A 57,671-nucleotide genomic window follows, 5' to 3' on the forward strand; every position below is an offset into this window, starting at 1 on the left:
TTGGCACGGTCTTCCAGCACAATCTGGGCCTTTTGCAGTTCTTCTTTCTGTACAGACAATAATCGGTTCGTGCTCTGAATAAGTAAAATCCGGTTCTGCTCATTCTGGAAATCGCGCAAAATAAAAGCAAAAATAAGACTAAGCAAAATACCCAAAGGAAGGGTATACGGCATAATATGCGAGAAAAAATATGCAGCCGGGATAACGCCGACGATAGCAATGTTCACACTATTGACCACATTTACAATCAAGGTGACGATGACACCTTTAACGATCAGCCTGTAGTCACTGCGTCTCATCCATATATTCAACCCTGCACACACCACGCCCAGAATCGACATATTAATAAGTGCAGCCACCGTAGCATCGTTGATACCAAAGGTTAACCGGGTCAGCCCAATCCCAACCCCTACGATAATAACGCTATAGGGTTGTCTATACGTCAAAACGGCAACAATTAAAGGAACGAAACGAAGGTCGAAGACCACTTCATCATTAAGCTGAAATCCAAATACGGTGCTGATCCAGCCTGCAAAAATGAACACAAACAACGAACTGATCTGTTTCACCCGTGATGAAGCACGTATTACGATGTATTTATAGAACACACTGGCAAGGTAAGCAATGGTAATTAGCATCCCCATATTTAATACGAACATTTTTGAAAATTGCATTCACTCACTCCTGTTGTCGTGTATTCATTGACAGAAAACCTGTAGTCCGTATACATCTATCATATCATGCCCGTTCAACCTTCGACATTTCTTCGTCGTCAAAAAAATGCACAAAAACACACAAATCAGGATTCAATTTGTGCGCTGAACGTAGTAAAATATATTGTTGTTCGATTTTATTTGCTGTGATCCAGTTCCTTGCGAACATGGATGAAAGGAGAAACGGTGTTGTGCACGTGTTAAAAAGTAAATCCTACTGGCTGTCGGTAAGCTTGATGCTTTCCTTGGCTGTCTTGGGAATGTTGTATGATATTCTGAATAGTCCGGAACGCGGTTTCTCTGTACTTGATTCCCCACTGGACCGGATTATCCCTTATGTACCTTCAATGTCCATTCCTTATCTGGGCTGGTATCCGTTTGTCTTCGGGGTGTTGGCTTATTTATGCGCCAAGGATCGGCTCACTTATTATCGCGTCCTGCTATCCATGAATATCTGTGTCTGGATCTGTTACCTGATCTATTTTAATTTCCAGACCATGGTGCCCCGTCCCGAGTTAACAGGTACAGGTCTCGGTGCATCTGTTCTTGGATGGCTCTACGGTCAGGATCGTCCATATAATTGTTTTCCAAGTATTCATGCCCTTCATTCTTATCTGGTTATGCGTGCTGTTCTTTCCGTTCAGAGCATCCGAAAGCAGGTGAAGGTGTTTGTTGCTGCCGGGGCAGCTCTGATTATACTATCCACCTTAATGATCAAACAACATGTAATCTATGACGCCCTGGGTGCGGTCATTCTGGGTGAATGCATTTTCACAATTATCACCGGGCTTTCACTGCACCGTCGCCGCAGAAAAGAATCGAAGTGGACAGAGCGGATCAGCTGACCCCTCGCTCCGACGAGTTCTGGAGATGCTGCTGCCGCCTCCACTCATCAATAAACAAAGTTGCAAAATAGGGATCCCACTGGGTCCCTTTTCCTTCTTCCAAAATAGATAGCGCTTTCTCATGGCTCATCCCATTCCGGTATGGACGATCAGACGTCATCGCATCAAAAGCATCAGCCACGGCAATGATACGGCCAAACAGCGGAATCTTTTGACCTGCTATGCCATCAGGATACCCTTTGCCATCATATCTTTCATGATGGGACCTTACACCCGGCAGGAAGTCTGCCATGGCATCAATCGGTTCAATCTGTAACAAAATACTCTCTCCAAGAACGGGATGTGTGCGAATGATGGCGAATTCCTCATCGGTGAGTTTCCCATCTTTCAATAACACTTCATCGGGTATGCCGATTTTCCCAATATCATGCAGCAGCGCTGATTTGTATAACAGATCTGCTTGTTCTTCATTCATGCCGCTCAGCTTGCCGATCATAATGGAATACTCTGCGACCCGCATGGAATGACCGGCGGTATATTTATCCCTTGCGTCCAACGCAGCCGCCAAGGTGGAAAAATAACTTTGCAGCAACTGCCGATTGCGTTCCTGTCTCATCTCAAGCCGATTAATCATCATATTGAATCCGGAGATGAGCGTTGAAAATTCATCCGCGTACAGATCGGGGGTTCTTCTGCCGAGGTCTCCCTCCTGAATCCGATTCATCTCCTCTGTTAGCTCCGCAACCGGACCGCGAACATCCCGTATCAGCAGCCAGCTACCCACAAGGGCAAAGCCCCCACCCAGCACAACGATAAGAACTGCCCACAGAATATACTCTTTAGCAAACTCGCTATCCATATACTGAAGACGGATTGATGTAGCCAGGAAGAACAGAAATAATGGGAATAAACCGATTAGCGCTGTACTCAGCTGAAATTTACGCTGAATGGACACCAGAACACGTCCTCCGAGAGATGGCTCCATGCCATGCTGCTCTTTGCCTCGGCGGCGAACTTCCAGCAGCAGCGGTCTCACCGTCCGAACGGTCAGAAAATATTCAATCAGGGCATGCATCACAGCGATTAATAAGGCACACGCAGCTGCAACTGCGACATATCCGTATGGAAAATCCAACCACCTTGTGGAGATCATCCATAACGTCAATCCGGCTGCCGGGAGTGAAAATCCAAGCATATGCGGACCCAAAATACGATAGATCGTTTGTCCCGGAAAACGGTGAATGGTTTCATACATTTTTGTCAATTCAGCCTTTTCATGATGCTCGGCGGCAAAGAATTGCCGAATGGGGCCAAGTTGTGCCCATAGTGTAATCAGTTCAGCAACAAGCATGAATAACAGTGAAATCAACACAATGATAATGAGGCGTACAAATTGAATGTTCGGTATTTGTAAGGTAGACACCATAACCACTGTACCTACCACAAAAACAGCCGCCATTGAACCGAAAAGATAATTTCGTATCAGACGAAAGATAAATGAACGGTATACTTCCACCCCAACCCCTCACTCTCTAGGTGTAACCAGTTCTCCCCATTGATAATGACAGAGGGAGATTTAAGGGTACAGTCTCCTATTTGTTATCGGTTACTCGGACTGAAAAAATTAATTCATTTCGCGAGTGGAAAACCTCCGTATTGAATGAACTATAAAACGTTTAGGTAATTTATATATACTCATGCAACCACATAAAAAAGACTGCTCCCCGTAGGGAACAGCCTGAAATAGCAAAACATTTTTTATCCTTTAATCTTGGCAGCCAGAATCATTGTACCCCGCGGCTCATCACCCATCGCATCCGGTTCTAGCGTAATCGCGACCGTGTCGTAGTCGTTGGCTGAGTCTAGAGTATAATATACCGCTCCCGTTCCATTATGGCTCAGGAAAGTCCCTGCATTTTGAGGAGTATCACCCTTGATCAGCCAAACCTGAAACGCCTCGTTGCCTTCCAGATTAGGCAAGTTCTCTGCCTGGACGACCAGGTGGGTGCCTTTGCTGTCAATGACGATGGTAGCCAAGCCTTGGGCCACAATATCCTGTGTCGCCGGGCTAAGCTTGACGGCTTCGCCTGTCTGCATTCCTTGCGCAGGCTGCAGAGATGAAGCAAGCTGCTCTTGCAGCTGCGCATTCTGTGCCTGTGCCTGAGCAAGCTGCTCTTGCACGGCCGAAGAGCCTGAAGCTTGCTGCTTCAGCGAATCGATCTGGCCTTGCAGCTGCCCGGCGTAGATGCCAAGCACGAGCGCCGCTGCCGCGAGAGCTGCGCTCGCTATGCGCCAGGCGCGGCTGCTGCGCGCACGCACGCGCCCTTGAGGCTGCCACGGCTGTGCCTGTGCAGCCTCTTCTGCCCGGGCTGCAGGCACCGCCGTCTCCGGCGGCAAGCCCTGCCCGGGCTGCGCCGCTTCTTGCTGCGGCGCAAGATCCGCCTGAAGCACCACGGGTGCTTCAGGCTCCGCAGGAGCAGCCGCCGGCTTCGTTCCGGCGCTCACCTGCGCGTGTCCGAGCACGTTGCCCAGCACACGTGCTCGCATGCCAGGCGGCGGGGCAACAGGTTCCGCCGCGAGTGGCAGGAAGCCAGTTACTTCCTGCAATTCCCTCACCTCCTGGCGACAAGACTCGCATTGGGCCAAATGCGCTTCAAATGCTGCCACTTCCTCCGCTTCGAGTCCTCCCAGCACATACACCGGTGCCAGATCAGACCATTCCTCATGTCGTTCTATCATGGATGTATGCCCTCCCTTCCCGCGTCCGAATGCATTTCAGCATCGGCGAGCAGCTTCTGAAGCTGTCGCATCGCAAGCCTGACACGGCTCTTTACTGTACCCAGCGGAATCCCGAATCTGCTGGACACTTCCTGTTGTGTTAAGCCCGCATAATAAATCGATTCAATGACCTGTTGCTGGTCACCATTCAACTGGGACAAGGCCTCCTTGATTCGGACACCTTCCCATTTCCGCTCTATTTCTTCTTCTGTATTTGTATGTTCATCGGCAAATGCCGCCAGTGTTTCGTTCTCCACTGAGCTCGTAGCTGCGCTTTTGGATTTTCGCCTCAGCATGTCCACTGCAATGTTGCGCGTAATGGCAAACATCCATGTGGTCAGCTTCCCCTGTGAGGCCTCATATCGTTCAGCATTGTTCCAAACGCGCAGGAATAATTCCTGGACGGTCTCTTCTGCGGTCATTGGATCACCAACGATCCGATAAGCAAAAGAATACACCGCCCGCTCATAGCGGTCATATAAAAGCTCCAGTGCGGAAGCATCTCGTTCCGCTATCTGCCGCATTAACCTGCTGTCCTCTATAGATTCAGTCATGCGAGGGCCCCTTTCCGTGTCATCCCTCCTATTATAACCTACGCAGAATCATTTGAAGAGGATTACCTTATTGAAGAAAAAATCTGAAATGTTTTCGCAATTGTTTTCAAAAAAAGCTTCAACCTTCCTTTTTATTGCAAAAAATTACAGCCTGTGGTATACTATTAGAGTTGGTAATTAAACAACCTCATATGATTTTCTGTCTTCTTTAAACCCCGGAATATTTTCTTCATGCTGCGACCGCAGCGAACATGCACATTAACCTATGAAGATTGAAGAACCTGAATCACAATAACCCGGTATTACAGAGTTTCACAAGATGTTCCCATTCACACTGGCGCGGTCATCGGAGCCGCAAGGACAAAAGAGAGGTAGGGCTTTTGTTGTTTTGGATGTCACTTATTCTTGAGAAGATTGAAAACATACACAAAGCACCCGGAATTGGGTTCCGGGTGTTTTTCCATGTCCACTTTTGATAAAAATGACCTGAACAAGCAAAAGGCGCCGATACAATCTCGGCGCCTTTCCTCGGAGTTGTATGGATCAACTCCCTGATTATGTTGCTGCTGCACGATTTAGATAAACATCGTTTTGGAGATAATGACCAGCAGGATGAACAGTACGAGAATGGTACCCATGGATCCCCAGCTTCCTCCGGCATGCCCATAAGAGGTTCCACAACCCTGATGACACCCATGCAGCATCGGAGCATGATTAGCATTATGAGCGTATCCGTAGCCATATCCCATTGGCATTGTTCCGTAACCATACCCGTATCCATGCATTTCATGCCCCATGTAACCTTGCATGTGCTCATAGCCTCCCACGTACCCGTATACGTGTCCCTGTCCGTTCGGTGAATTCGGTTTTACTTCGCTCATTGTTCATTCCTCCTTAACATTTGCCTACACCCCTAAGCTATGTATTCGCCCTACCTCTGGACCGGGCTATGGCCCTACTTTGACAAAATGGGCGTTTCTACTATTCATGTAGGCTTGTCCTCAAGTTAAAAAAAACCCCGCCAGTTACCTGGCGGAGTTCAAACCTATTATACCCAGAAAGATTTAGTGATGATAACGAGAAGAATGAACAGAACCAAGATTGCACCAGTTGATGTCCAGCCGCCGTATCCACATCCTACGCCTCCGACTTCGCTCATAGGGAACCCTCCTTTACTAAAGTATTAGGGTCCAAAAAGTCTATTAGATCAGGAATGCTTTAGAAATGATAACCAACAAAATGAAGAGAACCAAAATGGCACCAGTCGATGTCCATGCGCCACCAACACCGTAGCCTACTCCTCCAACAACTCCACTCATTGAAAACCCTCCTTTTATTTGAGGTACAGTTCACTATATGCAAAAATCATGCAGTAGATCGGGCTTTGGTTAAAATTGGGCAGGTTCACCCTAAAGACGGATCACTGTCTTTCTCTTTATACCGATGGAATGACAAAAAACTGCAAGCCCCCAACGGAGACTTACAGTATGTTAGATAAAACGATTGCACTTCTATTGCTGATAAAGACTTCCTTCCCTCAGTTCGGCCGTGCCTGACGGGAGGCCAGTTTGTCTTGAACAGATTGTAACTTCTGCACACTGGAGGCATCCGGTTTGTCCCGACGATCGTCAATCTTGACGGAGGTGGAGACTCGCTGAGCTCCCGATAGGAATGGAGCTTCGTGCAAAGCCGCAATCGCTGTAAAGACCTCATTGAGCGGACCTTCGATAATGGTACTCATGGAGGTCAACTGATATGTAATGCCCCGCTGATTTTCCAATACTTTCTGCATGTCCGCCACATAACTGCTCAAGCTGGTCGTCCCGGTGCCAATTGGAATTACGGTCACCTCTGCTATTGCCATTTTACTCCGCCTCCTCTGGACCCCGTAAGTTACCGGTGCCACTCATTTTTAGTCGATTTCTGCCTGTTTTTATTCTACCAGTTGAAGGAGCCACAATTCAAACTGACGTGATAACGTCATCCGATTTGATCAAAAATTTTTTTTTGATAAATCTTCAAATCTTCCAGTCCTTTTCCTTTGCGGAATCTCGGCTTAAATGGTATACTCGGAATTACGTTTCACTGTATTAACCCTGTTTACAAACACTATATGTTGGGTTACAGTGTGATAACAGCAACAAAATGTAGTGAAATTGAATTACCCCACTTCTATTAGTCATCTTCTGAAATCTCGCGAAAAACAGGATGAAATCACCTCCAAAGGCACGTCCCTGTAGGTGTAAATCGCTTTCTCGAAACAGACTTGACTCGGAGGTTAACGGGGCTATTTGGACTGCACCGGTATCCTCAAATTAAAGGCGCGTCAGCGATAGACAAAAGATTACATAAGTACCCTTTTTTGTCTTTTCCAGATCATTAAAGACAGCAAGGAACTCAGGGCATCTAAGGGCATTTTCAGCCAATAGGCAGAGGGAATGCTTTTTATGTGACCATGTTCTGCGTGCTGCTCCGATGTCGCAAGATGGCAAGACGTCCTATTACCGCCGCTCAGTCCGCAATATGAAGCTTATATCTTTATCTCACCGTAAGAAGACACTCAATTCTTTATATAAAGAATTTCTCCAATTTATCTCTTAAACATGCGAAAGCGAGGAATATTCATGCCACAAGTTGTGACCAAGCCGAACAACCGCCAGCTTGCCTTTGATGATATGCGCATCTCGGTATATGCAGATCGTATTCTGGAAGGACTGGACATGCTGGACAAGGAACGTCTGGTACGCGGGGTAAACAGCAAGCTCCGTCGTGACGAAGTTACCGGAGACGAGATCAGCAACGCTTTTATGATGAGCGCCCTGGAACTGGTAACGAAGGAAGAGCCTAACTGGAAATTTGCAGCGGCACGCTCCCTGCTGACTTCCCTTTACAAGAAAGCGGCCACCAATCGCAGATACAAATCTTACCCGGAAGAGCCTTACGGCGCTTTCCACCCGCTTCTTGTGGATCTTGTGAAGAAAGGTATCTACCGCGAAGAACTGCTGGAATGTTACACCAAAGAGCAGATCGACGAACTTGCTGAATGCATCGACTACCGAAACGATCTGTTGTTCGACTACATCGGCTTGCTCACACTGGCAGAACGTTACCTTGCTCACGATTTTGACGGAAAAGTCATGGAATTGCCTCAAGAGCGTTACATGGTTATCGCGATGTACCTGATGCACCAGGAGCCTGCCGAGAGACGTATGGATCTTGTTAAGGAAGCTTACTGGGGAATGAGCAATATGTACATGACAGCAGCTACACCTACGATGTCCAATGCGGGCAAAAAAGTGGCCGGACAACTCTCCAGCTGCTTCATTGATACCGTGGATGATTCCCTTGAGGGCATCTTCGATTCCAACACTGATGTAGCGCGTCTCAGCAAAATGGGCGGCGGCATCGGCGTTTACCTCGGTAAAGTCAGAGCTCGCGGTTCGGACATCCGGGGTCACAAAAATACAAGCTCTGGCGTAATCCCTTGGATTCGCCAACTAAATAATACTGCGGTCAGCGTAGACCAGCTTGGAACACGTAAAGGTGCGATCGCCGTTTATCTGGACGTTTTCCACAAAGACATCTTGGCCTTCCTCGATCTGAAGCTGAACAATGGTGACGAGAGGATGCGAGCGCATGACGTATTCCACGGCATTTGCCTGCCTGACCTGTTCATGGAGCGAGTAGCCAGCCGCGGCGAATGGAGCCTGTTCTGCCCGCATGAAACGAAAAAAGTGATGGGCTGGAAAGACGAGAACGGTCGTCCACTCGGGCTGGAAGATTTCTATGATGAGTCCGTAGGCGAAGGCGCGTTCCGTCAGAAATATGAGGAAGCGGTGAACCACCCGCTGCTGTCCCGGATCACGGTTCAGGCGATTGACATCATGAAACGTGTCATGAAATCCCAACTAGAAACGGGTACGCCTTACATGTTCTACCGGGATACCGTCAACCGTTCGAACCCGAACAGTGCACACGGCATGGTGTATTCCTCCAACCTTTGTACCGAAATCATGCAGAACCAATCTGCAACGGTAGTTGAAAAGGAAGAGCTCGTAACGAAAGATGGACAAACCCGCATCGTGATTTCCAAAGTGCCGGGCGATTTCGTAGTCTGCAACCTGAACTCCATTCACTTGGCACGTGCCGTGCCTCATGATGTATTGGAGCGTCTGGTACCGATTCAGGTTCGTATGCTGGACAACGTAATCGACATCAACAACATTGAAGTGCTGCAAGCCCAATACACCAACAGTCAATACCGTGCGGTTGGTCTGGGAACATTCGGACTTCATCACCTGCTTGCTCTCGAAGGCATTCGCTGGGAATCGGAAGAAGCAGTCACATATAACGATAATCTGTATGAAAAAATTAACTATCTGCTCGTGAAAGCCAGCATGGAACTGTCCAAGGAAAAAGGACATTATCCGAAATTCCAAGGTTCCGATTGGCAAACAGGCAAATACTTCGACCAACGGGATTACACGTCAGGTGAGCGCGTAGGCGAATTCGTTACAACTGAACAATGGAAAGAACTGCAAGCCCAAGTACAGCAAAACGGTGTACGTAACGCCTGGTTGTTCGCCATTGCACCAAATGGTTCAACGTCCATCATTGCCGGTTCAACAGCCAGCATTGATCCGCTTTACGAACTGTTGTCCTATGAAGAGAAAACGACATACAAGATTGCCAACCCGGCACCTGACCTGTCCGAAAAAACGATCTGGTACTACAAAACAGCGTTCATGGTGGATCAACATGCTTCCATCAATATGGCTGCTGCCCGTCAACGCCACGTCGATCAGGGTCAAAGTTTCAATCTGTATGTTCGTCCCGATATCAAAGCAACGGAATTTCTGGAACTGCACCTGCACGCCTGGAGAGCCGGCATCAAATCAACTTATTATGTCCGCAGTCGGGCATTGACTATTGAAGAATGCGATTCTTGCGCAAGCTAATGTTTATCGTGATGCTGAAAGCTCACTAGATCTACGATGACTACCAGGGCATCCTGTTTTGAATGCAAAATGGCGTTGCCCTGGTACTTTTTTGCCTAAAACACGATCACAACATTATGAGATGTTGATATAGATGCCAGATTACAGCCCCAAATATATAAGTTGAAATATTATTACAGTGTAAATTCATTCAAGGAGTGAACGGATTATGCAATTGCAGAAAATTTTCAATACCGAAGCGCCTAACCAGTCTACCCGTATCATTGAAGGGGAATGCTCAGGCATTCTGAACTGGAACGATATTCGTATGCCTCATATGTACAAGCTGTACAAAGTACTGCTGCTCAACCACTGGATTGCCGATGAGATTCCGATGTCCAAGGACGCTTCCCAATTTGCCCAATTGGACCCGGAAGAACAGCGTACATTTAAAGTAAATATCTCCCTGCTCGCTGTACTGGACTCCATGCAAACGATGTTTGTAGGTGACGTGAAACGTTATTTCACCGATTCATCGCTCGAAGCGATCTCGGCAATTATCGGACAACAGGAAGTTGTACACAACCAATCCTACTCCTACGTCCTGTCCTCCATCGTATCTGATCGGGAGCAAAAGGAAATTTTTGAATACTGGAAACATGATCCAGTGCTGCTTGACCGTAACCGGTTTATCGCCGACATCTACCAAACCTTCCGGGATAATCCGTCTCCACAGACGTTCTTCCAGGCCATGGTAGCTGATTTGGTACTTGAAGGGATCTTCTTCTATAGTACATTTGCCTTCTTCTACAACCTGGCCCGTGACCAGAAAATGATGGCAACCAGCCAAATGATCTCTTATATTCAGCGTGATGAGAACCAACACTGCTACTTCTTCGCTGAAGTGTACAAACAGCTGCTGGTCGATTTCCCTGAACTGAACACACCAGAGAACATGGACTATGTATACAAAACGATCAACCGTGCCGTTGAACTCGAAACCAACTGGGCACACTACACCCTCAGCAACGTACGCGGCATTGACTTGAACGAGTTGGAAGACTACATCAAGTATATTGCTAACAAACGTTTGCGCCTGATGGGTATGGAAAAAGCTTACGAAGGCGTGGATGTGAACTGCATGCCTTGGATCAAACCTTTCTCCGATGAAGCGCTGAATGCTACGAAAACAGACTTCTTCGAAGCCAAGTCCCGTAACTACGGCAAAGTCGGCGACGATAACGGATTTGACGATCTGTAAGCTGGACGATCTGTAAGCTGATGAATCAGTGAACACAACCTAAAATAAATACTCAACACTCCCCTTCTTGGAATGCTTAATGGCTTTCTGCTTGTGGGAGTGTTTTTTCTATACGCCTGGATATTAAAACCATCCATCCCGCTAGCTTGTAAGATATAATGGAAAAAGGTTCACATTCCCCTGTCGAAATGAGGCATAGTGATGGCAAACGAACTGCTGGAACAACTAAACAAGTGGCATGAACAGGACGAGTTCGGTCTTATTATTGAACGTATTCAGGATATTCCTGAAGTGGACCGGGATTATGAGCTCATTGGTCAACTAGCCAGAGCGTATAACAATGAAGGACGATACCGTGAGGCTGCCCAACAGTTACTAGCCGTGAATGAGCAAGGAACAAGCGACCCTCTCTGGCAGTACCGTTTGGGTTACGCTTATTATCATATGGCCATGTATGAACAGGCGCTCCATGCGTTTGAGATGGCTAACGAGCTCTTGCCCCATGACGAATCAACCAACGAATTTCTCGAATGGACACGGCCCAAAGCTGAAAAAATGCAGCAGAACCGACTGCGCCACCAAGAGATATTGTTGGAATTGGAGCAGAGTGGCAGGCTAAATCACCTTAGAGCCGCTTCCGGGTCCTACGATCCGGCTTCCTTCTGGGAACAGAGTGAATATGCGTTAGAAAGTTATGTATCTCCACCTTTTGACGAAGAGTTGATCCAAACCATTGAACAGGAGCTAGGCTATCAATTACCTGCCTCCTATATCCAGTTAATGAACACACAGAATGGCGGAATCCCTGCACACACCGTTTTCCCAACCAATGAAGCTACTTCATGGGCTGAGGATCACATCGCCATTACGGGGATAATGGGCATTGGGCGGGATAAATCCAATACACTGGCCGGAGAATTTGGAAGTCGATTCATGATTGAAGATTGGGGATACCCTGATCTCGGTATCGTCATCTGTGATTGCCCTTCTGCAGGACACGATGTGGTGATGCTGGATTATCGATTCTGTGGCCCAGAAGGCGAACCTGCTGTGGTTCATGTGGATCAGGAAGACGATTATGAGATTACATATCTGGCACCTAATTTTGAAGCTTTTATTCGCGGACTGGTTGATGCAGATACATTTGATCTGTCAGGTGAAGAGGACGAAGACTGAAATTGCAGGAGGGGCTTATGACAACCCGTATCTATTTTGGCTCCAATAAACTTGGTGAGATTGAGGAAGCATCGTTGCAAAAGGCGCTTCTTGATTTCAATCTGGGAACGCTTATAGATTATAAGCGAACCGATGAGGGGGTGATGGGCCAGACACTTCTTATTCACTCTTCAGAGGGAGAATATATTCTGAAAGGTAACCCATTATATGCAGGACAACTCCAGGAAGAGCAATTTTTCGTAGAACAGCTCATCAAGCACACCAATATTCCTGTACCTAATCCATATTTGCTGCATGAAGATTCCGACATGCTGGGCTGGAGTTATGCCATCATGCCCCGATTACCCGGAATACACCTGCATGACCCGATATTACAGGCCTCCCTGTCACAGGAGGATCAAGCGAATATCGCTACGATGCTTTCCCATTCCTTAGCAGAACTGCACCGTTGGAAGGTCCCTGACGCCGGAGAGTATGATCCTGTAGCGAAGCAAATCGTTCCCTTTGCGGGCAAATATCTGGACTGGTTGTATGGAACTATCCACCACTGGCTGCAGGATGCTGCAAAATACTCTGTGATTACCGATGAAGATATACAGTGGGTGGACGAGCAATTAAACAATGCTGAATCTGCATTCCAATCGATGCCTGTTCCCGGATTTGTGATGGGAGATTTTAAAGTGGAGAACTTCCTGATTCACAAACGAGATGATCTTGGATCAGAATGGCAGATTAGTGGTCTGTTCGATTTTACGACCGCCTATTTTGGAGACGGCACAGCTGACCTAACCAAAATGACAGCCATGTATATCCGTGAAGGCCAACCCGAGCTTGCCAAACGATTCCTTCAAGGGTACCGGGAACTTGTCTGCACAGCGGATTCAGAGCGATACCAACGCTTCGCTGCACGGCTTAGGGTGCATCTGCTCTATCAGCGCATTTTGTTGTGGGGTGAATGCAAAGCAACAGGCCGAGTGACCTGGGCAGCGGATCTGACTTTTGCACATTGGGCGGAGCAGTACATGGATGCGGTTATTGCTTTGCTGGATTAGTACACCAAAAAACCGCCAGAAAGATGAAGATATCTCTCCTTCTGGCGGTTCTTCTTAAACTATGAATCTATATTTAAATAGTTAATACGCCCATATGCATTACGGTTGTGCGACCGGTGCTTCCTGATGTTTCTGCAAAAACTCCAGCATCCGCCGATAAACGAGAATCTCATTCGTTTTTCTGGAGAAGCCATGACCTTCATCATCCAGAACGATGTATTCCACGTCTACCCCTTTCCCCAGCAACGCAGCCACGATCTGATCCGATTCCGCCTTGACGACCCTTGGATCATTGGCCCCCTGAATGACCAGCATCGGGTTCACCATTTGGTCCAAATACGTAATGGGCGAATCCTTCGTTAAACGTTCGCGGTCACGGACCGGATCACCCAACCAGTTGTCCATCATTGGCTTCCAGTCTTCGGGCACGGATTCCAGGAAGGTAAACAGGTTGCTTGGTCCAAAAATATCAACCGCAGCCCGGAATAATTCGGGGTGACGTCCTGCCAGAAGCAAGGTCATATACCCACCATAACTGCCTCCCACCACGAACAGACGATCCGGTGACGAGATACCCTCGTCAAACAGCCAGTTTATACCGGCAACGCAGTCCAGCCTTGGGCCCTCGCCCCAATCTCTCTCAACCATTTTGACAAATTCGGCGCCATATCCCGTGCTTCCCCGGAAATTGGGTGCAAAAATATGATAGCCCTGCGCCAGCATCAATTGGAACATCGGGCGGAAGAATTTCGCTTCCGATGCCTGCGGCCCGCCATGCGGCCAAAATACTGTGTAGCCATTCGCCTGCTCCGGCTTCGCCTTGAAGAAGAGTGCTTCGATCTCCAGTCCGTCGTAGGAGTTATATCGAATAACATCCGGGTAGACGAGATCGCTTGGATCAAGCCCTGTTACCCGATTAGCGGTCAACGGCTCCCATGACTCACTGCCTGACATTAACCGATAGATATTATGCGGCTGGACGGCTCCACGCCCCGAAATATACACATTGCCGGCCTTGGTAACCGTTACATGTTCTACGGTATCCAGTGGCATGTCCACACGCCGAGGCTGCTCCGAATCTTTGTCCAACGCGTACATCCGATTCTCAGGACCTGTAAACGTCCAGAAGTATAACGTCTCTGAATCCTTGTGCCAGCGGATGATCTCCACGTCCTCGCCTTCCATTTTGCACAGAGGACGGAATTCATGAGTGTCCAGTCTGTATTCAGCCACATAGGAGTACGGTTCGTTATCATTCGTAATCATCAGAAGCCGATTATTGTCTGCAAACAGGACATATGGGACCTGACTCTGCCGATCGGAGACCGGAATAATGGATTCTGACTCACCGTTCCGATACACGTATGCTGTCTGGTAGGTATTGGAGTATACATTCAGGATTACGTAGGCTTGTTCATCCGAACTCACAGCAGCCAGATTGCTTGTAACCTCTTCCCCCTGATGCAGAAGCTCATCCTCTCCCGTTGCCAGGTTAATCCGGCGTGAATTGAGATAGTTCGGGTTATCCCTGCTTGTCATATAATACAGACGCTGTCCATCCTCGGACAGATGGGAGAAATAACAACGATCATTGGGCTCTGCCGGAACAACAGGAAATGGAACTCCACCTTCCGGTTGAAGTGCATACAGATGATAATTCTCATCACCATCCCGATCAAACGCGGTGAGAATATGACGTCCTTCCGGGTCTGGTTTGATAAACTGGCTGCTCTGATTCAAGTACGTCAAAGGATACGGGTAGCCACCCGGCAGATCCATAGCCCAGATATTGGGCTGGCCATTCAGATTGCTGTCAAAAAACAAACGCTTCTCGTCGGCCGATACGGCAAAATGGGAAATCCAATACGTCTGGAAATACTGTTCAACATCCGGTTTGGGAAACTGAATCATGACAAACCTCCTTAAGTATGAATGAAGTATCAAACAGTGGTAAATTAAGGGTGTATTTGTCCATATTATATGTACATCCATTGTTTGTACAATAGATATGGCATATTTTTTTCCAATTTAGATCTTTCTTCGATTACGTATAAAAGGTCATATGAGGTTTGTCCTCCCGGTAATAATCCAGCCTTTGCTTCATAGTTCCGGTATGCAGCTCGAACAGATGACCATCCGGATCGGTAAAATAAACGGATAATGCATCCTTGGGATCACGTGGTCTTCCGGGAAGAATGTCAGCCCCGGCTGCTCGCAGCTGCTGCACGGACTCATCGAATTCCTCTTCTTTTACGGTAAATGCAATATGTGTATACGTTCGTTCCGTATAGTTGCGAATGACGTCGTCTTCCTGATTTAAAGCGATCCACAGACCGGCAAGTTCGAAATACGCCAGCTTCCGGCCTTTTACTTGAATACGGGCACCGAGAGCCTGCTCATAAAAGGTAATGGACCGATCCAGATTGGATACGGAAAAGCACAGATGATTAATTCCCTGAATATTCATTTGGCTTCTGACACCTCCACAATTTAATGACCTGCTGCAATAGCTACATCCTTATTATGGTATATTTTGCCCTAAAAACAAATGCCCTTCTTCCTCCTGTCGCACCTTCTTCTGGGCGAATGCATAGTTTAGGCGTATGAACGAACGTGCGAGGAGGATGTAAACCAAATGAATCCTGTCTATCCTTTTTACGGTGAGAAGACGGTGTGCAAGGAGAAAAAGCTGGCGTTCCCACCCCAGCATCAGGATCAGCAGCCTGGTCTGGAAACCCTGATGGTACCTGAACCCATCAGCGAAGATCCTGCCTATATTGGCAGCTGCAAGCTGGAAGGCAAGGTGGCGATTATTACCGGTGGTGACAGTGGAATCGGCAGAGCGGCAGCGATTGCTTTTGCCAAAGAAGGTGCAGATATCACCATCGCTTATCTATATGAACGGACCGACGCCGAAAGGACACGTGATCGCATTGAAGAGCTGGGTCAACGGTGTCTGTTGATCGAGATTGATCTCCGCTTGAAGAAAAACTGCGAGGCGGTCATCCGTACAACCATGGAGACGTTCGGAAAGATCGACGTTCTGGTCAACAATCATGGCGTGCAATACGTACAGCCGAGCATCGTCGATATTACGGAAGAGCAGCTGTACCATACGTTCCAGACGAATGTGTTTGCCTACTTTTTTCTGATTCAAGCGGCTCTCCCGCATCTGTGTAAAGGCGCATCCATCATCAATACGGCTTCCATTACGGCCTACAAAGGTGAAGTGCAGCTGATCGATTACTCTTCCAGCAAAGGGGCTGTAGTCTCTCTGACTCGTGTACTCGCCAAATCGCTCGCAGCTCAGGGTATTCGGGTCAATTGCGTCGCACCCGGTCCGATCTGGACACCGCTTATTCCTTCCAGCTTCTCCGCTGAAGATGTGCAGGTATTTGGAACTGAGACACCAATGGGCCGTGCAGGCCAACCTTATGAACTTGCTCCAGCCTACGTCTATCTCGCTTCCCGCGATTCTTCCTATGTCACAGGAGAGTGCATTCATGTTAATGGCGGGGATATGGTAACCACCTAATCACCTAGAGGTATCTCCATTCAAAGCAACGCAACTCACATAAATATGGGTTTAACCCCCTGTTTGTCAGTCATGTCAGGTTGGATTTCATACGGTCAGCAGGAGAACGCAACTTCGCTGCGAAGAGGGTTAGGAGTAATTGATCCGGCAAGCCGGAACCTGACATCTTGCGACAAGGAGCTGAACAACCTGATGAACTTCGATCCACTCTACCAACCGTATCCGTCATACCGTGTGCCCGTCTACGCCAAACAAGGTATGGTCGCCACTTCACAACCTTTGGCTGCGCAAGCCGGTCTGGATGTGTTAAAAAAGGGCGGCAATGCCATTGATGCCGCTATCGCAACTGCTGCTGCACTAACCGTGCTGGAGCCAACGTCCAATGGCATTGGGGGCGATGCCTTTGCCCTCGTCTGGACCGAGGGCAAGCTGCATGGCCTGAATGCCAGTGGGCCTGCGCCTCAGAGTATTTCAATTGAGGCGCTCAAGGCGGCAGGCCATACGGAGATGCCGAAGCTGGGGGTCATTCCGGTGACGGTGCCTGGCGCACCGGCGGGTTGGGCCGAGCTGAGCCGCCGATTTGGACGGCTCACGCTGGCGGAAGCGCTGGAACCGGCTGTCCGCTACGCGGAAGAAGGTTACCCGCTTGCGCCGGGGCTGGCCCGCCATTGGGCACGGGCAGCCGATATCTATGCACGCCAGGGTGATGCGGAAGCCGGGCGAGCATGGTTTGATACATTCGCCCCAGGTGGACGTGTTCCGGCCGTGGGCGAAATGTGGCGTTCGCCGGATAATGCGGCTGCACTGCGCCGGATTGGCGAGAGCGGAGCGCGAGACTTCTACGAAGGTGAACTCGCGGAGCGTATTCATTCTTTTATGGCAGAGCACGGCGGTTATTTGACGAAAGAAGATCTGGCCGCATTCCAGCCTGAATGGGTTGATCCGATTTCGGTCTCTTATCGCGGATATGACGTGTGGGAGATCCCACCGAACGGTCAGGGGTTGATTGCTCTGGCAGCGCTCAATCTGTTGAAAGGCTTCGATTTTGACGAGAAAGAATCCGTACTGGGGTACCATCGACAACTGGAAGCCATGAAGCTGGCATTTGCCGATGGTGAGAAATACATTACCGAGGAACGCAAGATGGGCGTAACCGTACAGGAGATATTGTCCGAAGCGTATGCAGACGAACGGCGCAAGCTCATTGGTGATATGGCACTTCCGCCTGAAGCAGGCGATCCGCGGGCAAGCGGAACGGTCTATCTGGCTACAGCGGACGGTGAAGGCAACATGGTTTCTTTCATTCAGAGCAACTATATGGGCTTCGGCTCCGGGCTGGTTGTGCCGGGAACAGGCATTGCCCTGCAAAACCGGGGACATAATTTCTCGCTTGATCCGGATCACGCCAATGCGCTGGAGCCGGGTAAACGGACGTATCATACGATCATTCCGGGCTTCCTCACATGCGGCGATGAAGCGGTCGGTCCATTCGGGGTCATGGGCGGTTTCATGCAGCCCCAGGGTCATGTGCAGGTCGTCATGAATACGGTGGACTTCCACCTCAATCCGCAGGCTGCGCTCGACTCTCCGCGCTGGCAGTGGACCAAAGGCAAAACGATCCTGGTTGAGCCCGGATTCCCTCAGCATATTGCACAGGCACTCGCCCGCAAGGGGCATGATATACAGATCGCCCTCGACCCGTCGATGTTTGGACGCGGTCAGATTATATGGCGAGATCCGGGCAGCGGTGTATTATGCGGTGGCACGGAAAGCCGGGCTGATGGCTCCGTAGCAGCGTGGTAATCCGTTGTATGTGCAGCTAACTAAGAGCGGAAAAACCTGGAGCACTGCATATGCTGGGTGAACGGGGAAAACCATTCATATATATGAATGTATTGATTCATGCGAAAGTGTAGTTCATATGAAATTATGTTTGGATCACAGGCAGAGAAGAGATCAAATCGGTCTCTTCTTTGCCTTTTTTGTCTATCTTTTTTCTCGTTGACCCGCAAGATGCACAGGTACTGTCGAGAATGCATACCCCTTCTAATGTAAATCCAATGTATAATTCATGGTTTTCATTGAAATTTCATTGTATTTTCATAGTATTTTCGTAAATTTTCATCATTCCCCATTACGGAGACTCTGCTCCCGTCCGATATAAATATAGGGGAATTGCTCACCTCATACATCATCTCCATCTTATAGAAAAGAGGTCATAAAGCACATGAAAACACAGTGGAAATACAAACTCGGGTTCACCATGATGATGATTCTGGTTGTCCTGGTGCTGGGAGCGTGTTCGACAACCGATAAGGCCTCCCCCGCAGATCAGCGAACCAAAGTCGGCATCGTTCTTACCGATGTCGGCCTGGGTGATCATTCTTTCAGTGATGCAGCATTTGAGGGTTTGGTACAGGCCAGAAACGAGAACAGCATTGTTTTTGATTACAAGGAACCGGGAAAGGATTTGACATCCGAGGCAGCCTTTGAGCAATTTGCGGCGGATAAAGTCGATTTGATCATTGGTCTGAGCGACACGGTAAAAGCCGATCTGGAGAAGGTTGCTCAGAAATATCCAGATCAACATTTCCTCATCATTGACGGGCATTCCGATCTCCCCAATGTGACCTCCATGTCCTTCAAAGCAGAAGAAGGCAGCTATCTTGCGGGCATTATTGCCGGCTTTGCAACAACCGAAGACCATGTAGGCTTTTTGGGTGGAATGGATATCCCCGTACTCCACAATTTTCAGCAAGGCTTTGAGCAAGGTGTCCAGGCTGCTAATCCGAATGCCACAGTCCATGTCGTGTACGCCGGAGATTTCGGCAATCCTGATCTTGGAGGACAGCTCGCAGCACAGATGATTCAGGAACAGCGTGTTGATGTCATTTACGTCGCTGCCGGACTTACGGGCATAGGTTCACTTTCAGAGATTCAAAAATTAGGGAAATACGCCATTGGCGTGGACCAGGATCAGTTTTTTTTAGCAGAAAAAGCCGTACTCACGTCCATGCTCAAAAATGTAGATATCTCTCTTCATAACGCCATCAATACATTCATTCAGAACCAGCATTCATTCCCGCAAAAAGAAATGCTCTTCGGTCTGGCAGAAAATGGAGTAGGTCTAACCGCTCTACATAACATCACCCTTACGAAGGAACAAGAGCAAACTTTTGATGATTTGAAAGCACAGATTGCTTCCGGCAAAACCAAGATTACCCTAGATCAATAAACCAATTGCTAAAATGGAGGCACGCTTATGAAATTGCAGGGAAAGCTGATATTGAATGCCATAGTTTCGTTACTGTTATGCCTCGCGCTGGTCGCTTATATCATTATTCAATTATTGAGCATGAATGCCAAAAACCAAAACCTGGTGCCTGCCATGCTAAAGGTTACTGAGCTGAACGCAAACCAGATACAGACCGAGCAGGCGCTCGATGTATATTCGTTCTCCATGACAGCTGGTAATCAGGATAACGTAGCCCGATTGCTGAACGAAGGTAAAACGATGGTGAAAGAGCTCACGGAAGGCTTGCTGGATACGGATGAACAGCTTCGTCTAATCCAATCAATCCAAACGAAATTGACAGCTCTGGACAATGGTGCCACGGAGGCCATCACAGCCATGAACAGTTCGGACGCCAAACGTTTCAGCTCACGGGTCAAAGGTATACAAAATGATATCTATATGCTGGATGAGGTGACCCGGGATCGATATGAGCAATATACGGTGGATCTGGAACAAGACATCCAGCGAACCTGGCAAATTGCTCTCGTCGGAGCCATCGTCCTGCTGATTGCTGTCCTGCTGTTCAACATGAACGCTTCACGACAATTGGCAAGACGCATTCGCACCTTGAAGGAAGCGGCAGGACAAATTGCGAACGGTGACCTTACCCAGCAGCTTCCGGAGGCCCGAGGCAAAGATGAACTGGATGACTTAAACCGCTCCTTCCGCCTTATGACGGGTAATATTCGCAGTATCATCCAATCCATCGGTGAGGCAGGAAACCGTGTTGATGGAATGGCACAGGACATTGACCGCGGTAATGATACTGTTCAGGCCATTGTGCAGCAAGTGTCCCGAACGACCGAAGAACTGTCGATTGGCAGTCAGAAAATTGCTGAGGATCTAAGTGACACGGTCATGGTCGTAGATAAGATGCAGCATACGTTCGAAAGCAATCTTCAGGCGACTTCACAATCGGCCATATATGGCAACGAGGTTCTGAGTTCCGTGAAGGAAGGACACATTGCTGTACAGGAACAGCTTCGTCTGGCTGAAGTCAACCGGATTGCCATGTCTGAGGTAGAGCAGACGGTCCAGGAATTAGAGGAGAGCGCCTCCCGGATTGCCACCATGACTGCCTATGTGTCGGGCATCGCTACACAGACCACCCTGCTGTCTCTGAACGCCTCCATTGAAGCGGCACGCGCAGGTGAAGCCGGACGCGGCTTTGCTGTCGTCGCAGGGGAAGTGAAGAAACTGGCCGAGCAATCGGAGCAATCGGTACAGCATATCTTTGCAGCAGTCAGCGAAATTACAACGGCTATGGGCAAAGTAAAAAGCTCGGTGACGCAGAGCATTCAGCTCTTTGCGGAACAGGAGAAGGCTACTGGAAAAACCGGCGAATCCTTCTCCGGAATCCGTCACAGTGTGGAGCGGATCAGTACAAGCATTAACCAGCTTGCGGAAGACATGAAGCAGTCCAGTGAACTTAGCGCACAGGTTCAGCAGGCGATTGAAAACATCAGCGCCATTACGGAGCAATCAGCTGCAAGCAGCGAAGAAATTACCGCTTCAACAGCTGAGCAGCAGCGTTCGTTCAATGAAGCAAGCACCAAGGTGAAGTCTTTGCGGGATATCAGTGCGGAGATGCATCAGGAGCTATTACGGTTCCGGTTGTAGTGGAGGCGTTATAAAGAAGAGGCTGTGCCTGAAGCTGGAAGTGGCCTTCCCTTCTCGGGTCGAAGCGCTAATCCATTCTAACGAATCGACCACACCTTAATTGGAGGGTTTGAGTCGAATGCACAGTTTACGAATTCCAGGCAAGCTATTTGGAGCTAGAATAAAAAGTGGACACCCATTAACGGACAGAAGGATAATAAGACTAACGGAGGTGTGTCCACATGGGAGAACAACGGCAACGATACAATGAAGAATTCAAAAAACAAACGGTCAAGTTTATTCAAGAACAGACGAAGACACTCAGTGATCTGGCAGAAGAGCTTAACATCCCGAAAAGTACGTTACATCAATGGATGAGCCAATATCGTGAGCTCAAAAACGAACCGGCTGCCAGTATGGACCGAGTTAAGGAACTCGAAGCAGAGCTGAAAGAGATGCGTCGCATGCTCCAAGAGAAAGAACATCGACTTGCCGATACGGAAGAGGAACTAGCTATTGTAAAAAAAGCGGTGCACATCTTCAGCAAACCAAAGAACTGAGATTCCAGTTCGTGGAGAATCATCGCTCCGAGTTCCACTTGGAGAAGATGTGCGAAACCCTGCAGGTCTCACGGAGCGGGTACTACAAATGGCGGAAGAACGAAACAAGCATGCAGGAGCTTCGGAAATCCCAGATCATGAAGCGAATTCAGTACCATTTTTCCGACCACAACAAGCGATATGGTAGCCCCAAAATTACACGGTTACTTCATCTGGAGGGGTTTAAGATCACCGAACGTACAGTGAGTGTGTACATGCGCCAAATGAAGCTCCGTTCCGTCGTTAGCCGCATATATCGTGTCCAGACCACGGACTCCAAGCATAACCATCCGGTCGCACCCAACACGCTGAATCAACAGTTTAAAACGCTCAAACCGAACACCGTCTGGGTTACAGACATCACATACATCCCGTGCCGAGGAGGACGCTTGTATCTCGCCAGTGTCCTGGATTTGTGCACGCGTGAAATTGTTGGTTGGCGTTTGTCGAACCATATGGAAACTAGCTTGGTGCTGGATGCTTTGAAGGCTGCTTACACTGCCAAACGACCTGGTAAGGGTTTGCTCCATCACTCGGATCGCGGCTCCCAATACACCTCCAAAGAGTACGTCGAGCAATTAAGTGCCTACGGTATGGAATCCAGCATGAGCCGCCGGGGAAACTGTTACGATAACGCCTGTATCGAGTCTTGGCACAGTATTTTGAAGAAGGAACTCATTTACTGTAATCCGCGCTTTAAAACACCGGAAGAGGCCTACATGGCTATCTACCAATACATTGAGTTTTACTACAACCGCAAACGAATGCATGGCGCACTGGGGTACCTTTCCCCTGCCCGTTTTGCACAGCAATTCACCGGAAATTCCGTAGCGTAAGTGTCTACTTTCTTGACAGAGGTCCAATTCTCATTATACGGATACAAACTTGGGCCAGAACCTGCCGAGCAGCGAAAATAACGCCGCTGTGATTCGTTAAAACGCAGATCAATGGAAAATGCAGATCATAGCGTATGCTCGGTTCGTTAAACGGTATTCACACTAAAAAGGGATGTCCACGTCATGTTTGATGACTATGGGACATCCCTTTCTTTATGTTATGAATGATTTATATCATTGTTGTGTCAGAGGCATGCAGCACAGGAAGGACACGTACTCTCTAAATGCACCTATCACACGAACTCAAAGCAACGTAAATTTAGCTTATGAAATAACGAATGTACCCAGAGTGCAGCAACAAGCGTGCCCTTGGTTTACAGGGCATCCATGATATCCCCGGCGAGCAGGGATGCCGGATCACCTCGCAGCAACGCGGCTCTCTCCGCTGCCTGGCCGTGCAGGAACACGCCAAAGGCAGCAGCTTGCTCCGCGCTCAGCCCTTGGGCGAGCAGACCGGCAATGATGCCGGTCAATACGTCTCCCGCACCGCCGGTTGCCATGCCAGCGTGCCCGGTGGTGTTGATGTACGCCTCGCCGGATGGCGTTGCGATGACCGTGCGTGCTCCCTTGAGCACCAGGGTTAGGCCCTGCTCGCGGGCGTACCGTGCAGCGTGTCCAATTCGGTCACGCTGCACTTCGGGGGTCGACATGCCCAGCAGTCGGCCCATCTCCCCGGGGTGCGGCGTCAGAATGGTCGCCGCACTTCGTTTGCCCCAGTCGCGAGGCCCGGTTGGGCCAGCGTCTGCAAGCATGTTGAGGGCGTCCGCGTCGATGACGAGCGGGCGATCCGTCTGTTGCCACAGACGGCGCAGCCAGTCTGTGTCGCCCTTGAAGCGGCCGAGGCCCGGGCCGGTCGCGAGCACGTCGCGGCTCTCCGCGAGACGCAGCACGGCGTCGGCGGAAGCCGCGTTCCACTCGCCGCTGTCGCCATCGGCGGCGGCAGCGAGCATGAGCTCGGGCACGGTGCCGATGACATGCGGTAGCAGTGCCGCGGGCAGCGCCCATGTGGCGAGCCCGCAGCCAGCGCGCAGCGCGGCCTTGGCCGAGAGCAGGCCTGCGCCGCTCATGGGCAGACTTCCTGCGGCCAGCAGCACGTGGCCGTAAGTGCCCTTGTGGCCGTCCGGTGCCCGGAGACGGCCCGTGTCCACGCGCAGCGCACCACGCAGCACCTCATCCGTCAGCAGACGGACCGAGGGGCCATGCTCCGGCGCAAGCCGCGCAGGAATGCCGATGGAGCGCACCACGATGCGCCCCGCAGCAGATGCGCCCGGGTACTGAACCAGCCCGCGCTTAAGCAGCGCGAGACATACGGTCACCCGGGCCTGAATGCAGGGCTCATATACCTCCCCAGTGTCGGCATTCAGCCCGCTTGGCACATCGGCGGATACGATCGGCTTGCCGCTATCGTTCGCCGCCTCAATCAGCGCCGCGTATGCTCCGCGCGGCGCCCCACTGGAGCCGGTGCCCAGCAGCGCATCCACGATGCCTGTGCACCGGCTGAAGTCCACGGCTTCGCGCCCGTGGACAAGGGCAGGGATGCCGAGCTGTGCTGCGGCATCCCGCTGCACTGCGGCTTCGCCCCGCAACGCATCAGGCACATCGGCGTATACCAAAGTCACGCCGAGCCCCGCTTCAACCAAATGGCGCGCCGCAACCAGCCCGTCGCCGCCATTATTACCCTTGCCGATCAGCATGTACCACTGCTGATCACCAGGTTGCCCCATCACGAGCGCCGGCTCGGCGATGATGTCGCCACCATGACCTTGCCGATCCCCGGGCCCGGTGTGCGCCCGCTCCCGGTTACCATCGTTCCGGCCGTCCTGCTGCTCCGGACTGCGGCCAACGCCCTCTTTCCGGCCTTCCCGGCACAGCCGGATAACTTCCTCGGCGATGGCTCTGCCTGCGTTCTCCATCAGACTGGCAGCCGGAATGCCAAGCTTGTGAATCGTATGCTTATCCACAGCTCTCATCTGTTCAGCGGTTACGATAAACAATGTTCATCCCTCCCCGGTGAATTTCTCCGAAAATTGCATTTGCGAATAGCTTATACTCTCACGATGATTCTTTAGTTTTCCAAGCTGCTTCGCTTCATTGAATGTTCTCGTCTGTTTTCCCAGCCCTGTAACCTGCAGCTCTTAATAACCTACTGTAAACCGAGATTGAATAAATTGTGGATCATCCAGCTCATCCACCAAAGCCGCTGCAAAATCGCCAACCGAAATGGAGCTCTCACCAAGATCATCGGTGATTACACGATTCATACCAACCCGGAACAGGCCTGTCCGTCGTCCCGTTGTGATTGTAGCCGCAGGACTCATGTAGGTCCAGTGAATATCCGACGCCTCAATCAGGTTATACGCATCTACATGAGCCTTCGCCAGTGGCTTGACTTCCTCTGGGAACCCTGGCGTGTCCATTAGCATTTCTCCAGAATCCGTAATCAAGCTTCCCGCTCCGCCAACCACAACCAGCCGTCCTGCTTTCGAACGACGAACACCCTCGATTAGCGAACGTGTAACTTCCAGCATCTCTTCTTCCGAACCAAACTTCGGTCCATAAGCACTCACAACGGCTTCCTGTCCTGCTGTAAAATCGGCAACCTGGTCCGGGTTAAGCAAATCCCCTTGTACCACACGCAAACGCTCATGCTCCATCTCCACCTTCGCAGGCTCACGAACAATCGCCGTTACTTCATGTCCTCGGTCCATCAATTCCCACAATATCGTCTTTCCAATCGCTCCGGTTGCTCCAAAAATGGCAACTTTCATATTAAATCCCTCTTTTCAGTAGATATCCTCTTGTCAACTTACCGTTATTTTAATACTTAATCCCATTGTTATATACCTTAAACGGCTCACGCCATCTTAAACCCTCTTCCCCCACTTGTAAACCATCGCCATAAAATCTCTTCTATTCATTAATTCAAACAAAAAAGCCGCTATATGCGGCTCACATCAATTCCCTCATAAATTAAATGAGGTTCTGGATATTTCTTCTCTTCACTTTTCGACAACCTGCTACTTTTTGATTCCTATTCTTGCCTCCACCACATGCCTTCCGATTTCGGACTGGTGTAGGTGAAGCCAAATTGGGCGTACAGACGGTCAGCAGGGACATCTGCCAGCAGGCTGACCAATCCACGAGCAGGCACATGTTCACGCAAATAGTTCATGATCTCGCTCATGATCAGTTTGCCATATCCTCTTCCCTGCTGGTCCGGACGCACGGCGATATCCACCACCTGAAAGAAACAACCGCCATCTCCGATGACCCGACCCATGCCTACAATTTCATTTTCTTCACGCAGACAAACGGCAAAAAGACTATTCGGCAGCCCGATTTCGGCCCCCTCCTGGCTCATCGCACTGAGACCCGCGCTCTTTCGTAGCGCAAGATACTCGGCTGCTGAGGGCGGTGTATGTTCAATGTTGATGTGGTCCATGAATCATGCTCCCTTCCTAATTAAACCTACGATTAATTGCAAAATAAAAATTTCATGGGTGATTACATCTTCTTTGCTTAGGCACCTTGGACCTTCTTAAGACCGTAAATTCCTACTGTTCCTGCTTGAATTCACGCAATTCCTGTGTAATAGTGAGAGAAAGCTTAAGTGAACCGTGTTTCATGCTACACTACAGTTTTTGCAAAGGAGGAACTATTTGTGCTTCAACGCTGGATACCTGCTCTGTTCTCATATCCGGGCTTCGGGGCGTTACTACTCGGAATGATCGCTGTACTGCTTGGACTATACATATGGTCTGCGACAGAAGTCAGACGAAGTCGTGACAGGCGAATACAAGCGATACGAGATACATTATACATAAGTACAACCCTGTTGGGACAACTCACCGTAAAAGAACATCGGAATGACGCTCTTACGGAACATGAGCATCATGAATTGTTAACCGCCATGCTGTCCTGCAGAACCGCAGTCCATCTATCTCCTCAGCTTCAGGATCAAATCCGCAGCTGTATCATTGATGTTGATCCAGCTCGGCTCGCATTGATGCACAGGGCTCTGGAACGAGAGAGTGCAGCATTATCGGATGAATTGAATCGGTACGCCCATCCAGACCATTGGGGAAGAGCGGTCTGGAATGTCATTCGTCCAGCTGCCGAACCCGCCGCCGTGGCTGCTTTAGTGTACCTGATCGCTGATTTTGTATTCCGTCAACAAGGTTTGATGTATCCTTTCTGGCACTCCTGGTTCAATGCTTTGCCATGGATACGCTTCGTCTCCTTGATCGTCACGGTGTTCTATGGTTATCTGCTCTGGTCCAGCCCAAAACAGCGTTCATCGGGCACAGTAACCAAAGCCCTAGTCACCCTAATTGCCCTGTGCTCCCTCCTTCATCTGATCGGACTTGCTGCTGCTCCCTACGCATTGGGATTACAACTCATTCTGTTCATCTCTGGCTTCAGCCTGACAGGAACGCCTTCCCGCAGTGATCGCCCCTTCGTGGGACACAGCGATTCGGATAAGGAATGGAATAGCCGTACAGAAGCACAGGAGGATGAGAATGTGGACATGGAGCTAAACCTCTATAAACCACGTACATCCGGAGCAATTTCCGAAAAGTGAACCTCTTTCTGAATTTGGTTGACCTGGTATCAGCAATCTCCGTTCATTCAAAGCCCAAAAAAGAGAAGCCCACAGAATCGTCGGCTTCTCTTTTTTGGGTTCCACTTATTTCAGCATTTGCTTAATTCAATTTCCGATTTTATAAAAGGTCCGTGCACAATTACAAATTCAATCCCGAATTACATGAAGGATGACGACGCCTATCCCTTCGCACTCGTATTCGATCCGCGCAATGAACGAGGTGAGCTGCTTCGTGCAGTGCTGCCGGATTTGGAGGCGCTGCCGGAGGGCGTATTTTCAAAACGCTTGCGTTCGGTCCGCTCCATCTGCACGATCTGGCCTTCATGTACAACGATGTGCAGCGAGCCAAACTCCATGTCATTCAGTTGTCCGGCGATTCGATCCATCCATACCTCATCCACTTTTAACGGCTTAGCCATAGAGCCGCCTCCTCTTCTCAGGCTACTGCCCGCTATATTCCTCAAGTGTGCTGTCATCCAACCCGATTTATAATTCATTCTTATCCAACCTATATACTTGGTTTATACATTAGCAGGGCTTCCAGTAGCTGTCAATCCGAATTTTCATGAATCGGAGGCAACATCTGTTTTCATTCGGAACCCTCTTAAAAACCAAAATGTTCGGCATGGATTTCGGAGCGTTACTCACCTTTCGGGAATCGTTTTATGACCCAGCCAGCTCTTAAGAAGCAACGTTGCCAGAGCCAAAATGAGCAGCAAGGAGGCGACGGCAAACGAAGCAGAGAATTGATACTCGTTATATAAAATTTCGACATGCAGCGGAAGCGTGTTGGTCTCCCCGCGAATATGACCGGACACGACAGACACAGCTCCGAATTCACCCATGGCCCGCGCATTACACAGAATGATGCCATACAGCAGACCCCACTTGATGTTGGGCAGAGTCACGTTCCAGAAGATCCTCCACCCGGAGGCTCCCAGCGTTACCGCTGCTTCTTCTTCTCTCGTGCCCTGATCCTCCATCAGTGGAATCAGTTCCCTGGCGACGAATGGAAACGTAATGAACAACGTTGCGATAACAATGCCAGGCAGGGAAAAAATAATTTTGATATCATGCTCGGCCAGCCACGGTCCAAACCATCCATTCGAACCAAAGACGAGCACAAAGATCAACCCGCCTACCACCGGCGAGATCGAAAAAGGGAGATCAATCAGGGTGATCATGAGCCCTTTTCCCCTGAATTGGAACTTGGTAATGACCCACGCAGCCGCCACACCGAATATCGTATTAAGCGGCACGGTGATCCCGGCAACCAGCAGCGTAAGTTTTAACGCCGACATCGCATCCGGTTCGGTAAGCGCGGCGATGTAGACACCCCAGCCCTGCTTCAACGCCTCCATCAGCACGATCACCAGCGGCAAGATGAGCAGCCAGATCAGCACCAGACTTGCCAAGCCGATTAACAACCATTTGACCCATGTGGCTTCTGTGGTTGCACGGTTGGGACCCGGTCCAGTTCGCACACGGGCAGCAGGCGGTAATGGAACGGAACCCGCCATATTCTGTACCTCCTTTTGGTTTATATAAGTTGAACAAATGATTTTACACTAAACCACTGCGCGGTCAGAACATCTTCCGATTGCTGTTATCCCCGGATTTTTTATGAACCGATCCTAAAAAGGGGAAATCCGGGGATAAAGGCAAACGCTCCGCTTCTCCAGATTTTTCTGTCCTCTCCGTTTATCGTGTAAATGTTAAGTTCAACTTATATAGGTTGGCTTATATACATTAAGCTCTGCCTGCCTTTCGGCTCCAGCGTTGAAGTGAATTAATGATCAATAGCAGGACAAAAGAGACCAACAGCAGCAGCAAGGCTACCGCCGTAGCTCCTGCATAATCGAACTGCTCCAGCTTCGCCATGATCAGCAGGGGGGCGATCTCCGTTTTCATCGGCATATTACCTGAGATAAACACCACTGAGCCATACTCGCCAATACCCCGGGCAAAAGCCAACGCAAAGCCGGTCAGCAGCGGCGGAATTAGGTCCGGAAGCAGGATCTTCCGGAATATCCGCCATCTTCCCGCTCCCAGCGTGGCCGCAGCTTCCTCCACCTCAGCCTCCAGCTCCTGCAAAACCGGCTGCACCGTGCGTACCACAAACGGAATCCCGATAAACATCAGCGCCAGAGTAATGCCCGCCTGAGAATAAGCCAGCTTGATACCCAGAGGCTCCACGAACTGCCCAATCCAGCCATTTCCGGCATATAACGCCGTTAAGGCAACCCCCGCAACTGCCGTCGGCAAGGCAAAAGGCAGATCAATGACGGCATCAAACAGCCGCTTCCCCGGAAATTCATAACGAACCAGTACCCATGCCAGAAGCAGCCCGAGGACTAGATCGATCAAGGCCGCTGCGCCTGCGGTCAGAAAACTCACCTGGAAAGAAGCCAGCACCCGGGGATTTGTTGCCACCTCAATCAATGTGGACCAGGTCAACCCTGTGGAGTTAAACAAGAGCGCTGCCAGTGGAGTAAGTACAACCAGGCTCAGGTAAAGCACACTGTAACCCATCGTCAATCCGAATCCCGGCAGTGTACGACTCCGGGCTACCATCACCTTGCTCATGGACGTTCATCCTCTCTGCCTTCAGTCGGTAGGACTGGTTGGCCGCTTACATGATCACGCAACAATATCGATCTTAATAGCATTAGCTGCCCGGAACATAAATCTGGTCAAAGATACCGCCGTCATTGAAATGTTTGGCCTGTGTATCCCGCCATGTGCCAAATACATCACTCAACGTGAACAGCTCAAGCAGCGGGAACTGATCCTTGAACTTTTCCTTCACGCTGTCCAGTGTTGGACGGTAATAGTTCTCGGCAGCAATGGTTTGCCCCTCTTCGCTGTACAAATATTTCAGATAGGCGTCCGCTACTTCGCGGCTGCCCTTTTTGTCTGCATTTTTATCCACGATCGCTACAGGTGGTTCAGCCAGAATGCTGACCGAAGGAACAACGATATCGAATTTGTCCGGACCCAGCTCTTTAACCGATAAGAAAGCCTCATTCTCCCAGGCAAGCAGCACATCACCAATACCACGCTCTACAAACGTAGTTGTTGCTCCACGCGCTCCAGAGTCAAGAACAGGTGCATGTTTGAACAATTCTGCAACGAAAGCCTTGGCCTTCTCTTCATCATTGTTGTTATGCTTGAGCGCATATCCCCATGCCGCCAGATAGTTCCAACGGGCCCCGCCGGACGTTTTGGGATTCGGAGTTATGACCTGCGTATCTCCCTTGATGAGATCATCCCAGTCCTTGATACCTTTCGGGTTGCCTTTGCGTACCAAAAACACAATCGTTGATGTATACGGGGAGCTGTTATGCTCGTATTTATCCTGCCAGCCCGCATTGATCAAACCTTTATCTTCGATGGCATCAATATCGTAACCCAATGCCAGCGTAACCACATCTGCATCCAGTCCATCAATGACTGAACGACTTTGTTTACCTGAACCGCCATGAGATTGCTTAACCGTTACTTCCTGACCTTTCTCTTTCAGCCAATACGCCGCAAACGCCTTGTTATATTGCTCGTAGAGTTCACGTGTCGGATCATAGGATACATTCAGCAGCTCGATCGCTTTTGCTCCTTCTTTGCTGCCTTCCGCTTCCTCAGATGTTCCCGCCGCATTCGTGCCACCACCATCCGATCCGCATGCCGCCAGTACCCCTGTTAATACCAATGCCAGACCAACCAGAATACCCTTATGAATTCTCTTTTTCATAGTTAACACTCCCCCCGAATGGATCTGCAAGATTACCTCCACAGGCTGAACAGCATGGAACGCACCGAAAAAAACAGAAAACGGAGGAACCCCCGCGCACTTCTCCCTCATAAAGTCATGCCGACCCAAAGGCCGTGTATGCTTCATCCAGAATTCATACGCTACGGTGTTCCTCCGTCTATACGGTGAGAACGTTATTCTGTTCACGTTACGATCTCTCATGTGACTGTAAATGACTGCTTCCGCAATTCAAGCGAAGTCATTTTTATTATTCCTACCTGTTTAGTGAGTTATATACGTATCATAAGGGCAGTGCATATGGCTGTCAAACGTTTTTTTCCGATTTCTACCGAATATCTGTGTAAATGGCAGAAAAAAAGAACAACGAACCCCAGTCCGTTGTTCCCTTGTCAGCGGCGTGCTTTATACGCCGTAAAATTATCCCAGGACTTGGCATGAGTCCCTGCCATTTCCCTATCTTTATTTGCCGGCATACCGAATATTCGGCACTGGAGGCGTACTCATGCCATCCCCCAAATAAAAGCCAGTGTGCGGCGGTTGGTTATAGGCTACATTTTGCCAAGCTACGCCAAGACGGTATACTGGATCATGCATCAAGGTATAGATGCGTTTGTCCGTAACGGCTGTTGTCGTGTAGATACGCAGCGCAGAGCTGTCATTGGTCCGCCATACCACTTCTTCTCTCCAGTCTCCAAACAGGTCGGCCTGCAAATTCGGTGTGGATTTCGTTCCATTATTGGAAGAAACGCCGGAAGCGGTCAACAAATTCACCGTTTTGCTATTGGCGTAATCCCATTTATCAATTCGGTTGCTGTCCAGCAGCTCGCGGAGCAAATCACCGTCCCACCAAATTCCAAAATTCGTGGAGGAAGGCAGGGTAGTCCCTATTTTCTGTCCTTTGGCTGTGTACAACCCGCCGTCTGCCCAAACTTCTGCACCCTTATAACGCGGATCGATATCGGCTGCCATACCGCGTCCAATATCCTTCGTTGTAGGTATGCCCCAGATCAATTGACCTGTACGTGCATCGCGGAATTCCACGCCTGCATTGGAGGGTGTCTCATGAACCTGAAATACTTCTAGACCCGCACGATCGGGGTCCAGATCACTTAGATGCATGGCATCCCCATGATGAAGCCCTGTCGTGTAGAGCCCCTTCCCGTTATCATCCACCGCCATCGCTCCGTAAACGATTTCGTCTTTGCCATCGCCATCCACATCCGCCACACTCAGATTATGGTTGCCCTGTCCGGCGTAACCTGAATTACCCGACGTGCTGGAGTCAAACGTCCACTGCTTGGTTAGTTGTCCATCCCTCCAATTGTACGCCACCAGCACAGTCCGGGTATAATAACCACGTGCCATGACCAGACTTGGCCGCTCCCCATCCAAATACGCAATCGCTGCAAGGAATCGATCGACCCGGTTGCCGTAATTGTCTCCCCAATCGGATACATTGCCACGCGCCGGTTCATAGTTTACCGTGGAGAGTGCTTTACCCGTCTGTCCATTGAAGATTGTAAGAAACTCCGGTCCTGACAGAACATACCCGCTGGAATTACGATAATCCTTGCTGGCATCACCTATGACTACTCCCGTACCATCCTTGGAACCATCTGCCGTTTTCATCGCCACCTCGGCCTTGCCGTCACCGTCCAGATCGTACACCATGAACTGGGTGTAATGAGCACCGGCACGGATGTTTTTGCCCAAACTAATGCGCCATAGGCGCGTTCCGTTCAATTTGTAGGCATCGATAAACACCTCGCCCGTGTAGCCACTTTGGGAGTTATCCTTGGAGTTGGACGGGTCCCATTTTACAATTAATTCATACTCCCCGTCCCCATCCAGATCCCCTGCACTTGCATCATTGGCACTGTACGTATAGGCCACTCCATCCGGTGTTGTACCGCCTGCCGGCACACTGAGAGGTACGGACAAGTAATTATTTCCCCAAACGCTCGCTGCGGCTGACGCCGCCTGTTCTGTTCCGCCCACTACGGCCCGAACCGTATATTTGGAACTGCTTGTCCCGCTTGCATCCTGGAGGTTGGTACTGTTCGTTATGGGCGATGCGTTTACTTTGGTTCCATCCCGATAGACGTTAAACGATACATTCGACCCTTCCGTACCCAGCAGCCGCCAACTGACAAATACACCCGTGCCTGTCTTTACCGCAACCACACCACGGTCCAGAAACTCCATCTGACGCGCACCTGCAGCATGCGTGACCGACGTGTTCCCAAGACCGAGCGAAGTAATCAGCAGCGCAGAACTCAGCAGGGATGCCCCCGCAGTCCGCAAAGTGCACTTCCATAACGATCGTTTTCCCATAAAGCCATTGCCTCCCCAATCGAATTGGTAAGCCCGATGCCCTTGGTAGCGCCGTCTTATATGTAAGCGCTTTAATAAATTATTTTAAATTAATCATATAATTCCATCCATAGGTCTAATTTAGTAATTAAATGATTAGTACATAAAAAAAGTCGAAGGATTTTTCCTTCGACTTTATAATATCTTCTTCTTCGATCATAACTAATCCCAAGTCAAACATTATAATGCATAATAAACTCATAAGTCTATACTTCTGATTCGTTAAATAATGTTCTTCCTGCTGATTAATAATAAATAAATGGAGTGGTCTTGTCGCCACAAGGGATAGGTTAATAAATCCGCTCAAGTTCATATCCCTTTTTTTCAAGCTCACCTGGAACACTTGGTTCAATCATAACATGAGCAGCACCGATGATGACAAAATAAGTCTGTCCATCATCCGTTTGTAAAATTTCATCAAGCTTATTGGCCATATGAAAATTCCGAGTATCATTGATTGCCTGTTGATACTTTTCATCAATATCTTCAAAACCTTCAGTTAACTGATTCTTAAAAGCATCGTCATTCCCATGAACCCAATTATATCCCAACTGGTTTAAAAAACTCGCTGTCTCCTCATGATCTGCTATAGAACCTTCTAACATTTGTACTTGGGTTTCCATATTAAAACCAGCTAGCACTTCATATTGCATCTCAATAGTTTCTAACTCAACAATTTCTTTATTGTCTTCTAAAGCACGTTGAAGAAAATACAGATCAACCCCATACTCTGGCGCTAGTTCACTTTCTTCATTACTAATTTGGTTTAATAAAGTTCCCAAAAACCAAGGCTGGAAGTGATTGTAATCAGCTAAAGTCATTTCGTGCGCTTCAAATATTTCTGAAAGCTTGGCATAAGACACCTCCGATAACACGTCATCCAGCGTGGTATCATCCTCAAATAATGCCATCTCGTTTATTTCTTCTTCATTCAAATCCACTTTAAACATATTGATCTCTGGAAGAATGACATCTGCGTCCTCATAAGCTTCTTCAATTCCCGAAGCAAGAGGATAAAAGTCTTGATGGCCCAAATGAATCGTTCCATGCACATACATGATCGTTTCGCCGTGAACCACCTTCCACAGAAATCCCCCATCTCCCTCATAATCAAGAGCCGTTTCACTTATTTGCTGTTCATTATCTTGTCCATTAGCCCCTTCACTCTCGATCATCTCATTATTGGGGCCCGTACACCCTGCTATTACAAGTATTACGATCAACAAGTATATCGACATGAGTCGTTTCATCATCGTAACGTTCACCCTTTCTTCATTTTCATTATTATTGATCCAAATGCGTGCTTTCGATATCAATTAACCAATGGTTTTTGAGCATTAGAGCCCGTTCTGTTCCTGCTATTGCAGCGGCAATACCAATCGTAAAATAAGTCCAAATGGACAGTTGGATCGGCGATTCAAATGCACCTATATTTTCTGAAACCCATGGAATAGCAGAGATGTTTTCCAAAAATTGAGGAATGGTTAAAGCGGTTGATATTAACAAGATCATAATCGCGATCATGCCAATGAATGCGCTGAGGATAGGAAATCGTCGATGCACCCACATTCGAAAACCTCGTATCGAACGTCTATCTGGAGATAGGGAAAAGGTGTCCTCGCTAGCACTAACATAATGAATACCATTAATCCCGGTCGAATTGTTTGTTATTTCGATCACGCCATTCTCGACTGGAAAAGCTGCTGGAAGCTTAGAATAGGCAATATGTTTATTTTCGCGGTATAAATCAACGCGGGGCTCTTCTGCAAAATATTTGGATTTTATGGCATATGAGGTGGTGTTCCTACTACTATGATTAGTTATTTCGATGTGAAATAAGGAGTGAGTAAATATACTCCAAAACCGGTACTTTTTCAAAAGATGACCATCGCCTGCTTTCACTTTTTTCAATTTCTTACGATGTTTACGTTGACGAATGAAATGAAACATGGAATGAACTTACCTCCTTTACTCTTATATTGAATAGACATTTTAAATACTGATCAATCAATCAAATTTAAATTAAAAAAATTTACTACTCTCTTGGTTTATTGAATCATTTTTAAAACGTTCTTTGTTACCTTTTCTGTGTAATCTTTAAAGCTCAATATACTCTCGTTTTGGGGCAGGGACATCGATAGAGAAACAGCCCCTCTGATCATCATGGCAATGACTTTGGGATCAAAATCTTGAAATTCTTTCGCTTGTTGACCTTCGTGAAGAATCTCTTCTAACAGGACGTTTAATTCATCTTCAGGATTGATTTCTAACCGAAAATAAGGAACATTATCTGGTGTGCGAACATTAAACACGATTTCCAATAGTGCCGTGGTGTTCCCACGTTTTATAGCGCGATAGGTGATTCCCGCTTCTATATAGGCCATCAATTTTTCCAGATTGGATGATTTTTTTTCTACTCTCTCGATCATAAAAGCTTTCTCTTGTTCAACCAAATAGAGCAATGTATTGTTCATCAAATCTTCCTTGCCAGAAAAATGATACGAGATGAGTCCCGTACTCGTATTAGCCCTTTTTGCTATTTTGGATAGGCTGGTGCTAAAATATCCAATCTCTGTGAGAACCTCAATCGCAGCATGAATGATTTGTTCTCTGCGGGCATCGGCTATTAAATATTGCTTGTTTTTCATCTTTTCATCTACCTTCATGGAATTGACTGAATGTTTTTTATATTGATCGGTTAATCAGTTATTATGATAATGTTTACTTCCCCTCCTGTCAAGGATGGATAAAAACATGCCCAAGGCAACCTTCTCGGTTGTCGTATATGTGTATGCTCACAAAAAAGGATAGTGTACACGATGGAGTTCTATTTCAATGACCGCCTCTTCAGCACGCCAAACGGACATTTTGAAATGCAGAGGATGCCCGAATTGGTATCATCGATCTGGAGAGCAAGATAATATCAAGTCTCTCGATCTATGGTTCTGATGATGCGCTGCGGTATTTGGGCAAGTTCTGATTCTTCTCTAACAATGGAAAGTGACGGATTCGAGGCTTTCAGGTGAGAATAAACATCTTTCCGTAATGATGTCTATTTTTCTTTCAGCGAACAAAAGATCTAATAACAATTTTATCGTGATAATTGCCACTATTTTCAAGATATTTTTTAAAAATATAAATAAAGCTGCAAAACCATGCATTTATACATGATCTCACAGCTTTTCAGATGCAATGTGCTACTATTATTTCACCATGTCTCACAACAAAATCTTAAACCACTGGCGCAATACATACTGGACGCGGCAGCTCCAGCTTGAACCCGTTATGAGTCAGACGTCCATCTTCGCCATTGATCTGAAAAGCAACAAGGTTGTTGCTGTCCTGATTGGCCACCAGCAGAATACCGTCAGGCAGCAGGTTGAAGTTACGCGGAGTCTGTCCAATGGTGGAGGTCCATTCAACAGCCTCCAGCTCACCGGATTCCTGATCAATGTGAAACAGCACAATACTGTCATCCCCACGGTTGGAAGCATACAGGAAACGCCCACAAGGGGACACGCGGATGTCCGCCGACGTACCTTCTCCACTATGACCTTCAGGCAGTGTGGAGATATGCTGCAGCGTAGTGAACTCTCCTCTACGCTCATCATACATGAACGCTGTAACGGTATTGCTCAATTCATTGACCACATATGCCCATTTCGAGTTTGGGTGGAAGACCAGATGTCTCGGTCCGGAGCCTGGAAGCTGATTCATCTCCCGGTGTGTAACCAGACGGCCTTCTTCGTTACGGTACACAATGATCTGATCCAGACCAAGATCACATACAATAGCATACTGTCCTGAAGGATCTGGCTGAATGGAGTGGGCATGCGGGCCTTCCTGACGGTCATCATTCTGCCCTCTTCCCGTATGTTCAACCAGCGCGCTCATCTCCCCAAGCGTGCCTTGATCCCCCACCGGGAATACATTCACACTGCCACTGCTGTAGTTCGAAGTCAGCACCCATTTGCCGTCCTGCGTCACAGATACATAACAAGGCGAAGCGCCCTTCGTCAACTTGCGATCCATCAAATGCAGTTCACTCGTTGCGGCATCCCGCCGATAGACGAGCACCTCGCCCTCGTCCGTTTCGCTTGCAACATATAGACAAGTCCCATCCGGGCATAAAGCAAGATATGACGGATTGTCCACCCCGTCCATATGATTTACAATCCGCATCTCGCCTGTATCCTTATTCAACGCACATAGAAAAATCCCCGGTTGATCCGCTGATGCATAAGTACCTGTATAGAACAAAACTTCATTGGTTGCTGTCGTTTCCATCATTTCATTCTCTCCCTATTCATTCAAATGGTTGATCTTGCTCTATAATCACATGCCGTTACACGAAACTGTAAACCGTATGTTTAATTCCACTATTATGTATTTACCCAATTCATGTCGCCTTGCTTCAGTGGGTATCCTCCCTCACCATAATACAAAGTATGAAACCTTACAAGAGCTCCACCGCATGGCGAATGTCCCAACGAAATCAAGTATGCAAAAACTCAATGTATTGCCTGATTCATTACCGCAGAAACGGTTGAACGGAGTAGTAACGATCCATTTCATATTAAAATTCAATTGGAAAATTGCAGCAACCTTTTGACGAATAGGGTCGTCTATAGGGGCAAATAGCTTTTATACAAAGGGATAATCCCGGAAAAGTGAGGCGAACCTGATATGAAAAAAAATATGTTGGCTACGTTAACCGCCGGAGCTTTACTCACCCTTTCTCTGAGCGCGGGTCCGATTCATGCAGCTCAAGCAGAATTCACTGATATTCAAGGTATTGCAGGCGCGGACAAGATTGAATCCCTGCATCAGGATGGCTTAATCAAAGGAGTGAGTGACAGCTTGTTCAAACCGGAACAGGAACTAAACACGGCTCAGGGCATACAGCTCATTGCAGATGGTCTGCATCTGAATTTGGACACGATTCGTTTTATTAAGCAGCCACTGCCCAGTGACTATTTCTCCAACGTAAAAGATGGCGTATGGTACAGTGATGCTTTTATCCGTGCCCAGTTCAATGGCATTAAGATGTCAAACGATATCGATCCTTCCAAAGCGTTGACCCGTGAACAATATACCCTTTTCTTGATGCAGGGCATTGAAGCCAAAGGCGGCCTGCCGATGATTAACATCAAACCTGTAGATATCACGGACGAAAAAGAGCTTACTCCAGAATATCAAGGCGCTGTCCAACGCTCCCTTGTCTTGAAGATTAACACCCTTGATGCAGACGGCAACTTTAATCCAAAGGAAACGATTACCCGCGCCGAAGCTGCGGTTATGATGTATAACGCGATTGAGTATATGGAAGATTTCAATGCACCAAAAATCCCTGAAACACCAGAGAAATAATGCCCCATTGTTTTTTTTATTTTTTAAAATACCAAACAGCCGCACGTTCCCTCTAAAGGGGACATGCGGCTGTTCCGTTATATCTATAACGACAACTGATCCAAGATCAGTCTTAGAAAGAACCTTTTACAACAACTTCGGACAGCGGGAAACGACCTGCCAGACGAGCTGGTACTGCAGCTTTACCTACAGTAATCAACAACGTTGGCAAATAACGCGCAGGGATGTTGAATGTTTCGATCAATTGTTGCGGGTTGTAACCACCCATTGGGCAAGTATCATATCCCAGGGAACGTGCAGCAAGCATAATGTTCTGTGAAGCAAAAGATGCATTGCGAATCGCTTCGTCACGGGCGATTTGCGGATTTTGGTAAGCACCGTTGATCTGTCCAACCAATGCGTCACGAACTTCAGCCGGGATCGCACCTGCTTCAACAGCCTGATCATAAATCACGGCGTTGCGGTTAGCTTCCAGATCTCCGAGTACAGCAATAGTAACGGAGCTGTCTGTGACTTGACTTTGACCGTAAGCGATTGGCAGCAGCTTGGCTTTGTCCGCTTCGGATTCGATCACGAGGAATTTCCAGTGTTGCAGGTTCCATGATGATGGTGCTTCGGAAGCAGCAGTCAGGATAGCATTCAGATCTGCTTCAGGCATAACAAAACCACTTTCGTACTTTTTGACAGCGTGACGTTCATTAATCACGCGAAGTGTTTCATTGTTTTCAATGCTGGACATGCGTTCCACTCCCCAAGTTCTTTTTTTATTTTTTTACGTTCGCAAGGGCAAACTCTACCGAGTACTCACCTTCCGAAAATAACATCAGCGCAGACGATCGCTTCCATCTGTGTTCACGTTATGCCCGGAATCGCCTGAAACATCTTCGGATCATACAACCGGAGCAAACGCCCTTATATAGCCTCTCCAACATGTTTGGTAACATCCGTGCAGGTCTAGATCATGAAGAGCTGGTAATGATCAAATCTGTCATGAACTATCCTTCATTGACAAGGGTTCCATGGACAAGGAACATTCTTTCCCATTACCGATACGATGCTTCACATCCTCAATAGATATGCGGTCAAAATAAGCGCTTAGCGCTACTTCTCCTCCATCGTAGATGCTTCCCATCACATCCTGCATATTGGAAGAAACGACGCATGTGGAGCCGGATTCTCCCGAACACCAGCTGGGTCCAAGTGATCCACCTGCTACCAGCCTGTACAAGTCTCCAAGCTTGATTTCTTCACTCGGACGGCTGAGCAGATATCCACCATGGGCACCTTCCTTGGTTGTCAGGTATCCGTGCTTCCGCAGAACACTAAGTACCTTGCGTACCCTGGCTGGGTGCGTACCAACACTTTGGGACAAATCTTCACTATTGGCCATACACTCATCCTTCATGGACAAAAAGACCAGACAGTGCACAGCAATGGTAAATTCACTGTTCATTACTTACTCCCTTCCCGGCCTATCCTTCACCGATGAAAATTCAATCCAGGTAAGTATAACTGTCATTATAGGAATAACAGTTATGTTTGTCAATACTCTCAGCCAAGGGGTTCGAAAGCCTGAATTCCCCTGTCATTCCAGTATATACAGGCCTTTCATAGGTTAATTGAAATGGTTGAGTTCTATATGTGTTTTGGGCAACAGAACAAAAAAAGTGAGCCGATCGCTTCGCGAAAGGCTCCAATAAGATAGACATATGAAAGGGCTTACGAGATTATTATAATCGGTTATTCCTATTTTGAAAACGCTTTTTTTGTAAAGTGGCTTCGGTTCTGAAAATATCCTATTTTTTAAGCAAATCAACATGGGTATTGCAAAAACTAATGACATTAGTTATATTACTAACAACATTAGTTTTAAGGAGGATTCAATGATGCGAATTACACGTGAGCATGATGTTGTCCAAGTTTCATTCCTTCCGCGTCTTTTCCCTGTGAACGTATATCTCGTTGAAGAAGAAGACGGGTTTACCCTTATCGATGCCGGAATGCCATTCAGTCTCAAGGGGATTCTGGCTACCGCACAATCCCTAGGCAAACCGATTACCAGAATCATTCTGACTCACGCCCATGGCGACCATGTTGGTGCACTGGATGGTCTTAAGGATGCGTTGCCTAAAGCCGAGGTCTGCATCTCCAGAAGAGATGCCCCGCTGCTGGCCGGAGATGCTTCCCTGCTTCCCGGCGAACCACAGACACCAGTACGCGGCAGTGTGCCCAAAGCGATCCGCACCCGGCCGGACCGCTTGCTCGATGACGGCGACCGGATCGGCTCCCTGGTCGCCATTGCTACCCCAGGCCATACGCCAGGCCACATGGCCTTCATGGATACGCGCAGCCGCGTGATCATCGCTGGCGACGCATACCAGCTGCACGGCGGCCTCGCCGTATCCGGCCGCCTGCGCCCGCTCTTTCCGTTCCCCGCGCTGGCGACGTGGAACCGAGAACTTGCTCTTGCCAGCGCCAAGCGTCTGGCTGAGCTGGAACCGTCCGTGCTCGCTGTAGGGCACGGACGAATGCTGCGTCAGCCCGCCGCGGCCATGCGCGCAGCTACGGCAGACGCGGAGCAGCGGCTGCGCCCTGCCGGGGGGCGCCTGTGAGCCCCCGCCAAGGGCTGGATCGCGGCGCTTTGTTAAGCGCCGCCGCCCAGCTTGCCGACAGCGACGGATTCCACTCGCTGACACTGGCCGCTCTGGCCCAGCGGCTGGATGTGCGCTCCCCGTCGCTCTACAACCACATCAACGGTCTTCCCGGGCTTCGCCAGGAATTGGCGTTGATGTCCGCCCAGCAGCTCAGCCGTGCGTTAACCGAGGCTTCCGCTGGCCGTTCGGGCGATGAAGCCATTCAGGAGGTCGCTGCCGCGTATATCGGCTTCGTCCGCAAGCATCCAGGGCTGTACGAAGCCTTCTTCCATGCGCCGGACCGTAAGGAACCGCAGCTCGTTGTCGCCAGCACAGCTGCCCTGGATCTGCTGCTGCGTTTGTTGCAGCCCTATCCGCTAAGTGAAGCGGAAGCGCTGCATGCCGTTCGCGGTTTACGCAGTCTTTGCCATGGCTTCGCCTCCATGGGTGAGAAGGGCGGCTTCGGCATGAGCTTCGACCCGGATGAGAGCCTACAGCTGACCGTGACTGCTTTCCTGAATGGATTGCAACATCTTCATACAACCTGATATATATATCTTGATTCCAAATGGGAAGAGGGCTGCAGATCATCTGCAGCCCTCCTTATGTATCCTACCGTCCCGCTACCGAAGGAACGGTTACTCTATCGCCAGGGTACTCGCCCTGTTTGGATTTCCTGCAAAATCTTCTTCATTACGGGAACGTATACTTTCCAGTAAAAACGATCCGGAACACCCTCTTGATCGGGTGTAAGCTTCGTTTTCACGACATCCCATCCCTTGATACGGCGCCAGAATGAGTAATGTTCCAGCTCTCCGAATGACCCTGCCATATAATAAGTCCGGTTGTAGCCCTCATGCCGAATAAGAGCAGCGAATTCCGCCGGGATACCTGCGTCCATTAGTTTCTGCTGACCATTCTCCGTCAGATCCGTCTTATACCATGCCAGTACAGAAGCCTGTTGTTCAGGCACGACGATGTCAAACCATTCGCTGTAATGGATGTCCCTGGTAATGCCACTCCATTTCTTCCCTTCCTGTGTGAAGGCAAGTTTTATATTACCCGTCTTTACATCCCGGCCTTGCTTCAGTACAATCACCCGTCCGTCCTCATGAATCAGTACAATGCCCGCACCTTGAAACAACCAATTCTTCTTCTCCCGAAGCTCATAGTTCATCCGTACCTTCTGGGGCACTTCATCTGTGCTTTGCAGATCCAATACGGATTTTCCCTGCCATCCGCTGCTTCTCATTCCCAGAATCGGATACAATTGCTCTCTTGTCATGTTTGAAGCAGCGTTCGACAAGGCGCTATATTCGACCACAACCGTTACACCTTTGGTTGCAGCTTCGTTAATTTTGTGCGCATCGTATATCGTAAGGCCCTCATATGCTTTGCCTTGTATCCGTTCATTCGGATCTGTCGATGAAATATTTAGATTCGCCGTCAGGTAAATCAAGTCCGTGTCGGTTACCTCATCCGGTAATGTCCGCTCACTACGAGAGATCCCATCTTGTATATGATTTCCGTAGTAGTCTTCTTCATACCGATAATGCTCCCCTGTCTGTTGGACAATCTTTTGCTGATTCAGAATCCATACCAGTCCCTTATGCCCCGCATAGGCGAAGTCCGGTTTACCTTTATCGACAATCATGATATTAAGCGGTATCGGAGCCTGTGACTGCCACAAAATCCAGGGGATAACCAGGACCACTGATACTACGGTGAGGGAAGCCAATGCCCATACCGTGAGCGGCCTGTGATTTCTATTCATGAAGCGTATTCCTCCTTGCTCTGTTCCAAGGTATTTCTATGATCGGCATATTACCCCTTTCCGCTCTTATGGTCCTTCTTCATCCCATACTTCACCAAACGCCAGAACCGATCCTATTCATTCAACAAGCACACGGGTTCGCAGCTGACTCCATGTCTCTGGTACTTTGATACAATAGATCGGATCGGGATGTATATAATACGTCCACGCTCTTTCATCTGTTTCACGTGTTTGTATAGCCGCATAACAGGCCCGATTCAATCAGATACCTGCATATCCATCTTGGAACCGCCGATTTCCTTGATCCTGCTGCATTCGTAAGTTCATTTCCTGATTTGCCCTTACTCGAATAAACCGCTTCACACGGGGCACAATAATACAAATTTTTCAAATGAACCCTGTTTATACAATCCGGATAAATGATACACTAAGCATTCTATCGGCTTTCTTCGTTTGTGATATAATAGGAACAGAAAATTCCGGTAATTCGTAGCATGTTCCGGATGTCCGGATAACATCTTATTCCAGAGAGAGGGCGTTTTACGTGGCTCAAATCAGTCCGTTTTACCTTCAGATCGGTGCAACCGTGGGTATGCTCATCATGGCCCTGCTTGCCATCTTCATTCGAATGAAAGCCAGTCATCGTCCGGTAACCATTCGCAAAATACTTATTCCTCCTCTGGGGATGAGCACAGGTTTCCTCATGTTTGTTGTACCGGAGACTCATGTTCCGCTGCTATGGGCACTTATTGCGCTGTTGGTGGGCTGGTTTATCTTCTCGTATCCCCTCATTCGCAGTACACGGTTTGAACGAGTTAACGAAGAAATTTTTGCCACACGTTCACGGAGCTTTGCTTTCATTCTGCTTGGATTGCTGGCTATACGTCTAATCCTGCATGAAGTCATTCAGCGTTATGTAAGCATTCCTCAAACGGGTGGATTATTCTTCCTTCTGGCCTTCGGCATGATCGTGCGCTGGCGGGTATATATGTACAAACATTACAAGGAAGTTGTTGCTGCCGAATCCTAGCAACACCCTAATAACAGAAAAAGACACGTTCTGGCACTTCACTTCACCGTGCAGAACGTGTCTTTTTTGTGGGTTAGGCGTATTTTTCAAATGGAAGAAGGCAGAAGTTACCCATAATTGAAATCCATGCGAATTCGAATATCCATATGGTCCGCTCCATCTTTCACCAACATCAGCAGAGCCTACATCTTCCTTTCGTCATAAAATGGAATTGTCACGCAATAGCCCAATACGCATCGCTTCTGTTATCGCTTCGGAGCGGGAGCGTACGCCGAGTTTCTCGAAGACGCGGGTCAGACTGTACTCAACCGTACGTTGACTCATGAGTAGCTTTGCAGCGATTTCTTTGTTACTACGGCCACTTGCAACTTCCTGCAAAATCTCTTGTTCACGCTCTGTGATGGATACCTTATTCAAGGTCTGATCTTTACGTTTACTCAAATGAATCTCACTCCGACGCAATTGACGGAGCAAATGAACCGGAATAACTGCTTCATCACGCATCGCACAGCGAATTGCAGTCAGAAGCTGCTCACGGGTTGCTGTCTTACTCACAAAACCTGTCACCCCTGAGTCAATAAGGATGTTGAAGTTGGGACTTATGTCATAACCGGTGTAGATCAATATTCGATTTTCCGGATCGAGCGAGATTACCCGTTTAGTCAACTCCAATCCACTGATCCCAGGCATATTCAGATCAAAAAGCAATAGGTCAAAGTTCTCGATTTGCAATCGTTCCAACGCCTCCATGGGAAGTGTAAGCGCCGTCACTTGAATCTCCGGGTCTTGCTCCAGCAGAAGCTTCGTTCCTTCTCCTACTGATGGGTGATCATCTACCAGCAATATACGAATCATTGGATTCTCTCCTTTCTTCCCACATTTACTTTATCCTTCATCTGCTCTGGTTACTGCATGACTACGGATCGGCAACCGGATTACGGCGAATAGTCCTTTTCCAGGCTCTGAGTACCAATCCAGGCTTCCCTCAAAGCTACGGACGCGCTCTTTTATTCCCGATATCCCCATATGACTAAATGAGTCCTCTGCCGCCGACTCTTGCATCCCTATGCCATTGTCACGATATGTATAATGTAGCACCCCCTCCTCCAATCTAATGCCAATCTCAACTCTCGCAGCCCGCGAATGCTTGGCTGCGTTTCGAAGCAGCTCCTGAGTGATTCTATAGATGGCTAGCGTCTGTTCATCATCAAGCAGCCCATCAACGGATTCTGTCGAGAAGTCTACCACGTAATCCATGCGTGTCTGAGCTTCAACAAACAACTGTTCCAAAGCTTGAGTAAGTCCCATTTCCATTAAAAGTGGAGGGCGCAATTCATTACAGGTCTCGCGGATCTGATGAATGACATCAAGCAGCCCTTCCTTAATCTGTTCCAGTTCATTACGCAAACCATCAGACATCTCTTCATCAAGAATAGCTGTCTCTAACCGCCGAAGCCAGATGATCTGATCCTGCAAGGCAGAGTCATGCAGATCTGAAGCCAAGCGTCGTCGCTCATTCTCAGACAAGTTGAAGATTAGTCGAAGCACCCAGGATGGAGCATGACTGTGCTTTTGTATTTCCGTCTCCATATCCACGATTAGCCCTTCAATTAAGTAAAGATTTTCATAAACAATAGCGCTATAATTGGCTAACGTACTGAGCCAGTTCCGTTCGTCCGGGTTAAATCGCGTATGATTTGCTTTGTCGTCAATCCAGAGTATATACAAAGAATCCTGACGCTTTCCAATAACAAGACAAATGCCACGAGACATGGTCAACAGATATCCTGGAGCGATTCGATTCATTTTTTTCCGTAACTCACTTGCCAGTTCAGTACGCTCTGTCTTACTCAATTGATCAATCCGCACTTCGGTTTGATGCATATCCCAATCGAAGAAAGCCATATCTAACACAGGAAGCGAAGAATTTATTTCCTGCTCCAATGCTTTCTCAAGGTCAGAGCGTTTCATGACACGCGATACATTGTGAGAGAATCGTTCAAAACTGTCCCTTATATCCAGACGACTACCCAATTTTTTCTTCACTCGACGATCCATATATTCCTTGACAAACAGCGTAATAACCAGAAGGAAATAAAACAAGAGAAACATACGGATGCCATCAATCCCGTTCGGCCCTCCGCTATTGGCTATCCACATCCCAAGCGTGGCCATCAACGCAGAAGGTATTATGGCAAGAAGAGCATGATAAATAAAGCGGTTTAGTATAAAATCAACATCAAACATCCTTCTCGTTGTCAGCATATATATATAAATAATCGGCAATGTTAACAAGAAGGCTGCAGCCACATCGTTAGATACAATTGGATAATTGATCAGTGATGGCAGGCTGTACAGACAGACAAACGGGAGAAAGGCCAGCGTATGTGCAATTAACGTCAATTTGAACAACGAATGCAAATGATCCAAGCGATGTTTGCGATACTTGTGAATTAGCTTCGCGACAATTAGAATGTTGGGTATCGCAAAAAATAAAATAAGTAATGTCGATCCATAAGAGTAGAATTCCACGTCAATGAGTTCACGGATCGACCTCATGACTATGTGGAACACGATGCAGATATAAAACAGAACAAGCCAGGGTTTGGATATAAACCGTTCTTCAAACTTTCTTAGATAGCTATTCATAAAGTGAATAAATAGAATCGGTACCATTAGAAAGGATAAATAGAAAAAAAGACGTCCAAAAGGTTCGTATCGGTCTGTAGTATAACCACCCAGATAGGCTAGAACTGTGAACAGAAAGAAGAGCGCCAAAAGAAATGCCGATGAATCTTTCCGTCGGTAGCGCCCCATTACGGCGACGAAAAAAAGAAAAAGTACAGACGCACTCAGTGGACCTTTAATGGAAAGTAGTGATACGTGCAAAGGCAGCTTCTGGATCGTCAGAAGCTGCTCCTTTCCATCTGCCCCTATTTTGGTAATCGACTCAGCTCGTTCAATCCTTCCGTAATGTTGAACAGTGAAATTTCTCGCTGGTGAAGCCCCGTCGATGGCAATCACGACGTCTCCTGGCTCCATATAAGCTCGACCCCATCCCTCATCGCCAACAGAGCTCACTTTATAATACCCTGTTACATCTGTCTCAACTTCAATATGAATTAAAGGTGACCCAACAACGAGGAGGATATCATATACGACAATGACGATGTATATCAAAACTGCGGCTAGCCAATTCCCTTTCCTCAATTCAAAATCCTCCAACCTATTTTATGTATGATTTAATCGCCCCAGTTTGAAATCTGCTGACTGGTGATGGAGCGACCTTCCGATCGAAAAGTGAACACATCCAGTAATGCTCGGTGTTCGATCTCCCCTAGTCCGGCGAAAAACAATTGTCCACTTTTCAAACTGTTACACGCATTTTTTTCCTTCATCAACATCTCAATAGCTTCCTTCAACATTCCAGTCAGCCTCCTGTATCGTAGTTTAGTTTGATGAGCATTAAATCCCATTCCTAATATATTCTACGCCGGCTGCATACGAGTATGAGATGATCTTCTGATGTATGAACTGCGGTTGTCCGGCTTGTTTTTACTATATCAGTACAACAAAGAACATGAAACGACAACCCACATTGTAATTCCCGCAAAAGAATTTGCGCTCTGTTGCGTGATCTGCAACTTTACCTGCAATCCTCTTTACACAGGCATCAGGATTCTATCACAGCAGATAAACGTTTCTTGAACCCATCTTGAATGGGCAACTGCTCAACCAACCGGAGATAACGATAATAAGCGATGCGCATATGAACAGAAGCATATGTTAATGCACCGGAATTCTCCAATAACTCTAGTAGCTCGTTTATTCTGTTGCAAACTTGTTTGTACGTTAATCGACCTTCAAAATAATCAATCACCCAGTGGGATTGCCCATTCAGATGCGCGATTAAAGCAAGCACAGGAAGGGTTTTTTTTCGATTCCAAAAGTCGTTCTTCCCTTCCCGATTCATCACATCCAAAATATCATTTTTGATCTGAGCGGCTAAACCCAACTGCTCGGCGTATTCTTCTACTTCCACACGGCTCTCTCCACATGCGAGAACCGTACCTATTTGACAAGCCATCACAATCAAGGATGCTGATTTGTCGACAACTGTTTGTATATACTCACTTTCGCTGAGAATCCGGCTTGTCAAATCCATCATCTGACCGTTTACCGCTTTTATAGCCTGGGTGTTCAGCAGAGCGGCAGCCTTATATTTTCTCGTGGTCTCAAAGTCGCTATCCAGCAAGAGATGTTGGGACAAGAATACGAAACCAAGCGCAATATTTAGTACACACTCTTGTGGAATGGAGCTCCAAACGGCCACTGTATTATCACGATCTTGAAGATCATCGATCATGTCTAGCGCGAGCAAAAGCAATTCGACGGCAGCGACCGCCCTATAAATCGCTTTGCCTTCACCACCATAGATTTGATAGTGCAAACTTGTCAGATTTCCGATTTTAGTTCCACCTTGCAACTTGTACAAGACACATTCCACTGCTTGCTTGCAAAGTACCTCATCTGTAAATTCTTTCTCTATAGCCTGGCACAATATCTGTTCGATCTTCATGTCTTCCACCATAACACATCCTCCTTATTCTCTTTTTTTCCATTTTGAATATATTTTCCAATAAGATATCATATTTATCTTTTTTAGATCAACTTCCTAATAATTAAAGACAAAAAAACTCCTCTGGCTATATAGTAGCCAGAAGAGCTCCACTTAAGATTTATTCAGAAGTCTACCTTGTTCTAAAGTCTTTAGGCGCTGTTCTTCAAAACTGAGTAATGCGCCGTAAGGATGCAACGGGGAATACATACTTCGAATATAACTCAAGTATGAATCCGCTCTTTCATCCGAACAATGGGTAAAAGCCTCCACTTTGAGTAAAGACAATGGATCCAGTACCTGCTTGTTGAGCAGAAGATGTAAGAGAATGTCCGCCCCCCTATGGTCACTCACTTCTTTCAATCGAATGACCTCTTCAGACAGAATCATTGCTACTGTATTCTGGTGTAAGGGGGTTGTCCTTATTTCTTGCCAAAATTCGACTAAATTCTTTATCAGCCTGGTGACTAAAATATCTTCATGATTTCTTTCACCCTGCATCGCTGTATAAAAATATAAAACGTTCAGATTGTGCAGATCTTTGCTCCATTTAGTATCATTTCTCTCTGCTACTTCATACAGATACCGCCGTGAATCCTTAAGCAGAAAATCCAGCTTCCTGACGTCCATAGCGCTAGCAGTAATCAACGCATTCCAAGCAAAGAAAAGTGAATAGTTGCGTCTACCGAGCAAAAGAGCGTTTGTTCCATCTGTAAATAACGTACCGATACCGAGGGCGACTGACAAAAGACCAATCAGCCCCCACAGGCTGAGAAAATCGGATGAGAGCTTCAGAGCAAGCAGACCGAGAAGCAAACTAAACGTCGGACCAGCCGAAGAAATTACGCGTTGAGCTCGTATTGATGAGGCAAATGTGCGCTCGTCCTCATAAGCAGCGACTTCAGCTTTCATTGCTCCAAAAAAGTAGGCTTGTTTCCATTTCCATTCGAGGTGAAACGGTGAAAATGAAAACAGAAATGGTCCAAATATCAGATGGGTAACTCGGTTGCCCATAAACAGTGCACCGAGGATATGACCGAATTCATGTAACATAATAGCTATTACCAGTGCAATTGCAATAATGAGCAAGAGGGTAAGAAGCGACAAAACTCCCCCCCACCCTCCTAGTGTTGGTATACCTTCTGTATCCCCCAGCAAAAACGAAGTAGCCAGAGCGACAACAATCGTCACTCCAACAAAAACCAGCAGGTTCTTTTTCAAAACACTTCCTCCTACGCCATGGGGCTGTCTTCCCCTGAATCTCCAAACATAACGTCCATCTCTTGAGTTCCTACTAGTATTTCAAACGCATTCATCTCCAGAAATAGTCTTTCAAGCATATTCATTCTCTCATGAATCAACTGCTCCATATACTTTTCATAAAGAGCTTTTCTTGCTTGAATTCGCCCGTTCATGGGTTCAACCGCATTAGTGCTGCGTATACATTCACACCCCCTACACCGAATACTTCATCCGCTCCAGGTTCCCCATAATCAGTTGCCGTCTCAAATAATATATCTTTCACCGCAGATGGACTCAGTGTGTAACCCTGCTCTTTCGCTTCAGCGATCAGTAGCCCCGCTGAAGCAGCCACCTTAGGAGCAGACAGACTGGTCCCTATCATAAATTCATAACCGACTGGCAGACCCACCAGCTTGCTTAGTTCTGACTGCGGAAGATGGGTAGGATATGTCGTCAAGCACATACTCGTTAAGTTCAGCTCACCTTTGGTGAACCAGGTACTCCCATAATCCCCACCCGGAGATGCAATCATATCACGCAAACCATAATTCGAATAAAAAGATTTTTCATGCTGACGATTGTAGGCAGAGACAGTGATGACACCAGCTAAACCGCCAGGTGCATGAACGGCAGCCTCAAATGCATCCCATTTGAGCGCTTGGGCAAGACTGGATGGATCACCAATATTAAGCCCATCTGTACCAGAGGAAGCTACCACAGTCACCCCTTTTAATTGAGCATATGCCAACGCTCGTTCATAAGCGAGTAGCGCTGCTTGGTCATCAGGCTTCAATAAAGACTTGTAAGTCCCTAAACTGAGATTAATCACATCGACGCTATCGTTTACCGCCTCTACTATGGCCTCAACGACCCAAGAACTATCCGCCTTTCCCGTATCGAATACTTTATAAGGAACCAATCCAAGCCCAGGTCCCACACCAAGCAGCTTTCCATCCGCAGAGATCGTTCCAGCAATCATCGTCCCGTGTCCAAGGTTATCATCAGTGGACTCTATGCCAGGCACAAATGATTTCCCGGTTCCGATAAGGCTATCCTTTAAATCAGGATGAGAAGCATCGATTCCACTATCCACCACAGCGATAACCACATCCCGGCTTCCGCGTTGAATATCATAACTTTTCCAATCATCAGTTACTTCTTTGATGTCCCAGCCCCATTTCTCATATAATAGCTCCTCTGCCCTAACTGTTTCTTCGCTACGATTAGCATTTAATCCTTCGAAATCCATTGTTTTGAATATTGACTTATCTAATTTCGGGCTCTCTCCCATATCTTGAATATCTGCTAGATTTTGTTGCACAGCCTGTGGATTGAGCGCAGCAGCAATCACTTCTGAATCGTCCAATTTAAGTTCCAGTTTCGGATCACTGCCAGTGTACTCCACCACATCTGTGAATGCTTGTAGAACAGCTAACTCCGCTTCTCTCACGAGTGTGGGGGAGGACCCACTCAACCGTAATAGCCCTGTTTCTGGCACTATAGTAGCTTGGATATCTTTCCATCCCTCTAAAAGAGTAGCTGCTTGCTCTGGAAACATACCTTCCTTGAATAAGATAAGTCTACTGTATGAATCCCCTGTTACACTAAGCTCCATGGCCGCAGAGGCATCAGCTACTCCCGTCACTGCTACGCCTGATATTCCTACTAATCCTGCTGACAAGGCCATAGATAAGGACAAAACGCAAACCTTCAAATTATTAACTTTAGACTGCCAGTTCATGCTCTTTTTCCCCCTTATTCATATAAAGTTGGTAATATAACCCTTTCTGACTGATTAGCTGCATATGGCTGCCACTTTCCACGATGCATCCTCTGTCCATTACAACGATTCTGTCGGCATCAATCACTGTACTCAAACGATGGGCAATAACGATCCGTGTACAGTTCATCTGCGACAAAGCTTCTTCAATTCTGGCTTGGGATAAATTATCGAGTGCACTGGTCGCTTCATCCAGCAGCAGAATATGAGGCTCAGTTACAATAGCTCTAGCCAGAAGTAACCGCTGTCTCTGTCCACCCGATAGGTTTGCACCACTTTCAGACACCATCGTCGAATAACCAAGCGGGAGCTTGAGAATTTCCTCATGGATATTCGCCTTGATGGCGGCCTGTACGACCTGTTCCAATGTTATTGAGTCGTTCAGCATACGTATGTTTTCTTCCACAGTTCGTTGGAACAGTCGTGTGTCCTGCAAAATCGAACCCACACGTTTTCGTAGCGACTGCAAATCCATGTTTTTTAACGAACGCCCGTCATAACGTACCTCGCCTTCGGTCGGCATATAGAAGCCAAGCAATAGTTTGGCCAGTGTTGTTTTGCCTGAACCGGAAGGACCAACGATCGCAATTTTCTGACCAGGTTCGATCTGAAAATCCAGTTGTTGCACTGCTTCGGCTGAAAAAGGGGTGTATCGGTAAGAGACATGATCCAATTCGATCCGGCCACTCAAACGTTCTACGACTTCGCCATTTTCTTCTTGCTCAGGCTTCGCTTCAATTACATCGTAGATGCGCTGCAAATAAGAACTGACCGTAAGCAACTGTGTATAAGCTGAGCCCAGTGAGACGATGGGGATCATGAAAGCCATCGCAAGTGCGTTAAATCCCAGTAGACTGCCAAGTGTCATCTGTCCACTCCACACAGCTTGGCTTCCGGCCCACAGCAGCAGCAACGGCAGAATGAACTGAATTCCCGTCGAAAAGGACTCGAGCAATGAGACCCAAACATTGCGCTTTTGTGTCACCGCCAATTGCCCCGTAAACAACCCGCGCCACGAATTGAAAATCCGATCTTCTGCACCTGCAAGCTTGATATCGGTGATCCCGTAGATACATTCAGCGAGAAAACTTTGTGTCCGACTTTGCTCGGTGATTTCGCGACTGGAGAACTTCCTGGTCACTAGTGTCGTCAAGACCAATACCATGAATATTCCAATTCCCACACCGATGACCAATAATGCGAGTGAACTCGATTCCACCAGCATCAGCACAGCATAAGATATCAGCAAAATGAAGTCGATTACGACCGTCACCATGCGATTCGACAGAATCTGCCGTATGTATACGTTCGCATTAGTTCGAAACATCAACTCGCCGCCTGTGCGGGATTCAAAAAAAGAATAAGGAAGTCGGAACAATCGTCCAATGAAAGTCTGCATCATACTCAAATCCATTACACTCTGAAGTCTGGCGACAGACCAACCTCTCAACATACAAAAAGCTTCGTAGAAGACAAACAGCGAAAGAAGAGCAAATCCGATCAAGGAAGTCTGATCTCGATCCATATCCATCAAAAGACTGTCTGTGATATAGGCAGTCAGCTTAGGTGCAATCAGACCAAAACTTTGCAGAATAAGAGACACACACAGAATTCCGATTAACCATTTCGGTTGTTTAAATGCAAGCTTGATGAAAAATCCCCAATTATTTCTCCCTTTTCGCTGCTCAAACCCATTATCTGGTGCTAAACAAAGTAAATGTCCACTATACTTTTCACGCATTTCTACCAAAGAGAGCGTCCTGCGTCCAAATGAAGGATCTACAATCGTGACCTTGTGTTTGCCTACTTTTTCGATTACGACAAAATGCTTATTTTCCCAATGGGCAATTGCCGGGAGTGGCAGTTTGCGTAGCTCGTCAACGTCAGCTCGATATGCTTTACTCTTCATGGAATAGCCGGAAGAAATCGTGATCAGTTGCAGAAGTGAACTCCCACCACGAACAACGCCGAAGCGTTCCCTGATCTCGTGTAACGAAACACGGCAACCGTAACTTGCCATAATCATTGCGACACAGGCAATTCCGCATTCTGAATCTTCCATCTGCTCAATAAAAGGGACCCTTAATCTAGGCATAAGTCAACCCCCGCTTGTGTTGTCGTACCTCATTATAGAGAGCATCTACAGGTGGGCAGACCCATCCAAGATGGCAAGCAAGGATGCCGATTTGTACCCGGGAGATAATCTCCCATTTGACTTTAATGGAGAAGATAATCTCACCTACACGTCTACGACTGATAAATAAGCGCTGTGCAATTTCTATGTCCTTCATACCCTGTGCAACCAAAATCGCAACTTCCTTTTCTTTCTCACTTAGATGCATAGCCATTTCACTCCTATCGTTTATTGAGGTGCTTGAGCTTCATCATAGAGGCTCCTGCGTGGTTTCGCACCGAAAACAACCTCTGCAGATTACGCCATTTTCTTGCGATATGAACTGCGGGTCGTCAGGCTCCTGTTGCGTTGTACAAAGCAAGTTAATTTCTGCCATTTTGCGTAGTACCGCGAAATGCTCATGCCCAGTAAGATTAAGCCATGAACAACAAACCAAGCACGAGAGGAGGTGATCGGATATGAATCGTGAACATGCACTTCGTTTTCTTGAAACCCAAAGTCCAGTGGGAGAGACTCTGGTAGAGCTGAGTCAGGAAGAATTGATGCGAGTACACGGCGGCGCCGATGTACAACCGGAAACTACGCCATTATGCGGATTCCTCGTAGGTGTGGGAATCGGAGTTATTCTCTCGGTGACAAGTTGTTAATGAGATCATGCCTTCCTTACTTTGTTACTAAAAAACAAAATAAAAAATATGGAGGAATTTAAAATGAAAAGAGAAGACGTCCTGAACGCCCTAGAAAGTGCGAATCCGGCAGGAGAAGCATTAGTTGAACTGAGTCATGCTGAACTGTCTCGTGTGTTTGGCGGCGGTGATGTACAACCAGAGACAACTCCTGTATGTGCGGTTGCTGCAACCGTTGCTGCGTCTTCAGCAACTTGCGCAGCTGTAGGTGGCGGGATCGCGGTAGGTGTTACAATCGTTCTAACAATCAAAAGCTGTTAAATCATCACGAAGATTCTCATAAGATTATAACGATTCATTTTGAGTTCTTGCGAAGTGTACAACCACTGGGTTGTACACTTTTTGGCGTTGCTCTGAATTCTTGATTATGAATCATAAATTGCTATTTTGCGAAGTGCAATTTCTGATTCATTCTTGTTATGATGAACCCATCATATGAATCGGGGGGGAATTATGATGTCAACTCTAACGACTCAATCGCACGATTCCAAATATAGTGCTCTGAATGCTTCAGCTCTCTTTTTTGAAGAGCGGAAAGACTTTTTGGACACATTGGACCAGTCTGAGAATCAAGCAGAAGCGCGTAAAACAGCAATAGACCATTGGAGGAATGAAGCTCTACTACTAGATGATAACCAATATCAGGCTCGCCTGAATGCGTCGGGCTTAAGTGAAGAAGAGTTTGGTAATCTGCTTCTGCTTTCGTTGAATACCAAAGCACTGAGCACAAATAATCCGGTAGCAAAAGAGCAAGTGCGAATCGGACTTAAAGAATGGGAAGAGGCGTTGCTTCTGAATCGCTCCATCCCTCTGCAAAGTGGAGCTCCGACCAAGCTGATTTCAGCATTCCGTCCTTTCCTGCTTTGGGCAGCTCGACAATGGGATACCTTCGTGGACGAATGCACAGAAGTACGCTTGATTGCAGATGTGGATCGTTTAAGAGAGAAGCTTCTTCAAGATCTAGCGGAGTGTCTATTACAGTTTGGGGCGCGAACGTTCGTCCTGGAACTGCATGTAGCCAAGCAGATGGGTGAGCTATACGGGGGCACCCCCGAAGAACGATTTCGCAGTTTCGTGGAAAGAAAGTTGTGGGATACAGCTCAGATCGAATTTTTGTACAATGAGTATCCTATGCTCGCCCGTATGTTGATGATCCGAACGATATTTATCGTCAACGCAACATTGGAAGCGATAGAGCGTTTTACCGCAGACCGCCCCAAATTGATCCTGACACTTGGGCTGCCACAAGATTGTGGTCGCTTGCAATCGTTTGTAGCCGGTATGGGCGATGCACACCAGAAGGGTCGTTCCGTCATTCGCATGCAATTGGAAGATGGTACCGAACTGGTCTATAAGCCAAAACCACTCGGAGCCTCGAAACACTTCAGTGATTTTCTTGGTTGGATGAACAGTCAAGGATTCCATCCCGAATTCAAACCGATGCGGGTGCTAGATCAGGAAAACTACGGGTGGGAAGAGTTTATCGTGCAGACGGGCTGTACGAATTCAGACGAGGTAGAACGCTATTACACTCGGCTTGGTGGCTTGCTCGCAATACTATACAGTATGCGCGGCACTGATTTCCACATGGAGAACGTGATTGCATCCGGCGAACACCCGACCCCAATCGACCTGGAAACGGTGTTTCACAATACACCTACACTTCATTTCCCGGATACAGCCGATGTGGAAGCCAAGAAAAAGATCGTCGATTCGGTCATCGGCACGGGGCTACTCCCACTACTACTGTATCAGAACGAGGAAGGATTCGGAGTCGAAATGAGCGGTATAGGTGGTGGTGAGCAAGTACTTCCATTCCCGGTACTTCAAGTCGAAAACGACGAAACTGACGAGATGCGTTTCGTACGCAAGGCCAAGTCTACCAAGGGATCAGAAAACATCCCTATGCTGAATAATATTCCAACACATGCAGCCAAGTATGTGGATCATATTGTGGAAGGTTTCCGACAAGCATGTTCAATTTTTCGTCGTAATCGGACGCTGCTACTTGACAAGAATAATGGTCCACTCGCACCTTTCGCAAACGACACCGTGAGAATTATTTTGAGAGCTACACAGTTCTATGCGAACTTTTTGATGGAATCGGGACATCCGAATTATACACGCGATGCTTTTAAACGCGAACTCCTAATGGACCGTCTCTGGTTTACAGTACTCGATCCACGTGCTATTGCTTCGGAACGACAGGATCTGCTATATGGCGACATTCCCTACTTCACTACGACCCCTTCTTCACTTGATCTGTTCGATAGCCGAGGCCAACGTATTCCTGAATTCTTTGCCTCTTCTAGCTATGATCTAGCTTTAAAGCGTCTACTTTCCTTAGACGACGAAGAAGATCGACAGGTGGACTGGATCATATCCTCCATTCTTGGCTCAGCTGACTGGCGTACAACAG

53 protein-coding genes (2 of these 53 cut by a window edge) are annotated in these 57,671 nt (G+C 47.8%); 19 read left to right on the forward strand and 34 right to left on the reverse strand.

Features of this window, described 5'->3' with window-relative positions; genetic code table 11:
* Positions 1–674 carry the 5' end (the start) of a sensor histidine kinase gene (locus Q0V21_RS29225; protein WP_079348785.1) on the reverse strand. Its footprint begins 742 nt before the window's first position, so the window shows 674 of its 1,416 coding nt (coding positions 1–674); it begins with the start codon at positions 672–674; its stop codon lies beyond the left edge, outside the window.
* Positions 675–904: 230 nt separating this feature from the next.
* On the opposite strand from Q0V21_RS29225, the gene Q0V21_RS29230 reads away from it, so the two are divergent.
* Complete coding sequence (locus Q0V21_RS29230) at positions 905–1,558, forward strand: phosphatase PAP2 family protein (RefSeq protein WP_179132761.1); 654 nt, start codon at positions 905–907, stop codon at positions 1,556–1,558.
* Here Q0V21_RS29230 and Q0V21_RS29235 read toward each other — a convergent pair.
* The 7 genes from Q0V21_RS29235 to Q0V21_RS29265 form a co-directional block, all read right to left on the reverse strand.
* Positions 1,551–3,074 carry an HD-GYP domain-containing protein gene (locus Q0V21_RS29235; RefSeq protein WP_079348783.1) on the reverse strand — a complete coding sequence of 508 codons (1,524 nt, stop codon included), beginning with the start codon at positions 3,072–3,074 and terminating at the stop codon, positions 1,551–1,553. The genes Q0V21_RS29230 and Q0V21_RS29235 overlap by 8 nt on opposite strands.
* Before the next feature lie 242 nt (positions 3,075–3,316).
* Positions 3,317–4,297 carry an anti-sigma factor gene (locus Q0V21_RS29240; protein ID WP_079348782.1) on the reverse strand — a complete coding sequence of 327 codons (981 nt, stop codon included), beginning with the start codon at positions 4,295–4,297 and terminating at the stop codon, positions 3,317–3,319.
* Complete coding sequence (locus Q0V21_RS29245) at positions 4,294–4,890, reverse strand: RNA polymerase sigma factor (protein ID WP_079348781.1); 597 nt, start codon at positions 4,888–4,890, stop codon at positions 4,294–4,296. Before Q0V21_RS29245 ends, Q0V21_RS29240 begins: the two co-directional genes overlap by 4 nt.
* A gap of 575 nt (positions 4,891–5,465) precedes the next feature.
* Positions 5,466–5,771, reverse strand: coding sequence for a hypothetical protein (locus tag Q0V21_RS33040; RefSeq protein ID WP_079348779.1), 306 nt, complete (start codon positions 5,769–5,771; stop codon positions 5,466–5,468).
* A gap of 167 nt (positions 5,772–5,938) precedes the next feature.
* Positions 5,939–6,049, reverse strand: a complete 111-nt coding sequence (locus tag Q0V21_RS29255) for a YjcZ family sporulation protein (RefSeq protein ID WP_218671907.1) — start codon at positions 6,047–6,049, stop codon at positions 5,939–5,941.
* A 43-nt stretch (positions 6,050–6,092) separates the two neighbouring features.
* Positions 6,093–6,209 carry a YjcZ family sporulation protein gene (locus Q0V21_RS29260; RefSeq protein WP_208642743.1) on the reverse strand — a complete coding sequence of 39 codons (117 nt, stop codon included), beginning with the start codon at positions 6,207–6,209 and terminating at the stop codon, positions 6,093–6,095.
* Positions 6,210–6,427: 218 nt separating this feature from the next.
* On the reverse strand, positions 6,428–6,754 hold the full coding sequence (locus Q0V21_RS29265; RefSeq protein WP_079348778.1) for an MTH1187 family thiamine-binding protein: 327 nt from the start codon (positions 6,752–6,754) through the stop codon (positions 6,428–6,430).
* A gap of 760 nt (positions 6,755–7,514) precedes the next feature.
* Here Q0V21_RS29265 and Q0V21_RS29270 point away from each other — a divergent pair.
* The 4 genes from Q0V21_RS29270 to Q0V21_RS29285 all read left to right on the forward strand — a co-directional run bounded on the left by Q0V21_RS29270 (position 7,515) and on the right by Q0V21_RS29285 (position 13,316).
* Positions 7,515–9,848 carry a ribonucleoside-diphosphate reductase subunit alpha gene (locus tag Q0V21_RS29270; protein ID WP_301881858.1) on the forward strand — a complete coding sequence of 778 codons (2,334 nt, stop codon included), beginning with the start codon at positions 7,515–7,517 and terminating at the stop codon, positions 9,846–9,848.
* Positions 9,849–10,056: 208 nt separating this feature from the next.
* A complete protein-coding gene (locus tag Q0V21_RS29275; protein WP_024632189.1) occupies positions 10,057–11,088 on the forward strand; it encodes a ribonucleotide-diphosphate reductase subunit beta in 1,032 nt (343 codons plus the stop codon).
* Positions 11,089–11,289: 201 nt separating this feature from the next.
* Entirely contained in the window at positions 11,290–12,264 is a 975-nt protein-coding gene (locus tag Q0V21_RS29280) for an SMI1/KNR4 family protein (RefSeq protein ID WP_301881860.1), read from the forward strand.
* A 17-nt stretch (positions 12,265–12,281) separates the two neighbouring features.
* Complete coding sequence (locus tag Q0V21_RS29285) at positions 12,282–13,316, forward strand: phosphotransferase family protein (RefSeq protein ID WP_301881861.1); 1,035 nt, start codon at positions 12,282–12,284, stop codon at positions 13,314–13,316.
* A gap of 99 nt (positions 13,317–13,415) precedes the next feature.
* Here the strand turns inward: Q0V21_RS29285 and Q0V21_RS29290 are convergent, their stop codons facing one another.
* Positions 13,416–15,227, reverse strand: coding sequence for a S9 family peptidase (locus tag Q0V21_RS29290; RefSeq protein WP_301881862.1), 1,812 nt, complete (start codon positions 15,225–15,227; stop codon positions 13,416–13,418).
* 133 nt (positions 15,228–15,360) lie between these two features.
* Positions 15,361–15,783 carry a metallothiol transferase FosB gene (gene fosB / locus Q0V21_RS29295; protein WP_301881864.1) on the reverse strand — a complete coding sequence of 141 codons (423 nt, stop codon included), beginning with the start codon at positions 15,781–15,783 and terminating at the stop codon, positions 15,361–15,363.
* Between the two features lie 168 nt (positions 15,784–15,951).
* On the opposite strand from fosB, the gene Q0V21_RS29300 reads away from it, so the two are divergent.
* From Q0V21_RS29300 to Q0V21_RS29325, 6 genes are all read left to right on the forward strand, one after another.
* Positions 15,952–16,851, forward strand: a complete 900-nt coding sequence (locus Q0V21_RS29300; protein WP_301881865.1) for a glucose 1-dehydrogenase — start codon at positions 15,952–15,954, stop codon at positions 16,849–16,851.
* Positions 16,852–17,043: 192 nt separating this feature from the next.
* Positions 17,044–18,654, forward strand: coding sequence for a gamma-glutamyltransferase family protein (locus Q0V21_RS29305; RefSeq protein WP_301882113.1), 1,611 nt, complete (start codon positions 17,044–17,046; stop codon positions 18,652–18,654).
* 424 nt (positions 18,655–19,078) lie between these two features.
* Positions 19,079–20,086 carry a BMP family lipoprotein gene (locus Q0V21_RS29310; RefSeq protein WP_301881867.1) on the forward strand — a complete coding sequence of 336 codons (1,008 nt, stop codon included), beginning with the start codon at positions 19,079–19,081 and terminating at the stop codon, positions 20,084–20,086.
* A gap of 27 nt (positions 20,087–20,113) precedes the next feature.
* Positions 20,114–21,766 (forward strand): methyl-accepting chemotaxis protein, encoded by a 1,653-nt coding sequence (locus Q0V21_RS29315; protein ID WP_301881868.1) that lies wholly within the window; start codon positions 20,114–20,116, stop codon positions 21,764–21,766.
* 221 nt (positions 21,767–21,987) lie between these two features.
* Entirely contained in the window at positions 21,988–22,305 is a 318-nt protein-coding gene (locus Q0V21_RS29320; RefSeq protein ID WP_301249069.1) for a transposase, read from the forward strand.
* An 11-nt stretch (positions 22,306–22,316) separates the two neighbouring features.
* A complete protein-coding gene (locus tag Q0V21_RS29325) occupies positions 22,317–23,180 on the forward strand; it encodes an IS3 family transposase (RefSeq protein WP_301880598.1) in 864 nt (287 codons plus the stop codon).
* Positions 23,181–23,554: 374 nt separating this feature from the next.
* Here Q0V21_RS29325 and Q0V21_RS29330 read toward each other — a convergent pair whose 3' ends face one another.
* The 3 genes from Q0V21_RS29330 to Q0V21_RS29340 all read right to left on the reverse strand — a co-directional run bounded on the left by Q0V21_RS29330 (position 23,555) and on the right by Q0V21_RS29340 (position 26,682).
* Positions 23,555–25,234, reverse strand: a complete 1,680-nt coding sequence (locus tag Q0V21_RS29330; RefSeq protein WP_301881869.1) for an NAD(P)H-hydrate dehydratase — start codon at positions 25,232–25,234, stop codon at positions 23,555–23,557.
* Positions 25,235–25,375: 141 nt separating this feature from the next.
* Complete coding sequence (locus tag Q0V21_RS29335) at positions 25,376–26,008, reverse strand: NAD(P)-dependent oxidoreductase (protein WP_301881870.1); 633 nt, start codon at positions 26,006–26,008, stop codon at positions 25,376–25,378.
* Between the two features lie 263 nt (positions 26,009–26,271).
* Positions 26,272–26,682, reverse strand: coding sequence for a GNAT family N-acetyltransferase (locus Q0V21_RS29340; RefSeq protein WP_079348768.1), 411 nt, complete (start codon positions 26,680–26,682; stop codon positions 26,272–26,274).
* Positions 26,683–26,901: 219 nt separating this feature from the next.
* Between Q0V21_RS29340 and Q0V21_RS29345 the strand changes: the two genes are divergently transcribed.
* Positions 26,902–27,822 carry a hypothetical protein gene (locus Q0V21_RS29345; protein ID WP_301881873.1) on the forward strand — a complete coding sequence of 307 codons (921 nt, stop codon included), beginning with the start codon at positions 26,902–26,904 and terminating at the stop codon, positions 27,820–27,822.
* A gap of 200 nt (positions 27,823–28,022) precedes the next feature.
* Here the strand turns inward: Q0V21_RS29345 and Q0V21_RS29350 are convergent, their stop codons facing one another.
* The 9 genes from Q0V21_RS29350 to Q0V21_RS29390 all read right to left on the reverse strand — a co-directional run bounded on the left by Q0V21_RS29350 (position 28,023) and on the right by Q0V21_RS29390 (position 38,275).
* The gene (locus tag Q0V21_RS29350) at positions 28,023–28,262 is read right to left on the reverse strand and encodes a YezD family protein (protein ID WP_053779771.1); all 240 of its coding nucleotides are present in this window, start codon (positions 28,260–28,262) and stop codon (positions 28,023–28,025) included.
* A 225-nt stretch (positions 28,263–28,487) separates the two neighbouring features.
* Entirely contained in the window at positions 28,488–29,363 is an 876-nt protein-coding gene (gene cysW, locus Q0V21_RS29355) for a sulfate ABC transporter permease subunit CysW (protein ID WP_301881874.1), read from the reverse strand.
* 229 nt (positions 29,364–29,592) lie between these two features.
* Complete coding sequence (gene cysT, locus Q0V21_RS29360) at positions 29,593–30,429, reverse strand: sulfate ABC transporter permease subunit CysT (RefSeq protein ID WP_301881876.1); 837 nt, start codon at positions 30,427–30,429, stop codon at positions 29,593–29,595.
* Between the two features lie 82 nt (positions 30,430–30,511).
* On the reverse strand, positions 30,512–31,591 hold the full coding sequence (locus Q0V21_RS29365) for a sulfate ABC transporter substrate-binding protein (RefSeq protein WP_301881877.1): 1,080 nt from the start codon (positions 31,589–31,591) through the stop codon (positions 30,512–30,514).
* A gap of 480 nt (positions 31,592–32,071) precedes the next feature.
* Complete coding sequence (locus Q0V21_RS29370; protein WP_301881878.1) at positions 32,072–33,946, reverse strand: rhamnogalacturonan lyase; 1,875 nt, start codon at positions 33,944–33,946, stop codon at positions 32,072–32,074.
* Positions 33,947–34,275: 329 nt separating this feature from the next.
* On the reverse strand, positions 34,276–35,238 hold the full coding sequence (locus Q0V21_RS29375) for a TraB/GumN family protein (protein WP_301881880.1): 963 nt from the start codon (positions 35,236–35,238) through the stop codon (positions 34,276–34,278).
* Between the two features lie 31 nt (positions 35,239–35,269).
* Positions 35,270–35,935, reverse strand: coding sequence for a hypothetical protein (locus Q0V21_RS29380; RefSeq protein ID WP_079348759.1), 666 nt, complete (start codon positions 35,933–35,935; stop codon positions 35,270–35,272).
* Between the two features lie 98 nt (positions 35,936–36,033).
* Complete coding sequence (locus tag Q0V21_RS29385) at positions 36,034–36,633, reverse strand: TetR/AcrR family transcriptional regulator (protein ID WP_079348758.1); 600 nt, start codon at positions 36,631–36,633, stop codon at positions 36,034–36,036.
* 583 nt (positions 36,634–37,216) lie between these two features.
* Positions 37,217–38,275 carry a lactonase family protein gene (locus tag Q0V21_RS29390; RefSeq protein ID WP_301881883.1) on the reverse strand — a complete coding sequence of 353 codons (1,059 nt, stop codon included), beginning with the start codon at positions 38,273–38,275 and terminating at the stop codon, positions 37,217–37,219.
* Between the two features lie 396 nt (positions 38,276–38,671).
* On the opposite strand from Q0V21_RS29390, the gene Q0V21_RS29395 reads away from it, so the two are divergent.
* On the forward strand, positions 38,672–39,355 hold the full coding sequence (locus Q0V21_RS29395; RefSeq protein ID WP_079348757.1) for an S-layer homology domain-containing protein: 684 nt from the start codon (positions 38,672–38,674) through the stop codon (positions 39,353–39,355).
* A 112-nt stretch (positions 39,356–39,467) separates the two neighbouring features.
* Here Q0V21_RS29395 and Q0V21_RS29400 read toward each other — a convergent pair whose 3' ends face one another.
* Positions 39,468–40,094, reverse strand: a complete 627-nt coding sequence (locus tag Q0V21_RS29400) for a nitroreductase family protein (RefSeq protein ID WP_301881884.1) — start codon at positions 40,092–40,094, stop codon at positions 39,468–39,470.
* Between the two features lie 249 nt (positions 40,095–40,343).
* A complete protein-coding gene (locus Q0V21_RS29405; protein ID WP_301881886.1) occupies positions 40,344–40,808 on the reverse strand; it encodes an Rrf2 family transcriptional regulator in 465 nt (154 codons plus the stop codon).
* 433 nt (positions 40,809–41,241) lie between these two features.
* Here Q0V21_RS29405 and Q0V21_RS29410 point away from each other — a divergent pair, with 433 nt between their 5' ends.
* Both Q0V21_RS29410 and Q0V21_RS29415 read left to right on the forward strand, forming a co-directional pair.
* Positions 41,242–41,967, forward strand: a complete 726-nt coding sequence (locus Q0V21_RS29410) for an MBL fold metallo-hydrolase (RefSeq protein ID WP_179132769.1) — start codon at positions 41,242–41,244, stop codon at positions 41,965–41,967.
* Positions 41,964–42,536 (forward strand): TetR-like C-terminal domain-containing protein, encoded by a 573-nt coding sequence (locus Q0V21_RS29415; RefSeq protein ID WP_301881887.1) that lies wholly within the window; start codon positions 41,964–41,966, stop codon positions 42,534–42,536. The genes Q0V21_RS29410 and Q0V21_RS29415 overlap by 4 nt, the downstream gene beginning before the upstream one ends.
* Positions 42,537–42,631: 95 nt before the next feature.
* Here Q0V21_RS29415 and Q0V21_RS29420 read toward each other — a convergent pair whose 3' ends face one another.
* Positions 42,632–43,762, reverse strand: a complete 1,131-nt coding sequence (locus Q0V21_RS29420; protein WP_301881890.1) for a hypothetical protein — start codon at positions 43,760–43,762, stop codon at positions 42,632–42,634.
* Between the two features lie 544 nt (positions 43,763–44,306).
* Between Q0V21_RS29420 and Q0V21_RS29425 the strand changes: the two genes are divergently transcribed.
* Positions 44,307–44,792 (forward strand): CcdC family protein, encoded by a 486-nt coding sequence (locus Q0V21_RS29425; RefSeq protein ID WP_285079057.1) that lies wholly within the window; start codon positions 44,307–44,309, stop codon positions 44,790–44,792.
* Between the two features lie 198 nt (positions 44,793–44,990).
* Here the strand turns inward: Q0V21_RS29425 and Q0V21_RS29430 are convergent, their stop codons facing one another.
* The 9 genes from Q0V21_RS29430 to Q0V21_RS29470 form a co-directional block, all read right to left on the reverse strand.
* The gene (locus Q0V21_RS29430) at positions 44,991–45,647 is read right to left on the reverse strand and encodes a response regulator transcription factor (RefSeq protein ID WP_094938118.1); all 657 of its coding nucleotides are present in this window, start codon (positions 45,645–45,647) and stop codon (positions 44,991–44,993) included.
* A gap of 30 nt (positions 45,648–45,677) precedes the next feature.
* The gene (locus Q0V21_RS29435) at positions 45,678–48,002 is read right to left on the reverse strand and encodes a sensor histidine kinase (RefSeq protein ID WP_301881902.1); all 2,325 of its coding nucleotides are present in this window, start codon (positions 48,000–48,002) and stop codon (positions 45,678–45,680) included.
* Positions 48,003–48,034: 32 nt separating this feature from the next.
* Positions 48,035–48,217, reverse strand: coding sequence for a competence pheromone ComX (gene comX, locus Q0V21_RS29440; RefSeq protein WP_094938120.1), 183 nt, complete (start codon positions 48,215–48,217; stop codon positions 48,035–48,037).
* Between the two features lie 248 nt (positions 48,218–48,465).
* A complete protein-coding gene (locus tag Q0V21_RS29445; RefSeq protein ID WP_094938121.1) occupies positions 48,466–49,383 on the reverse strand; it encodes a polyprenyl synthetase family protein in 918 nt (305 codons plus the stop codon).
* 141 nt (positions 49,384–49,524) lie between these two features.
* Entirely contained in the window at positions 49,525–50,631 is a 1,107-nt protein-coding gene (locus Q0V21_RS29450; protein WP_301881906.1) for a site-2 protease family protein, read from the reverse strand.
* An 11-nt stretch (positions 50,632–50,642) separates the two neighbouring features.
* Entirely contained in the window at positions 50,643–50,825 is a 183-nt protein-coding gene (locus tag Q0V21_RS29455; RefSeq protein ID WP_301881909.1) for a hypothetical protein, read from the reverse strand.
* Positions 50,822–52,393: a S8 family serine peptidase gene (locus Q0V21_RS29460; RefSeq protein ID WP_301881910.1), complete on the reverse strand. Its 1,572-nt coding sequence runs from the start codon at positions 52,391–52,393 to the stop codon at positions 50,822–50,824. The genes Q0V21_RS29455 and Q0V21_RS29460 overlap by 4 nt, the downstream gene beginning before the upstream one ends.
* Positions 52,377–54,527: a peptidase domain-containing ABC transporter gene (locus Q0V21_RS29465; RefSeq protein ID WP_301881912.1), complete on the reverse strand. Its 2,151-nt coding sequence runs from the start codon at positions 54,525–54,527 to the stop codon at positions 52,377–52,379. The genes Q0V21_RS29460 and Q0V21_RS29465 overlap by 17 nt, the downstream gene beginning before the upstream one ends.
* A complete protein-coding gene (locus tag Q0V21_RS29470; protein WP_301881915.1) occupies positions 54,520–54,780 on the reverse strand; it encodes a helix-turn-helix domain-containing protein in 261 nt (86 codons plus the stop codon). The genes Q0V21_RS29465 and Q0V21_RS29470 overlap by 8 nt, the downstream gene beginning before the upstream one ends.
* A gap of 244 nt (positions 54,781–55,024) precedes the next feature.
* On the opposite strand from Q0V21_RS29470, the gene Q0V21_RS29475 reads away from it, so the two are divergent.
* The 3 genes from Q0V21_RS29475 to Q0V21_RS29485 all read left to right on the forward strand — a co-directional run.
* On the forward strand, positions 55,025–55,213 hold the full coding sequence (locus tag Q0V21_RS29475; protein WP_094938127.1) for a mersacidin family lantibiotic: 189 nt from the start codon (positions 55,025–55,027) through the stop codon (positions 55,211–55,213).
* 63 nt (positions 55,214–55,276) lie between these two features.
* The gene (locus Q0V21_RS29480) at positions 55,277–55,513 is read left to right on the forward strand and encodes a mersacidin family lantibiotic (protein WP_094938128.1); all 237 of its coding nucleotides are present in this window, start codon (positions 55,277–55,279) and stop codon (positions 55,511–55,513) included.
* Between the two features lie 192 nt (positions 55,514–55,705).
* Positions 55,706–57,671 carry the 5' portion of a type 2 lanthipeptide synthetase LanM family protein gene (locus Q0V21_RS29485; protein WP_301881919.1) on the forward strand. Its footprint extends 1,304 nt past the window's final position, so 1,966 of the gene's 3,270 nt are visible here — the first part of the coding sequence; the start codon lies at positions 55,706–55,708; its stop codon lies off the right edge, out of view.

It is taken from the genome of Paenibacillus sp. 11B (assembly GCF_030487755.1).
GTDB lineage: Bacteria > Bacillota > Bacilli > Paenibacillales > Paenibacillaceae > Paenibacillus > Paenibacillus vandeheii.

Bases quoted from the DNA above. Each gene is read 5' to 3' on its own strand.
- Q0V21_RS29240 (WP_079348782.1), bottom strand. From the start codon at position 4,297: ATGATAGAACGACATGAGGAATGGTCTGATCTGGCACCGGTGTATGTG.
- Q0V21_RS29245 (WP_079348781.1), bottom strand. From the start codon at position 4,890: ATGACTGAATCTATAGAGGACAGCAGGTTAATGCGGCAGATAGCGGAA.
- Q0V21_RS33040 (WP_079348779.1), bottom strand. From the start codon at position 5,771: ATGAGCGAAGTAAAACCGAATTCACCGAACGGACAGGGACACGTATAC.
- Q0V21_RS29255 (WP_218671907.1), bottom strand. From the start codon at position 6,049: ATGAGCGAAGTCGGAGGCGTAGGATGTGGATACGGCGGCTGGACATCA.
- Q0V21_RS29260 (WP_208642743.1), bottom strand. From the start codon at position 6,209: ATGAGTGGAGTTGTTGGAGGAGTAGGCTACGGTGTTGGTGGCGCATGG.
- Q0V21_RS29265 (WP_079348778.1), bottom strand. From the start codon at position 6,754: ATGGCAATAGCAGAGGTGACCGTAATTCCAATTGGCACCGGGACGACC.
- Q0V21_RS29270 (WP_301881858.1), top strand. From the start codon at position 7,515: ATGCCACAAGTTGTGACCAAGCCGAACAACCGCCAGCTTGCCTTTGAT.
- Q0V21_RS29275 (WP_024632189.1), top strand. From the start codon at position 10,057: ATGCAATTGCAGAAAATTTTCAATACCGAAGCGCCTAACCAGTCTACC.
- Q0V21_RS29280 (WP_301881860.1), top strand. From the start codon at position 11,290: ATGGCAAACGAACTGCTGGAACAACTAAACAAGTGGCATGAACAGGAC.
- Q0V21_RS29285 (WP_301881861.1), top strand. From the start codon at position 12,282: ATGACAACCCGTATCTATTTTGGCTCCAATAAACTTGGTGAGATTGAG.
- Q0V21_RS29290 (WP_301881862.1), bottom strand. From the start codon at position 15,227: ATGATTCAGTTTCCCAAACCGGATGTTGAACAGTATTTCCAGACGTAT.
- fosB (WP_301881864.1), bottom strand. From the start codon at position 15,783: ATGAATATTCAGGGAATTAATCATCTGTGCTTTTCCGTATCCAATCTG.
- Q0V21_RS29300 (WP_301881865.1), top strand. From the start codon at position 15,952: ATGAATCCTGTCTATCCTTTTTACGGTGAGAAGACGGTGTGCAAGGAG.
- Q0V21_RS29305 (WP_301882113.1), top strand. From the start codon at position 17,044: ATGAACTTCGATCCACTCTACCAACCGTATCCGTCATACCGTGTGCCC.
- Q0V21_RS29310 (WP_301881867.1), top strand. From the start codon at position 19,079: ATGAAAACACAGTGGAAATACAAACTCGGGTTCACCATGATGATGATT.
- Q0V21_RS29315 (WP_301881868.1), top strand. From the start codon at position 20,114: ATGAAATTGCAGGGAAAGCTGATATTGAATGCCATAGTTTCGTTACTG.
- Q0V21_RS29320 (WP_301249069.1), top strand. From the start codon at position 21,988: ATGGGAGAACAACGGCAACGATACAATGAAGAATTCAAAAAACAAACG.
- Q0V21_RS29335 (WP_301881870.1), bottom strand. From the start codon at position 26,008: ATGAAAGTTGCCATTTTTGGAGCAACCGGAGCGATTGGAAAGACGATA.
- Q0V21_RS29340 (WP_079348768.1), bottom strand. From the start codon at position 26,682: ATGGACCACATCAACATTGAACATACACCGCCCTCAGCAGCCGAGTAT.
- Q0V21_RS29350 (WP_053779771.1), bottom strand. From the start codon at position 28,262: ATGGCTAAGCCGTTAAAAGTGGATGAGGTATGGATGGATCGAATCGCC.
- cysW (WP_301881874.1), bottom strand. From the start codon at position 29,363: ATGGCGGGTTCCGTTCCATTACCGCCTGCTGCCCGTGTGCGAACTGGA.
- cysT (WP_301881876.1), bottom strand. From the start codon at position 30,429: ATGAGCAAGGTGATGGTAGCCCGGAGTCGTACACTGCCGGGATTCGGA.
- Q0V21_RS29365 (WP_301881877.1), bottom strand. From the start codon at position 31,591: ATGAAAAAGAGAATTCATAAGGGTATTCTGGTTGGTCTGGCATTGGTA.
- Q0V21_RS29370 (WP_301881878.1), bottom strand. From the start codon at position 33,946: ATGGGAAAACGATCGTTATGGAAGTGCACTTTGCGGACTGCGGGGGCA.
- Q0V21_RS29375 (WP_301881880.1), bottom strand. From the start codon at position 35,238: ATGATGAAACGACTCATGTCGATATACTTGTTGATCGTAATACTTGTA.
- Q0V21_RS29380 (WP_079348759.1), bottom strand. From the start codon at position 35,935: ATGTTTCATTTCATTCGTCAACGTAAACATCGTAAGAAATTGAAAAAA.
- Q0V21_RS29385 (WP_079348758.1), bottom strand. From the start codon at position 36,633: ATGAAAAACAAGCAATATTTAATAGCCGATGCCCGCAGAGAACAAATC.
- Q0V21_RS29390 (WP_301881883.1), bottom strand. From the start codon at position 38,275: ATGATGGAAACGACAGCAACCAATGAAGTTTTGTTCTATACAGGTACT.
- Q0V21_RS29395 (WP_079348757.1), top strand. From the start codon at position 38,672: ATGAAAAAAAATATGTTGGCTACGTTAACCGCCGGAGCTTTACTCACC.
- Q0V21_RS29400 (WP_301881884.1), bottom strand. From the start codon at position 40,094: ATGTCCAGCATTGAAAACAATGAAACACTTCGCGTGATTAATGAACGT.
- Q0V21_RS29405 (WP_301881886.1), bottom strand. From the start codon at position 40,808: ATGAACAGTGAATTTACCATTGCTGTGCACTGTCTGGTCTTTTTGTCC.
- Q0V21_RS29410 (WP_179132769.1), top strand. From the start codon at position 41,242: ATGCGAATTACACGTGAGCATGATGTTGTCCAAGTTTCATTCCTTCCG.
- Q0V21_RS29420 (WP_301881890.1), bottom strand. From the start codon at position 43,762: ATGAATAGAAATCACAGGCCGCTCACGGTATGGGCATTGGCTTCCCTC.
- Q0V21_RS29430 (WP_094938118.1), bottom strand. From the start codon at position 45,647: ATGATTCGTATATTGCTGGTAGATGATCACCCATCAGTAGGAGAAGGA.
- comX (WP_094938120.1), bottom strand. From the start codon at position 48,217: ATGTTGAAGGAAGCTATTGAGATGTTGATGAAGGAAAAAAATGCGTGT.
- Q0V21_RS29445 (WP_094938121.1), bottom strand. From the start codon at position 49,383: ATGGTGGAAGACATGAAGATCGAACAGATATTGTGCCAGGCTATAGAG.
- Q0V21_RS29455 (WP_301881909.1), bottom strand. From the start codon at position 50,825: ATGAACGGGCGAATTCAAGCAAGAAAAGCTCTTTATGAAAAGTATATG.
- Q0V21_RS29460 (WP_301881910.1), bottom strand. From the start codon at position 52,393: ATGAACTGGCAGTCTAAAGTTAATAATTTGAAGGTTTGCGTTTTGTCC.
- Q0V21_RS29465 (WP_301881912.1), bottom strand. From the start codon at position 54,527: ATGCCTAGATTAAGGGTCCCTTTTATTGAGCAGATGGAAGATTCAGAA.
- Q0V21_RS29470 (WP_301881915.1), bottom strand. From the start codon at position 54,780: ATGGCTATGCATCTAAGTGAGAAAGAAAAGGAAGTTGCGATTTTGGTT.
- Q0V21_RS29475 (WP_094938127.1), top strand. From the start codon at position 55,025: ATGAATCGTGAACATGCACTTCGTTTTCTTGAAACCCAAAGTCCAGTG.
- Q0V21_RS29480 (WP_094938128.1), top strand. From the start codon at position 55,277: ATGAAAAGAGAAGACGTCCTGAACGCCCTAGAAAGTGCGAATCCGGCA.